Below are 57,671 nucleotides of genomic sequence, written 5' to 3'. Positions count from 1 at the left end.
GGCTCTTGTCGACGCCGACGCCGACGCCGACGCCGACACCGACGCCGTGCTCGGCGGCCTGCGCACCCTGCACCTCGGTGGCGAGGCCTTGAACCCGGTCCCGCTGGCACACCTGCAGCGCGCCGGGGTGCGGATCCACAACAACTACGGCCCCACCGAGGCCGCGGACACCTCCAACGACCATCGGCTCGGCGAGGCCGACTTCGGGCACACTGGCGCGCGGGTCCCGATCGGGCCGGCAGTGCCGAACTACCAGATGTACGTCCTGGACCAGCTGCTCCGGCTGCTGCCGCCGGGGGTGCCCGGCGAGCTGTACATCGGCGGACCACGGGTGCTGGCCCGCGGGTACGGCAACCGAATCGCACTGACCGCCTGCCGGTTCGTGGCCAACCCCTTCCGGGTCGGCGAACGGATGTACCAGACCGGTGACGTCGCCTACTGGAACGCCGACGGCGAGCTCGAGTACGTCGGCCGCACCGACTTCCAGGTCAAGATCCGCGGGCTGCGGGTCGAGCCAGGGGAGATCGAGGCCGTGCTGCTCGCGGACCCGCGAATCGCGGCCGCCGCCGTCACGGTCCGGACCAGCGGCGCGGGCGTGGACCGGCTGGTCGCCTACGTCACCGCCGCAGAGGTCGGAGCGGCCGGGATCGACGTCGTCGCGCGCGAGATCGCCGCGGCCGCGCTGCCGGACTACATGGTGCCCGCCGCGGTGGTCGCGATGGACGAGATCCCGCTGACCGCCAGCGGCAAACTCGACCGACAGGCCCTGCCGGACCCCGAGTTCGGCGGTTCCGAGGCGGAGTACGTCGGGCCGGCCACCGACGCCGAGCGCGCCGTTGCCGAGGTCTACTCCGAGTTGCTCGGTGTGCCGCGCGTCTCCGCGACCGACGGATTCTTCGAGCTCGGTGGCGACTCCCTGGTCGCGACCCGCGCCGTCGCCCGGGTGAACGCGGCCACCGGCGCCGCGCTGCGGCTGCGGGACCTGTTCGAGGCGCCGACGGTCGGCGAGCTGGCCGCCCTGGCGGAGCGGACGGCGGATGCCCCCGCGCGGGCCGCGCTGGTGGCCCGCCGACGCCCGGAGCGCATTCCGCTCTCGCTCGCACAGCAGCGGATGTGGTTCCTCAACCAGTTCGACACCGAGTCCGCGGTCTACAACGTGCCGATGGCGATCCGGCTGCGCGGCGAGCTCGACCTCGCCGCCATGCGTGACGCACTGGCCGACGTGCTCGGCAGGCACGAGTCGCTGCGCACCCGCTTCCCGGACAGTGACGACGGTCCGCACCAGGTGATTGTGCCGACCGCCCAGGTGGCGCTGGACGTGCCGGTCGAAGCGGTGGACGAGGCGCAGTGGGCTGCGCGCCTGACCGCCTTCGCATCGCAGGGATTCGACGTCACCATCGAGATTCCTTGGCGGGTGCGGATTTTCGAGATCGACCGCCGAGACCACGTGCTGGCGATCTCGACCCACCACATCTCCTCCGATGGTGCCTCGGTCGCGCCACTGGCCCGGGACCTGGTCACGGCCTACCTGGCGCGGGCGGCGCGGGCCGTCCCGAACTGGGCCCCGCTCGAGATCCAGTACGCGGACTTCAGCCTGTGGCAGCGGGAGGTCCTCGGTGACGAGTCCGACCCCGACTCCCCGCTCAACCGGCAGATCGAGTTCTGGCGCGGCCGCCTCGACGGCGTGCCCGAGGTGCTGGAGCTGCCCACCGACCGGCCCCGCCCGGCCACCCCGAGTTACCGCGGTGCCTCCGTCGATCTCGCCGTCGACGCAGACGTGCACCGGGGCCTGCGGGAACTGGCCCGAACCCACCGGGCCAGCCTCTTCATGGTCGTGCATGCCGCACTCGCGGTGTTGTTCGAGCGACTCACCGGTCAGGACGACGTGGCGATCGGCACCCCGATCGCCGGTCGCGGCGAGCGGGCGCTCGACGACCTGGTCGGCATGTTCGTCAACACCCTGGTACTGCGCACCCGGATCGACCCGGATGCGAGCTTCGCGGACCTGCTCGACCGGGTCCGGGCCGAGGACGTCGAGGCGTTCAGCCACGCTGACGTGCCGTTCGAGCGGCTCGTGGAGGCGCTCGACGTGCCGCGCTCGACCGCGCACTCGCCGTTGTTCCAGGTGGCGCTCTCGCTGGCCAACACCGAGCGGGCCGAGCTGAGCCTGCCTGGCCTCGACGTCGCCGAGCTGGCGGCGCCGCTGACGGTCGCCAAGTTCGACCTGCAGCTCAGCCTCGGCGAGCGACCCGACGTGGACGGGGCGGCGGCGGGTGTCACGGGCGTGCTCGACTACGCCACCGACCTTTTCGACGAGCCCACCGCGAGGTCCTTCGCCGACCGGTTCGTGCGGATCCTGACCGCCGTCGTCGCCGCGCCGGACACGCCGGTCGGCGAGCTCGACGTGCTGGCCGCCGACGAGCGGCACGCGCTCACCGCGCCCGCTCCGGTGGCGGTGGAGCCGCTGACCCTCGCCGAACTGCTTGCCGCGGGGGCGCGACTGGACCCGGCCGCCGACGCGGTGGTGCTCGGCGACGAGGTGTGGAGCTACCGCGAACTCGACGAGCGGTCGAACCGCCTGGCCCGGGAGCTGATCGCCCGCGGCGCCGGTCCCGAGACCGTCGTCGGCTTCGTGCTGCGCCGGTCCCTCGAGTCGGTGCTGGCGGTCTGGTCGATCGCCAAGACCGGCGCGGCCTACCTGCCGGTCGACCCGCGCTACCCGGTGGAGCGGATCGCCGAGATGGTCACGGACGCGCGCGCCGTGTCGGTGGTGACCGTCGCCGAGCACCTGGACCGGCTGCCTGCGGGCACGCCGACGGTGATCCTCGACGAGCCGGCGACCGCGACCGCCGTGGCCGGTCGGTCCGCCGACCCGATCGGGGCCGACGAGCTGACCGGCCCCGTGCACGTCGACCAGACCGCCTACGTCATCTTCACGTCGGGGTCGACGGGCCGGCCGAAGGGCGTGCTGGTGCCGCATCGCGGCCTGGCGATGTTCGTGTCCAACTTCGTCGCCCTGTACGGGGCCACCCACGAGTCACGGCTGCTGCACGTGTCCTCGCCGAACTTCGACGCCTCGGTCGGAGAGTTGTTCGCCGCGTTCAGCATTGGTGCTGCACTGGTGGTCGCCCCGGCCGACACCTTCGGTGGCGAGGAGCTGGCCGAGCTTCTTCGCGCACAGCGGGTGAGCGCGATGATCATGACACCGGCCGCGTTGGCGACGGTGGATCCCACCGGGCTCGACTGCGTGCGGACCGTCCTGGTCGGCGGCGACGTGTGCACGCCGGAGCTGATCGCCCGCTGGTCGCCGGGCCGGACCTTCCGCAACGCCTACGGACCCACTGAGGCCACCGTCGTCGTCTCCGCCACCCGGCCGCTGACGCCGGGTGAGTCGGTCAACATCGGTGCGCCGATCGCCGGAGTGACCGCACTGGTCCTCGACGCCCGGCTGCGGCCGGTGCCGGTCGGGGTGCTCGGGGAACTGTACGTGTCCGGTCCCGGCCTCGCCCGCGGCTACCACGCGCGGTTCGCGACCACGGCGGACCGGTTCGTGGCCAACCCCTTCGGGGCGGCCGGGGACCGGATGTACCGAACCGGGGACATCGTCCGGTTGACCGCGGTCGGCGACCTCGAGTACCTGGGCCGCAGCGACTTCCAGGTGAAGGTGCGCGGTCTGCGGGTCGAGCTCGGCGAGATCGACAACGTGCTCGGTGCCCTACCTGAGGTGGGCTTCGTCGCCACCGTCGCGCACACCCTGTCGAGCGGGACCTCGGTGCTGGTCGCCTACGTACTGCCTGCCGAGGGCCGCGAGCTGGACCGCGCGGTGCTTCTCGACCACGCCGCCGAGCGCCTGCCCGCGCACATGGTGCCCGCCACCGTCGTCGAACTGGACTCGATACCCTTGACGTCGAACGGCAAGTTCGACCGAAAGGGCCTGCCGGAGCCCGTCTTCGAGCAGTCGGGCGAGTTCGTCGCCCCGCGCACGCCCGTCGAGGAGATCATTGCCGGGGTGTTCGCCGACGTGCTCGGAGTCGAGCGGATCTCGGTGGCGCAGGACTTCTTCGACCTCGGCGGCAACTCGCTGGTCGCCACCCGGGTGGCCGCCCGGGTCGGCGCCGCCCTCGGCGTCCGGATCGGCGTCCGGCTGCTGTTCGACGCCCCGACCGTCGAGGCCCTCGCCGCCCGGGTGTCCACCCTCTCGGGCGGCGGCACGCGACCGCCGTTGACCGCCCGGCAGCGGGGTACCCGGGTGCCGCTGTCGCTGGCGCAGAAACGGATCTGGTTCCTCAACCAGTTCGACCCCGACTCCTCCGCCTACAACATCCCGCTCGGGGTGCGGCTGCGCGGTGCCCTGGACGTCGACGCGATGGAGCTGGCGCTGCTCGACGTGGTGACGCGGCACGAGTCGCTGCGCACGATGTACCCGTCGGACGGGGAGCCCTACCAGTCGGTGCTACCGGTCGACGCGGCGTCGCTCGACCTGGTCCGCGTCGACACGGACGAGGAGAACCTGACCGACGTGGCCGTCGATTTCGCCCGACGCGGCTTCGACGTGACCACGGAGCTGCCGGTGCGGGCCGCGCTGATGCGGACGGCCGCCGACAGTCACGTCCTGCTCGTGGTGGTGCACCACATCAGCTCCGACGGTGCCTCGTTGGCGCCGCTCGCCCGCGACGTGATGCTGGCCTACGTTGCGCGCAGCCAGGGCGAGGCGCCGCAGTGGGCCCCGCTGCCGGTGCAGTACGCGGACTTCGCGCTGTGGCAGCGGGACGCACTCGGTTCGGAGACCGATCCGGACTCGGTGATCGCCACCCAGGTCGCCCACTGGCGCGAGACCCTCGAGGGCCTGCCGGACCTGCTCGAGTTGCCCACCGACCGACCGCGGCCTGCCGTGCAGTCCACGGCGGGCGAACGGGTCGACTTCACGGTGCCCGCGGACCTGGTTGCCGCCACCGAGCGGCTGGCCCGCAGCACCGGCACCACCCCGTTCATGGTGATGCAGGCCGTCTACGCGGTCCTGTTGGCGCACCTGAGCGGGGCGTCCGACATCGCGATGGGCACCGCCGTCGCGGGCCGCGGCGAGGAGGAACTCGACCCACTCGTCGGCATGTTCGTCAACACCCTGGTACTGCGCACCCGGGTGGATCCGGGCGCAGGCTTCGCGGCCGTCCTCGAGGCTGTTCGTGAGGGCGACCTGCAGGCGTTCTCGCACGCCGACCTGCCGTTCGAGCGGCTGGTCGAGATCCTCGACCCGCCGCGGTCGACCGCACACGCCCCGCTGGTCCAGGTCTCCTTCGGCTTCGAGAACACGGAGAACCCGGTCTTCGAGCTGCCGGGGCTGACCGTCACCGCGCTGCCCACCGATCTCGGGCAGGCGAAGAACGACCTCGAGCTGGCCTTCGTCGAGCGCCTCGACCCCGAGGGCGCCCCGCGGTTCGAGGGCACCTTCCGGTACGCGACCGCGCTGTTCGACCGCTCGACCGTCGAGACCGTGGCGGCCCGGTTCCTGCGGACGTTGGCGGCGGTCACCGCGGACCCGGCACTGGTGGTCGGCGACCTCGACCTGCTGGAGGAGTCCGAGCGCCGCCGCATGCTGGTGGAGTTCAACCGGACCGAGATGCCGGTCGAGCCGACCACCCTGGTGGAGTTGCTGGACCGGTCGGCGGTTCGCAACCCGCACTCGCCGGCGATGACGTTCGAGGACGTCACGATCGACTACGCGAGCTTCGACGCGCGGGTGAACCGGCTGGCCCGGCACCTGATCGGGCTCGGGGTCGGCCCGGAGCAGCTGGTGGTCCTGGCGGCCCGCCGGTCGATGGACATGATGGTCGGGATGTACGCGGTCATGAAGGCCGGTGGCGCCTACGTGCCCGTCGACCCGGACCAGCCGGCCGACCGACTCGAGATGGTCCTCGGGATCGCCCGACCGGTGTGCGTGCTCACCACCTCCGGGGACTCGGTGGCGCTGCCCGCCGGGGTGCCGGTGCTCGAGATCGACCGCCTGGAGCTGTCCGGGCCGGGCGAGCCGGTCACCGATGCCGAGCGGCTGAGCCCGCTACGCCGCGCGAATCCGGCGTACGTGATCTTCACGTCCGGCTCGACGGGGGTGCCCAAGGGTGTGGCCGTGAGCCACGAGGCCGTCGTCAACCAGCTGAGCTGGTTCGTCGGCGAGTACGAGATGACCGCGGACGACGTGGTGATCCAGAAGACCCCGACAGTGTTCGACCCCTCGGTGTGGGAGTTGTTCGTACCGTTCGTCGTCGGTGGACACCTGGTGATCGCGAAGCCCGACGGACATCGCGACGCCGAGTACCTGACCGAGACGTCGCGTCGCTGGAACGCGACCGTGCTCGGATTCGTGCCGTCCATGCTGGCTGCCTTCCTGTCCGGGCCGGACCTGGCCTTCCCGCCGTCGGTGCGGGCGCTGCAACTGGCAGGCGAGGCACTGAGTCCGGAGCTGGCCGCCCGCACGATGGCCGCGTCGAACGTCCGCATCGACAACGCGTACGGCCCGACCGAGACGACGCTGACCTCGGTGCACCACTGGGCGACCGGCTCCGAGACGGCTGTCATGCCGATCGGTGTGCCGGTGTGGAACTCGCAGGCCTACGTCCTCGACGAGCGGCTGCACCCGGTGCTGCCGGGGGTCAGGGGAGAGCTGTACCTCGCGGGCGGCCAGGTGGCCCGCGGCTACCACGCCCGCGGCGTCCTGACGGCCGAGCGGTTCGTGGCCAACCCGTTCGGGGCGCCGGGCGCGGTCATGTACCGAACCGGCGACGTGGCGCGCTGGCGCACCGACGGCAACCTCGAGTACCTGGGCCGCACCGACTTCCAGGTCAAGATCCGCGGTCAGCGGATCGAGCTCGGCGAGATCGAGTCCGCCCTGCTGGACCACCCGGCCGTCCGGCAGTCCGTCGTGACTGCCGCCGACACGGACCATGGACTGCGCCTGGTCGCCTACGTGGTCGGTGACGATGTCGACACCGGCGACCTCCGCGCCGCGGTGGCAAAGGTGCTGCCCGGCTACATGGTTCCCGACGCCGTCGTCGTCCTGGAGGCCATGCCGGTCACCGGAAACGGCAAGCTCGACCGGCGCGCCCTGCCTGCGGCGGAGTTCGGCGGCGGGTCCGAGTACGTGGGCCCGAGCACCCCGGCGGAGGAGGCCCTCGCCGAGGTGTTCGCGCAGGTGCTCGGCGTGGACCGGGTCAGCGTGGACGAGTCGTTCTTCGCGCTCGGCGGCGACAGCATCATGTCGATCCAGCTGGTCTCGCGCGCCAAGTCCGCCGGCCTCTGGCTGACCGCGCGGCAGGTCTTCGAGCACCGGACGGTGGCCGCGCTGGCCGCCGTCGCCGGGGACGCGACGGGCCCCGAGACCGTGCTGGCCGAGCTCCCCGGCGGCGGTGTCGGCGATCTGCCTGCGACGCCGATCATGGCCGAGTTCGCCGAACGCGGCGGCCTGCTGCGCAGGTTCTCGCAGTCCAACATGGTGACGCTGCCGGTGGGCATCGACGCCGAGACCGTGACGGCGACCATTCAGGCGGTCCTGGACCGGCACGACGCGTTGCGCCTGCGCTGGCACGCCGACGGCTCCGGCCTCACAGTGCCTCCGGTCGGCGAGACGAGCGCGGCGGACCTGCTGCGCCGGGTCGAGTTCGGCGCCGATCCCGGTTCCGCGGCCTTCGCGACGCTGGTGCGGGAGGAGTTTGAGGCGGCCGCGGACCGTCTGGACGTGCGCACCGGAGTGACGGCCCAGTTCGTCTGGTTCGATCCGGAGAGCGGCGGCAACGGCCGGTTGCTGATCGTCGTGCACCACCTGGCCGTCGACGGAGTGTCCTGGCGGATCCTGCTCCCGGACCTCGCGGCCGCCTGGGGTCGGACGATCTCGGGCGCGCGTGCCGAACTGCCCGCGGTGGGCACGTCGGTGCGTCGGTGGGCCCACGGGCTGACCGAGGCCGCGAGCGTCCCTCGGCGGACGGCCGAGCTCGAGCACTGGCGGTCCGCGCTGGCCGGGCCCGACCCGGTACTCGGTTCCCGGCCGGTCGACCCCGAGGTCGACGTGGCCGAGACCACGCAGACGGTGCGGGTCGGTGTGTCCGCGCAGACCACGGAGGCGTTGCTCACCGCGGTCCCGGAGGCGTTCCGGGGCAACGTCAACGACGGGCTGCTGGCGGCCCTGGCGCTGGCCGTGGCCCGCTGGCGGGCCGACCGCGGGATCGATGCGTCGGCCGCCGTGATCGCGCTCGAGGGGCACGGTCGCGAGGAGGACACCGTCCCCGGTGCCGACCTCTCGCGCACCGTCGGCTGGTTCACCACCCTCTTCCCGGTCCGCCTCGACACCGCGGGGGTGGCTCTCGACGCTGCCTTCGCGGGCGGCGCGGACACCGCGCGAGCGGTCAAGGCGATCAAGGAACAGCTGCGGGCGGTGCCGGACAAGGGCATCGGGTACGGCCTGCTCCGCCGTCTCAACCCCGAGACCGCGGCCAAGCTGGCGGGCTACCCGCAGCCGCAGATCGGGTTCAACTACCTGGGTCGGGGCGGCTCGTTCGCGATCACCGACGAGATGCGGGCGGTGGGCTGGGTTCCGGCCGACGACGACATCGAGCTCGGGTCGGCGCTGGACCCGCGGATGCCGGTGACCGCGCTCGACGTCAACGCGGTCGTCGGGCGCGTGGACGGTGCCGAGCAGCTGACGGCGTCGTTCTCCTTCCCGCTCGGGGTGCTCACCGCCGCCGAGGTCACCGAGCTGGCCGAACTGTGGTGCGCCGCGCTCGACGCGGTGGCCCGGGCTGCTGCGGGACCCGAGGCCGGCGGACGCACCCCGTCCGACCTGCCGCTGGTGACGCTGGACCAGCGGCAGATCGAGGCCTACGAGGCGCGCTTCCCGACGTTGCGCGACGTCTGGCCGCTCTCGCCGCTGCAGTACGGCATGTACTTCCACGCGGGCCTCGCCGCGGAGATCGCGGTGGACGTCTACACCGCGCAGCTGGTGATGCAGCTGTCCGGGACTGTGGACCCGGCCCGCATGCGCCGCGCCGGGCAGGCGCTGGTGGACCGGCACGAGACGTTCCGGACCGCGTTCGTCACCGACGACTCGGGTGTGGCCGTCCAGGTGCTGTCGGAGCGGGTGGAGCTGCCGTTCACCGTGGTGGACCTGTCCGCACACCCGGCCGCCGAGCAGGCCGCCGAGCGCGCCCGCATCGCCGACGAGGACCGCACCCGCCCGTTCGACCTGTCGGCGCCGCCGCTCATGCGGTTCACGCTCGTCGATCTCGGCGAGGGGCGTCACGAGATGATCGTGATGACGCACCACATCGTCACCGACGGCTGGTCGACCCCGCTGATCCTCAAGGAACTGTTGTTCCTCTACGTCACCGACGGTGACGCGTCCGCGCTGCCCGCGGCCCGGTCCTACCGCACCTACCTGGCCTGGCTGGCCGACCGGGACCTCGAGGCGTCCCGACGGGTCTGGGTGGACACGCTGGCGGGGGTGGAGGGTCCGACCCTGCTGGTCTCGGGGGACCGGGGACGAACCCAGAGCTCCACCTCCGGTCGGCTCGAGCTGGACGTGCCGGCCGAGCTCACCGGGCGGATGACGGAGCTGGTCCGGTCCCTGGGCGTCACGCCGAACACCGTCGTCCAGGCCACCTGGGCGATCGTGCTGGCCACGCTCACCGGCCGCGACGACGTCGTCTTCGGCGCCACCGTCTCCGGCCGACCGCCGGAGATCGACGGCGTCGAGTCGATGATCGGCCTGTTCATCAACACCCTGCCGGTGCGGGTGACGGTGCGGCCGGACGAGTCGGCCGCGCAGCTGCTCGGCCGGATCCAGGGCGAGCAGGCGGACCTGCTCGACCACCACTTCGTAGGCCTGTCCGAGATCCAGAAGGCCGCAGGCGAGACCGCGATGTTCGACTCACTGGTGGTGTTCGAGTCGTTCCCGGTGGACCTGGCCGGTGCCACCACCGAGACGGACCTCGCGGGCATGCGCGTCTCAGGCGTCTCCGGCGTCGACGCCGCACACTATCCGCTCACCCTGACTGCCAGCCTGGGTCAGACGCTGCACCTGGAGTTCACGCACGTGCGTGAGCTGTTCGACGACGCGGCGGTCGGCGTTGTCGCCCAACGCTTCCTCCGGGTGTTCGAGATGCTGGTGGCCGAGCCGGCGACGGTGGTCGGCGGCGTCGAGGTCACCTCGGCGGACGAACGGGCGGCGCTGACGCCGGTCTCCGGCCCGCCGGGCGCAGAGCCGGTCACCCTGCCGGAGCTGCTCGCCGCCGCGGCGCAGGACCGGGACCGGGTGGCACTGGTCCACGGCAACCGGCAGCTGACCTACGGCGAGCTCGACGACCGCTCGAATGCACTGGCACGGCTGCTGATCGACCGCGGCGTCCGCGCCGAGTCGTTCGTGGCGCTGGCACTGCCGCGGTCCTTCGCCGCCCAGGTGGCGCTGTGGGCGGTCGCCAAGTCCGGCGGCGCGTTCGTGCCGATGGATCCGGCGTACCCGTTCGACCGGATCGAGCACATGGTGTCCGACTCCGGGGCGGTGATCGGTGTGACCGACGCCGACCACGTCGCAGCGCTGCCGTCGGGGATCGACTGGCTGGTGCTCGACGAGGCCGGCTGCGAGGCCGAGCTGGCATCGCGCTCGACCGCACCGGTCGCCGACACGGACCGGCTCGCGCCGGTGCTCGTGGAGAACGCCGCGTACATGATCTACACCTCCGGCTCGACGGGCCTGCCCAAGGGCGTCGTGGTCGGCCACGCCGGGCTGTCGAACTTCGCGGCCGAGCAGCGCGAGCGCTACTGCGTGACCGCGAGTTCGCGGGCGCTGCACTTCTCGTCGCCGAGCTTCGACGCGTCGATGCTCGAACTGCTGCTCGCGGTGGGCGCGGGGGCGGCTCTGGTGATCGTGCCGCCGGGCGTGTACGGCGGCGACGAACTGGCCGAGGTGATCACCTCCGGCGGCGCCACCCACGCGTTCATCACCCCGGGCGCGCTGGCGACCCTGTCCCCGTCGGGCCTGGACAGCCTGGCGCACCTCGTCGCGGGCGGCGAGGCGGTACCGGACAATCTCGTCGACGTCTGGGCGCCGGGCCGGAACTTCTACAACGGCTACGGTCCCACCGAGACGATCGTCATGGTCGCCATCAGCGAGCCGCTGACCACCGGGGACCGGCTCACCATCGGCGGTCCGATCCGCGGCATGTCCGCGGTGGTGCTGGACCGGCGGCTGCGGCCGGTGCCGGTCGGCGTCGCCGGTGAGCTGTATGTCGCCGGTGCGCAGATGGCCCGCGGCTACCACGGACGGCCCTCGTTGACCTCGGATCGTTTCGTGGCAAACCCGTACGGGGACAGTGGTTCCCGCATGTACCGGACCGGCGACGTGGTGCGGTGGATCGAGACCGGGAACGGCCTCGAGATCGAGTACGTGGGCCGGAGCGACTTCCAGGTGAAGGTGCGCGGCTTCCGCATCGAACTCGGCGAGATCGATGCGGCCCTGGCGGCGCACGAGACGGTGGACTACGCGGTCACCGTCGGTCGTACCGGACCGTCCGGGGCGACGGTGCTGGTGTCCTACGTGGTTCCCGTCCCCGGCGTCGAGGTGGACGTCGCGGCCGTGACCGAGTTTGCCGGTCGCACCCTGGCTTCGCACATGGTGCCGTCCACGATCGTGGTGATGGATTCGATTCCGTTGACGGTCAACGGCAAGGTCGACCGAAAGGCGTTGCCGGAACCGGACTTCGGCTCGGCGGCGGCCACCTACGTGGCCCCGGCCGACGCGGTGGAGGAGACGCTCGCCGCGCTGTTCGCCGAGGTGCTCGGCGTGGACCGGGTGAGCGTCGCGGACTCGTTCTTCGAGCTCGGCGGCGACTCCATCGTCTCCATCCAGCTGGTGGCGCGGGCCAAGGCCGCGGGCCTGCAGCTGCGCACCCGAGAGATCTTCGAGCACAAGACCGTCGGTGCGCTGGCCCGGGTGGCGGTGCCGGTCGGTGACGCCGCCGTCGAGGCGCTGGCGGAGCTGCCCGGTGGCGGCGTCGGCGACCTGCCGCTGACCCCGATCATGCGCTGGATGACCGAACGGCCCGGCGGGCACAACCGGCTGCTGATGCCGGCCTACCTGGCGTTGCCTGCCGGCATCGACCGGACCGGTCTGGTCGCGACCCTGGCCGCGGTCTACGAGCGGCACGACATGCTGCGGGCCTCGATCCCCGCGGTCGAGGGTGATCCGGTGCTGCGGGTCGTCCCCACCGCGGACGTCGATGCGCTGGTCACCCGTGTCGAGTTCGACGCGGCGGCGCTGCCCGGTACCGAGGCGTTCGACGCGCTGGCAGGCCCGGCGCTCGAGGCCGCGGCGGCGGAGCTGGACCTGACAACCGGTGCGGTTGCCCGGTACGTGTGGTTCGACCCGGCGCCCGGCACCGAGGCCACCGGCCGGCTGCTGCTCGTCGTGCACCACCTGGTGGTCGACGGTGTCTCCTGGCGGCTGCTCGTCGGGGACCTGTTCACCGCCTGGCAGGCCGTCGCCGTCGGCGCGGCGCCGGAGCTCGCCCCGGTCGGCACCTCCATGCGGCGCTGGGCGCACGCCCTCGCGGAGGAGGCGGCCCGCCCCGAACGGGAGGCCGAGCTGGAATTCTGGCGCGGCGTCGTAGCGGCGGACGACCCACTGCTCACCTCGCGGGCGCTGGACCCGGAGATCGACCTGTTCGCGGACGTCGCCGAGGTCTTCGTCACGTTGACCGAGGCGACGACGGAGGCGCTGCTGACGGCCGTGCCGACCGCGGTGCACGGCGTCGTCAACGACGGACTGCTGGCCGCGCTGGCGCTGGCCGTCACGGCGTGGCGGGCCCGTCGGGGCGTCGACGGGTCGTCGGCCCTGATCAAGCTGGAGGGCCACGGTCGCGAGGAAGATCTCGTCGCGGGCTCCGACCTGTCCCGCACGGTCGGCTGGTTCACCAGCATGTTCCCGCTGCGCCTGGACCTGGACGGCATCGACGTCGAGTCCGCGTTGGCAGGCGGCGACGCCACCGGCCGGGCGCTCAAGGCCGTCAAGGAGCAGCTGCTGGCGGTGCCGGACAAGGGCATCGGCTACGGCCTGCTGCGCTACCTGAACCCGGGTACCGCTCCGGAGCTGACCGGGCATTCGTTGCCGCAGATCGGTTTCAACTACCTGGGCCGGATGGGTGGCGGCGAGAACGCCGTGACCGGCGCGCCGATCGGCTGGCTGCCCGCACCCGCGGGTGAGCTGACGGTCTCGGCGGCGCCGGATCCGGACTTGCCTGCGGCCGCGGCGATCGACATCAACGCCGAGGTCAACGGCGCCGTGCTGACGGCACGGTTCGCCTACCCGGCGGGCCTGCTCAGTGAGGCCGAGGTGGCCGAGTTCGCGGGACTGTGGACCCGGGCCGCCGACGCACTGGCCCGATGGGCGACACCGGAATCGGGGCCGCGGACCCCGGCGTTCACGCCGTCCGACCTGCCGCTGGTCTCGGTGTCCCAGCGGGAGATCGACGTCCTCGAGCAGCGGTACCCGACGCTCGAGGACGTGTGGTCGCTGACCTCACTGCAGGAGGGCATGTTCTTCCACGCGGTGCTGGCGGAGAGCTCGACCAGCCTGGACGTCTACACCTCGCAGGTGGTGGTCGGGCTCGGCGGCACCGTCGACGCAAACCGGATGCGGGTGGCGGCCCAGGCGCTGGTGGACCGGCACCCGAACCTGCGGGCCGGCTTCGTCCACGACGAGGACGGCAACCCGCTGCAGGTGGTCGTGGGCAACGCGCCGATCACCTTCCGCGCGGTCGACCTGACCGGGCTGGACGAGGCGGAGCGCCGGAGCCGGTGCCTGGAGTTGCGCGATCAGGACCGCAACGGCCGGTTCGACCTGTCCGCGCCGCCGCTGGTGCGGTTCAGCCTGATCACGACGGCCGATGACCGGCACGACCTGGTCGTCACGACCCACCACATCCTGGTGGACGGCTGGTCGATGCCGCTGATCTTCCGGGACCTGGTGGCGCTGTACGCAACCCGCGGTGAGGCCTCGGCGTTCCCGCCGGTGCGTCCGTACCGGGCGTTCCTGGCGTGGCTGTCCGAACGGGACGCCGAGGCCTCGCTGCAGGCATGGCGGACCTCGCTCGCCGGCACGCAGGACCCGACGCTGCTGGCGCCGGAGGACCGCGGTCGCGAGCAGTCGGCCATGCCGCGGGTGCTGACCCTCGACCTCGACGCCGAGCGCAACACCCGGATCGAGGCCCTGGCCAAGCGGCTCGGGGTCACGGTCAACACCGTCGTGCAGACGGCGTGGGGCCTGGTGCTCTCGCGGCTGGTCGGCCGGGACGACGTGGTGTTCGGCGCCACGGTGTCCGGCCGCCCGGCCGCGCTCGAGGGCGTCGAGTCGATGGTCGGCATGTTCATCAACACGCTGCCCGTCCGGGTCCGCCTGGACCGGGGGGAGACCCTGCGGGACCTGCTCACCCGGGTGCAACTCGAGCAGTCCGACCTGCTCGAGCACCACCACGTCGGGCTGCCGACGATCCAGCAGGCGGCAGGCGCCGGCGCGGTCTTCGACACCATCACGGTGTTCGAGTCCTACCCGGTCGACACCTCCGCGGCAGGCGACGGCGGCGACATCGACGGCATGCGCCTGCTCGGGGTCCAGGGCGTGGACGCCAACACCTTCCCGCTCTCGCTCTACATCGAGCAGGGCGAGGGCATGCAGATCCAGGCCAAGTACCTGCCGGACGTGTTCGCCGAGGCCCAGATGCGTTCCGTGGTGGACCGTCTCGACCGGGTGCTCGCGCGGCTGGTGCAGGCCCCGGACAGCACGGTCGCCGAGCTCGAGGTGCTCTCGGAGTCCGAGCTGGGTCGGCTCGCGGAGCTGAATGCCACCGGTCACGAGATTCCGGCGGCCACCCTGGCCGACCTGTTCGACGCACAGGTGCGGCGGACGCCGGACGCGGTGGCCCTGGTGTTCGAGGGCGAGGAGCTGACCTACGCGGAGTTCGATGAGCGGGTGAACCGGTTGGCCCGGCACCTGGTCGGCCTCGGTGTCGGTCCGGAGTCGATGGTCGGGTTGGGCGTTCGGCGGTCCCTGGAGCTGATGGTCGGCATGTACGCGATCGTCAAGGCCGGCGGCGCGTACGTGCCGATCGACCCGGACCATCCGGCGGACCGCACGGCGTACGTGCTGGAGACGGCGGATCCGGTGTGTGTGCTGACGACGTCGCGGGACCGGTTCACGGTGGACCCGCGATTCGAGTTGGTCGAGATCGATCGCCTGGACACCTCCGGCTTCTCCGACGCCCCTGTCGCCGAGGCGGACCGTCTGTCCCCGCTGCGCCTCGGCAACGCGGCCTACGTGATGTTCACCTCGGGCTCGACCGGCAGGCCGAAGGGGGTGGTGGTCACCCACCGGGCGATCGTGAACCAGCTGGTGTGGAAGCAGTCCGAGTACGGCCTCGGCGTCGACGACGTGGTGCTGCAGCAGATCGCGATGACCTTCGACGTGTCGGTCTGGGAGTTCTTCTGGGGTCTGCAGAACGGCGCCCGGTTGGTGATCGCGAAGCCGGACGGTCACAAGGACCCGTCCTACCTGGCCGCGATGATCGCCGAGCACGGCGTCACCACCGCGACCTTCGTGCCGTCACCGCTCGGGGTGTTCGTCGCGGTTGCCGACGCGGCCGCGCTGCGCAGCGTGCGCCGCGCGTTCGTGATCGGGGAGGCGTTGCCGCCGGTGACGGCCGCCCGCTGGCGTCAGCTCACTCCGGCGGGTCTGCACAACATGTACGGGCCCACGGAGGCCGCGGTGTCCGCCACCAACTGGGAGGCCCGCCCGGAGGACACGGTCACCACGCCGATCGGTCTGCCGCAGTGGAACGTGCAGGCGCACGTGCTGGACGTCGGTCTGCGCCCGACTCCGGCCGGGGTGTCCGGGGAGCTGTTCCTGGCCGGGCCGCAGCTGGCCCGTGGCTACCTGACCCGGCCGGGAATCACCGCGGACCGGTTCGTGGCCAACCCGTTCGGGGAGCCCGGTTCGCTGATGTACCGGACCGGTGACCTGGTGCGCAGACGCGGCGACGGGGTGCTCGAGTACATCGGGCGCACCGACTTCCAGGTGAAGCTGCGCGGCCAGCGGATCGAGCTCGAGGAGATCGAGTCGGCGGTCCTGGCGCACCCGGCGGTGCGGCAGGCAGCGGTCCTGGTGGTGCAGGACGAGCGCACCGGGGACCAACTGGTCGCCTACCTGATCGTCGACGACGGCCACCGCGTCGACGGCGAGGAACTCAAGCGGTTCGTCGCCGCCAGCCTGCCGGGGTACATGGTGCCGAACGCGGTCGTCGTGCTCGACGAGTTCCCGCTCAACGCGAGCGGCAAGCTGGACCGCAAGCAGCTGCCGGTGCCGGAGTTCGGGGACTCCGGTGAGTACCGGGCCCCGACCACGGCGACGGAGATCGCGGTGGCCGAGGTGCTGGCCGAGGTGCTCGGGCTCGAGCGGGTGTCCGTGGACGCGTCGTTCTTCGACCTCGGCGGCAACTCGCTCTCGGCGACCCGGGTGATGGCCCGGCTCACCGAGGAGCTCGGTGTCACGGTGCCGCTGCGGGCGGTGTTCCTGGACCCGACGCCGGCCGGGATCGCGGCGGCCGTGGAGGCCGAGCGGACCGGCACCGCGCCTGCCGCCGACATGTTCGACGTGCTGCTGCCGATCCGCCCGGCGGCCGGGACGCCTGCCGGCAGCGTGCCGGTCTTCGCCGTGCACCCGGTGCTCGGGTTGTCGTGGGCGTACTCGGGACTCGCCACCGCTCTCGGCGGCCGGGTGCCGGTCTACGGCCTGCAGACGCCGGCCGCGTCGGGGGACACCGCCGCGCCGTCCTCGATCGAGGAGATCGCGGCCCGCTATGTCGCCGAGATCCGCGCCGTCCAGCCGGACGGACCGTACCGGCTGATCGGTTGGTCGCTCGGCGGCGTCATCGCGCACGCGATGGCCGCGCACCTGCAGGACGAGGGACAGCGCGTGGACCTGCTGGCCATGCTGGACAGCTTCGCGGGTGAGGCGGCGGACGAGCTCGGGGTCGGCGCCGTCGGCGCGGAGGAGATCCTCGGCGGGTTCGGGCTGAAACCGGTGGAGGGGCTGGACCCGCAGACCGCCGGCATCGACGACCTGCTCGCGCTGCTGCGTGGCGCAGGCGACAGCCCGCTCGCAGCGGTGTCCGAGGAGTGGTTGAGGTCGATGGTGGCCGCGGCCGTCGTCTCGACGGAGCTGATGCGGGCGTACGTGCCCAAGTCGGTCGACGCAGACCTGCTGCTGTTCACGGCGGCCCGAGACCGGTCCGACGACACCGTGGGCCCGCAGTCGTGGGTGGGCGCGGTGACAGGGAGGATCGTGCACACCCCGGTGCCTGCCACGCACTGGTCGATGCTCGGTCCGGAGGCGCTGACGGTGATCGGCCCGACGCTCCGGGAGTGGCTCGGCTAGCAGTCGTCCGGTGCGGTCGACTGCGACGACGGACCCGGAGCGGCGAACACCCCCGGATCGCCGTGGAAGCGGCGATCCGGGGGTGTCGAGGGTGCCCGGCATCGAGCGTGGCGGACGCGAGTCCGCCGGGGCTAGATCGGCGTGCCTGCGGCGCGCTTGTAGCCGTTGATCGCGGGCCAGGCAAAGATTGCGATCGCACCGAGCGACCACAGTGTGGTCTTGATCAGTGGTTCGGCGACCGGACCGCCGAGGCTCAGGCCACGCATCGCGTCGATCGCGGTGGACATCGGCTGATTCTCCACGAATCCCTGCAGCCAGGTCGGGTAGGCCGCGGTCGGCACGAAGCCGGAATTGAAGAACATCAGCAGGGTGCAGATCAGGGACAGCAGCTCCACCAGCGGCACCTTGGCGAAGTTCACCGACAGTGCGGTCACCATCGTCGCGAAGCCGATACCCATCACCAGCGGGACCAGCATCAGCAGCACACCCGCCACCACCCCCTGGTTGAAACGGAAACCGAGGAGCACGCCGACCAGCATGATCAGCACGGTGGTCAACAAGATCCGGATGGCCTCGAAGACCAGTCGGCTGATCAGGCCCGCGGCCCGGTGGGTGGGCAGGATCCAGAACCTGCTCAGCAGGCCCTTGCGCCACTCCGCCTTGAGCTGCATGCCGCTGGCCATCGACCCGAACATCGCGCCGACCAGGGCGAGCATCGGGGCGTACCCGTAGACGCTGTTGACGCCCGTCGCCCTGGTGACCGAGATCCCCAGGACCGCCCAGAACATGACGAGCATGATCGCCGGGTAGACGATCGCCTGCAGCATCGTGAACGGGTCCTTGGCCGACCGGAGCAGTAGTCGTCCGGTCTGGAGCTTGCTGTGGGTGAGCAGCGCCTTCCAGGAGGTCTCGGGATAGACCTCGGTGGGCGTCGGGAACACGAGCGTGGATGCGTCGGGATCCGTGACGGGAAGGGGCGCGGAGCGCAGGTCGGTCATCCTCGCCTCACGCTCGCCCAGATCGTCAGCGGACCGAACACGAGGGCCAACCCCACACACCACAGCAAGGCAGGAGTCAGCATGTGCATGGTGATCGTGCCGTCGGCGATGTTCCGCATGGAGATCGCGAACTGGGAGATCGGCTGATTGCGGACGAACGCCTGAGACCAGCTCGGGAACTGTGCGACCGGCACGAAGCCGGCCGAGAACATGCCGAGGATCAGCTGGGGCAGTGTCAGCGCCTGACTCGTCATCTCGGGGCTCTTGCTCAGGGTGCCGATCAGGTCGCCCATCAGCGACAGCGCCATCGCGATCGCCAGCGACATCCCGAGGAACAGCAGGGTGTTCTGGGTACCACCGCTGAATCGGAATCCGATCATGTATCCGTACACCAGCGCCGCGATCAACGAGATGGTGCAGTGCACGAGTGCCGCGGTCATCCTGGACATCAGCGGAACGCCCGCCATGATCGGCATCGTCTGGAACCGGTCGTTCATGCCGTTCGAGGCCTCGTAGGCAGCCCGTCCGGCCGCCGAGATGGCGGTGAACGCCATCGCCTGCAGCACGATGATCGGCATCACGAACTGTGCGTAGTCGATGCCCTGGAACTGCATCACCAACCGCAGCGGCAGGTAGAAGCCGATGGTGAAGATGGCGGGAGCCAGGACCGCGATGAGGAACTGCCCGCTGGTCCACATGGTGTGCAGGCTGCGGCCGGACAGCGCCAGCCACTGCTGCGTGCCCGACAGCGTGGGGCGACGGTGGCGCCCACTACGGGCCATCGTCTTGGCCCGGGGCTCCGGGGGCTTCCCGTCGCTGGAGGTTCTCGCGGTCTTGGTGCCGGCGGTGATCGCGGTCACGACGCCTCGTCCTTCGTCACGTGAGCCTGTCCGGTCAGCGCCAGGAAGACGTCGTCGAGCGAGGGCCGGCGCAGCGCGATGTCGGCCAGCGGGATCCGTGCCATGTCGAGTCGACGCAGCGCCTCGGCCAGGGTCTGGGCGCCGTACTGCGCCGGGATGGACAGCCGGTCGTGGCCGGTCTCGGAGATGTAGTCCGGGTGGCACAGGCTGCTGAGCACGCCGTACACCCGAGGCAGGTCCTCGAGCCTCATCGGCACGACCTCGCAGAAGCTACCGCCGGTCCGTTCCTTGAGCTGGTCCGCGGTGCCCTCGGCGATCACGGTTCCCTTGTCGATGACGACGATGTTGTCGCTCAGGACATCGGCTTCCTCGAGGTACTGCGTGGTGAGCAGGATGGTGATGCCCTCGTCCTTGAGGTTCTGCACCAGGGTCCACACGCTCTGCCGGCTGCGGGGGTCCAGGCCGGTGGTCGGCTCGTCGAGGAAGACCACCTCCGGGCGCACGACAAGTCCGCAGGCGATGTCGACGCGGCGCCGCATGCCGCCGGAAAATCCGGCAACCTTGCGCTCCGCGGCGTAGACCAAGTCGAACTGGACCAGCAACTCCTGGGCGCGAGCCTTGGCGGTCTGCCGGTTCAGGCCCATCAGTCGGCCGAAGAGGATCAGGTTCTCGCGGGCGTTGAGCGACTCGTCGAGCGCGGCGTACTGCCCGGTCATCATGATCGACCGGCGCACTGCGGCGCCCTGCGTGGCGACGTCGTGGCCGGCGACCAGCGCGCGCCCCGAGTCGGGTCGCAGCAGGGTGGAGAGCACGTTGACCGTGGTCGTCTTTCCCGCGCCGTTCGGCCCGAGGATGCCGAGCACGGTGCCGCGCGGCACCTCGAAGCTGACGCCCTGGAGCGCTTTCACGTCACCGAAGGACTTGCGGATTCCTTCGACCAGGACCGCAGAGTGGGGTGAAGACATGCACGCGAGTATGTCACGGGTATCTGTGTGCCGAGGGTGTCCGGGCATTGAACCGGCAAGTTCGCCTGGTGGGGAACAGCACCGTAACGCGGCGGTCTCGACTCTCGATGAGCCGCGGACGAGCGGGACGGACCGGTGTGACCCGACTCGTCCGTAGTCGCCGTAAGTTAACGGAACATCGCATGGGTGGGCCGACCGCCACTGCGAGTTTTGCCAGTTGAAACAGCAGGTTGAGCAATCACGCGCGTCTCGCGGTGAACAGTGACGTGCTGTGGTTTCATGAATTCATGAGCCGTCGCGCCGCACACATCGAGGATCTTGCCGGCGAGGCCGTCATGCTCGCGGCGGGCGGCCGGGCGATCCTCCTGCAGATCGCCAACGAGGGCGTCGGGCACGGCGTCGCGGACCACAGCGACTTTGCCTACCGCTCGGTCGACCGGCTGCGGACCACGATGACCTACATCTATGCGGTGGTCTACGGGACGGACGCCGAGCGCGCGGCGGTGGTGCGGATGGTGAACAAGGCGCATGTGAAGGTTCGTGCGGAGAACTACAACGCCTTCGACCCCGCTCTGCAGCTGTGGGTGGCGGCGACGCTCTACGAGAGTGCCGTGAGCCTCTACGAGCGGGTGTTCGGCCCGCTCGACGACGCCGATGCGGACGAGTTGTACCGGGAGTACGCGGTGCTCGGCACCGCGCTGCAGGTACCGCCGGGGATGTGGCCGCGCGACCGGGTCGCCTTCGCCGGCTATTGGAAGGAACAACTCGACCGCGTCGAGGTGGATGCGAAGGTGCGGGCGACCTCCCGGGACCTGTTCCATCCGGCGGCGGCGCCGATGCTCATCCGCGCGAACCTGCCTGCGTACCGCTGGCTCACCACCGGGTTGCTGCCGGCGCAACTGCGCGAGCAGTTCGAGTTGCCGTGGACCGCACGGGACCAGCGCCGGTTCGATCGGGTGATGACACTGATCTCGTGGGTGTACCCGCGGATACCCTCCGCGGTGCGGCACGCGCCCCGGACCGTCTACCTGTGGGACATGCGACGTCGGCTGCGGACCCGCGGCGGCATCGAGGCCTGACCGCGGGTGCCGGCCGGACTCAGGCGGGCGTCAGCCAGATGGTGATGTCGGCGTGCACCACCTCGGTACCGGACTTGTCGTAGATCGCAACCGGCACGGTGAGCTCGGTGCCCGAGGTGATCTCCTCGAAACGGGGCAGTGCCGACAACGACGCGACCGCGCGCAGCCCGGACTCGGCCTTGGCGAGGTACCGGGTGTTCATCGCCTTCGGGATCCAGCGGTGCGTGGTGGGGACGGTCGCCTCGGCGAGCATGCCCATGGCGGCCTCGGCGAGGTTGCAGGCCGCGATCGCGTGAAAGGTGCCGATGTGGTTGTGCACGCCCCACCATTTCGGGGCGCGGACCTCGCAGCGGCCGGGTTCGAGCGCGGTCACGCGCGGGAGGACGGTGGCGAAGTAGGGCACCCGCACACACATGCCGAGTGAGAACAGGGCCGGGCGCAATGCATTGTCGGGCAGCTTCAGCCAGCTGCGGTAGGTGGCGCTGGGGGAGGGTGTCTGGATGGCCATGACAGAACCTTACTCCCGAGTAAGGTTCTGTGACCGAGATCGCGTCAGTGCTGGAGTTGAACTAGTTGCCGGTCTGCGGCATACTGTTCAGGTTGCCTTGACCCGGGACGTGCTCTCATACGGCCTGCGTCGGGCGAAAGAGGGTTCTGTGCCCGGTCCGCCTGGAGTGAAAGCTCCGGACGCCAGGTCAGGGCCAGTGCAGGACGGAAGCAGTTACACCCAGTGCCCATTACGGGCGCATCCGGTGCACGTAAGTCCAGTCCGATCGGTGCGAGAGCGCGGATCGGGGGACGAGCGGGAGGGCGACACGCCCGACCGCGTGGGCCGGAGATCCATGACAGATGAACAGCGGCAGCGGATCGGTTTCTTTTCGATCGCCAACGTTCGGACACTCATGGCCTGGGCACGAACTGTGCAGACGAGGTAGCCCCAGCAGGGTCTACGTGAATGAAGTAGCCCCCAGGGTCTACAAGGGCCTATTCGGCAAGGAAGAGGACACAAGCGTGGCGGGACAGAAGATCCGCATCAGGCTCAAGGCCTACGACCATGAGGCGATCGACGCGTCAGCGCGCAAGATCGTCGAGACGGTGACCCGTACCGGGGCCCGTGTCGTTGGACCGGTGCCGTTGCCGACCGAAAAGAATGTGTACTGCGTCATCCGCTCGCCGCACAAGTACAAGGACTCGCGCGAGCACTTCGAGATGCGTACCCACAAGCGGCTGATTGACATCCTCGACCCGACGCCCAAGACAGTCGACGCGCTCATGCGCATCGATCTGCCGGCCAGCGTTGATGTCAACATCCAGTGAGCGCGGCGGAGACAAAAACAATGACTGAGAACAAGATCAAGGGACTCCTGGGCACGAAGCTCGGCATGACCCAGGTCTTCGACGAGAACAACCGGGTCGTCCCGGTGACCGTCGTGAAGGCTGGGCCCAATGTCGTCACCCAGATCCGTACCGAAGAGCGTGACGGCTACAGCGCCGTGCAGCTCGCTTTCGGCGCCATCGACCCGCGCAAGGTGAACAAGCCGACTTCCGGCCAGTTCGCCAAGGCCGGCGTCACCCCGCGTCGCCACGTCGTCGAGCTCCGCGTTGCGGACGCCTCGGAGTACGAGGTCGGCCAGGAGCTGACGGCCGAGCTGCTGTTCGAGGACGGCGGCTTCGTCGACGTCACCGGCACCAGCAAGGGCAAGGGCTACGCCGGTGTCATGAAGCGTCACGGCTTCAAGGGTCAGGGCGCCTCGCACGGCACCCAGGCCGTGCACCGTCGCCCCGGTTCCATCGGTGGCTGTGCCACCCCCGGCCGTGTCTTCAAGGGCATGCGCATGGCGGGTCGCATGGGTAACGACCGCATCACGACGCAGAACCTCTCGGTCCACAAGGTGGACGCCGAGAACGGTCTGCTGCTCATCAAGGGTGCGATCCCGGGCCGCAAGGGTGGCCTCGTGATCGTCAAGACCGCAGTGAAGGGTGGTGCGTCCGCATGACCGAGACCGCAACCAAGCTGACCCTCGACGTCCGTACCGCCGACGGCGGCACCAACGGGACCGTCGACCTTCCCGCCGAGCTCTTCGACGTGACGGCCAACATCGCGCTCATGCACCAGGTTGTCGTCGCGCAGCTCGCTGCGGCACGTCAGGGCACGCACTCCACCAAGACCCGTGGCGATGTCCGCGGTGGTGGCAAGAAGCCGTACCGCCAGAAGGGCACCGGCCGCGCACGCCAGGGCTCGACTCGCGCACCGCAGTTCGTCGGCGGTGGCACGGTCCACGGCCCGAAGCCGCGTGACTACAGCCAGCGGACCCCCAAGAAGATGATCGCCGCTGCTCTGCGCGGTGCACTCTCCGACCGGGCGCGCAACGAGCGCATTCACGTGATCACCGAGCTCGTCGCCGGGCAGTCGCCGTCCACCAAGGGCGCGAAGAAGTTCCTCGGCGAGATCTCCGATCGCAAGAAGGTCCTGCTCGTCGTCGGTCGTGAGGACATCGCGGCATGGAAGAGCGTGCAGAACCTGGAAGGCGTGCACCCCATTGCACCCGACCAGCTCAACACGTACGACGTGCTCAACAGCGATGACGTCGTGTTCAGTGTCGAGGCACTCAACACGTACATCCACGGGCCGGCCGAGTCCGCCCAGGCAGACAAGGAGGAGAGCAAGTGAGCACCATCGCTGACCCCCGCGATATCTTGCTGGCTCCGGTCATCTCCGAGAAGTCCTACGGACTGATCGAGGAGGGTACCTACACCTTCCTGGTGCACCCGGACTCGAACAAGACGCAGATCAAGATTGCCGTCGAGAAGGTCTTCGGCGTCAAGGTGACCAGCGTCAACACCGCCAACCGTCAGGGCAAGCGTAAGCGGACGAAGTTCGGTTTCGGCAAGCGCAAGGACACCAAGCGCGCGCTCGTGACCCTCTCGGCCGACAGCAAGCCCATCGAGATCTTCGGAGGCCCGGTCGCGTAAGCGTCTGGGACTTGACGAGATATAGAGGACGAGAAGACTCATGGGAATCCGTAAGTACAAGCCGACTACCCCGGGCCGTCGTGGCTCGAGCGTCTCGGACTTCGCCGAGATCACTCGGTCGACGCCCGAGAAGTCGCTTATCCGCCCGCTGCACGGTCGCGGTGGACGTAACGCACACGGTCGTATCACCACCCGTCACAAGGGTGGCGGGCACAAGCGTGCGTACCGTCTGATCGACTTCCGTCGCAACGACAAGGACGGCGTGCCGGCCAAGGTCGCTCACATCGAGTACGACCCCAACCGCACCGCCAACATTGCCCTGCTGCACTACGCCGACGGCGAGAAGCGCTACATTCTCGCGCCGAAGGACCTCAAGCAGGGTGCGAAGGTCGAGTCCGGTGTCGGAGCCGACATCAAGCCGGGCAACAACCTGCCGCTGCGCAACATCCCGACCGGTACCACCATCCACGGTGTGGAGCTGCGTCCGGGCGGCGGTGCCAAGATGGCCCGCTCCGCAGGCGCCAGCATCCAGCTGCTGGGCAAGGAAGGCACCTACGCCACGCTGCGTATGCCGTCCGGTGAGATCCGTCGCGTCGACATCCGCTGCCGCGCCTCCATCGGCGAGGTCGGCAATGCCGAGCAGTCGAACATCAACTGGGGCAAGGCCGGCCGTATGCGCTGGAAGGGCAAGCGCCCGACCGTCCGTGGTGTCGTGATGAACCCGGTCGACCACCCGCACGGTGGTGGCGAGGGCAAGACCTCCGGTGGTCGCCACCCGGTCAGCCCGTGGGGACAGGCCGAGGGCCGTACCCGCAAGCCGAACAAGCCGAGCGACAAGCTCATCGTCCGTCGCCGCCGTTCCGGCAAGAACAAGCGCTAGTCAAGGAGGGAGTGAAGGATGCCACGCAGCCTTAAGAAGGGCCCGTTCGTCGATGACCACCTCCTTGCGAAGGTGGACGTCCAGAACGAGAAGGGAACCAAGCAGGTCATCAAGACCTGGTCACGTCGTTCCACGATCATTCCGGATTTCATCGGGCACACGTTCGCTGTGCACGACGGCCGCAAGCACGTCCCCGTGTTCGTCTCCGACTCGATGGTCGGACACAAGCTCGGAGAGTTCGCACCGACCCGCACGTTCAAGGGTCACATCAAGGATGATCGGAAGGCGAAGAGGCGATGAGTAACACCGAAACCGCCAACCCGACCGCCAAGGCGATCGCGCGCCACGTGCGCGTGACCCCCATGAAGGCGCGTCGTGTTGTGGACATGGTTCGCGGGCGCTCGGTCGAGGACGCGCTGAACATCCTGCGGTTCGCACCGCAGGCCGCCAGCGAGCCGGTTGCCAAGGTGATCGCCAGCGCAGCTGCGAACGCCGAGAACAACCAGAACCTGGACCCGAGCACGCTCGTCGTCGCGACGGCGTTCGTGGACGAGGGCGCAACCCTCAAGCGGTTCCAGCCGCGGGCACAGGGACGTGCGTTCCGTATCCGCAAGCGGACCAGTCACATCACCGTGATCGTGGAGAGCCTGCCCAAGGCCGGCGCCTCGACCCGCAATCGCCGGAAGGGAAGTGCTCAGTAGTGGGCCAGAAAATCAACCCGCACGGCTTCCGCCTCGGCATCACCACCGACTGGAAGTCTCGCTGGTACGCAGACAAGCAGTACGCGGAGTACGTCAAGGAAGATGTCGCCATCCGCAAGCTCCTCGCCACGGGCATGGAGCGGGCCGGCATCGCGAAGGTGGAGATCGAGCGCACCCGTGACCGGGTTCGCGTCGACATCCACACCGCTCGTCCGGGCATCGTCATCGGCCGCCGCGGCGCCGAGGCCGATCGCATCCGCGCCGAGCTGGAGAAGCTGACCGGCAAGCAGGTTCAGCTGAACATCCTCGAGGTCAAGAACGCCGAGGCCGAGGCCCAGCTCGTGGCCCAGGGTGTCGCCGAGCAGCTGTCGAACCGTGTCGCGTTCCGTCGCGCCATGCGTAAGGCAATCCAGTCTGCGATGCGTCAGCCCAACGTCAAGGGCATCCGGGTCCAGTGCTCGGGTCGTCTCGGCGGCGCCGAGATGTCCCGCTCGGAGTTCTACCGCGAGGGTCGGGTTCCGCTGCACACGCTGCGTGCGGACATCGACTACGGGCTGTACGAGGCCAAGACCACCTTCGGCCGTATCGGCGTGAAGGTCTGGATCTACAAGGGCGACATCGTCGGCGGCAAGCGTGAGCTGACCGCAGGCGCAGCCCCGGCCGGCGACCGCCCGCGTCGCGAGCGCCCCACGCGCCCGCGTCGTTCCGGTGCCTCGGGCACCACCGCGACCAGCACCGAGGCCGGCCGCGCCGCTACCGCGACCGCTGAGGCTCCGGTTTCCACCGACACGAATCAGGAGGGCTGACGCAATGTTGATCCCCCGTCGGGTCAAGCACCGCAAGCAGCACCACCCGAGCCGTACCGGTGCCGCCAAGGGTGGTACCCAGGTGACCTTCGGTGACTACGGCATCCAGGCTCTCGAGCCCGCCTACATCACAAACCGTCAGATCGAGTCCGCTCGTATCGCAATGACGCGCCACATCAAGCGTGGCGGCAAGATCTGGATCAACATCTTCCCGGATCGCCCGCTCACGAAGAAGCCTGCCGAGACCCGAATGGGTTCCGGTAAGGGTTCGCCCGAGTGGTGGATTGCGAATGTCAAGCCGGGCCGCGTCATGTTCGAGATGACGTACCCCAACGAGGAGATTGCTCGCGAGGCCCTGACCCGCGCGATGCACAAGCTCCCGTGCAAGTGCCGGATCGTCACGAGGGAGGAGCAGTTCTGATGGCTACTGGAACCCCAGCCGCAGAGCTCCGCGAGCTCACGGAAGAGGAGCTGGTCACCCGGCTCCGCGAGTCTAAGGAAGAGCTGTTCAACCTGCGCTTCCAGATGGCGACCGGTCAGTTGGACAACAACCGTCGTCTGCGGACCGTTCGCCACGAGATCGCGCGTGTCTACACCGTCATGCGTGAGCGTGAGCTCGGTCTCGCCGCCGGACCCGATGCGGGTGACGCGGCATGAGTGAGAACCAGAAGGACAGCGCAGTGAGTGAAGAGCGCGGCATGCGCAAGACCCGCATCGGCTACGTGGTCTCCGACAAGATGGAGAAGACCATCGTGGTCGAGCTCGAAGACCGGGTCAAGCACCCGCTCTACGGCAAGATCATCCGCCGTACGACCAAGGTCAAGGCGCACGATGAGAACGGTCTCGCCGGCGTCGGCGACCGCGTCCAGCTGATGGAGACCCGACCGCTGTCGGCGACCAAGCGCTGGCGTCTGGTCGAGGTGCTGGAGAAGGCCAAGTAGGAAAGCATCACCGTGCAGCGGCCCGTTCCCCATCGGGGGCGGGCCGCTGTCGTGTCAGAGCAGCGTGTGCCGGCGACGGTGCACGGTCGGCTCTCGGGTGGGGGAGTGCTGGGTCGATTTGGCATCGGCCCAGCAGTTCCCTACACTAGAGCGGTTGCCTTTGTCCCCGCATGTCCGCATGCGGTCGGACGGGGCGGCAGACCGTGCGCATCGGGTCGGTATCCGCTGCGTAAGAAAATCCAGGTCTTAGGAGAGATCAGTGATTCAGCAGGAGTCGCGACTGCGTGTCGCCGACAACACGGGTGCCAAGGAGATTCTCTGCATCCGCGTTCTCGGCGGATCGTCTCGTCGCTACGCCGGGATCGGCGACATCATCGTCGGAACCGTCAAGGACGCCATCCCCGGTGGCAACATCAAGAAGGGCGAGATCGTCAAGGCGGTCATCGTTCGCACCACCAAGGAGCGTCGCCGTCCGGACGGTTCGTACATCAAGTTTGACGAGAACGCTGCCGTTCTCATCAAGCCTGATCACGATCCCCGCGGTACCCGCATCTTCGGCCCCGTCGGCCGCGAGCTGCGCGACAAGAAGTTCATGAAGATCGTCTCGCTCGCCCCGGAGGTGCTGTGATGAAGGTGCACAAGGGTGACACCGTTCTGGTCATTGCCGGCAAGGACAAGGGCGCGAAGGGCAAGGTCATTCAGGCCTTCCCCGCGACCGAGAAGCTCCTCGTCGAAGGCGTGAACCGGATCAAGAAGCACACCGCGGTCTCCGCGAACGAGCGTGGCGCCTCCGTCGGCGGCATCGTCACGCAGGAGGCCCCGATTCACGTGTCGAACGTGCAGGTCGTGGACTCGGACGGCAACGCCACTCGCGTGGGTTACCGGACCGATGACAACGGCAAGCGGGTTCGGATCTCCCGTAAGAACGGGAAGGACATCTGAGATGACTAGCACTGAGAACAAGATTCAGCCGCGTCTGAAGCTCCGTTACCGCGCCGAGATCAAGGACGCGCTGAACACGGAGTTCAACTACGCGAACGTCATGCAGATCCCCGGCGTGGTGAAGGTTGTCGTCAACATGGGTGTCGGCGACGCCGCCCGTGACGCGAAGCTCATCAACGGTGCGGTCAACGACCTCCAGCTGATCACCGGCCAGAAGCCGGAGATCCGCAAGGCCCGCAAGTCCATCGCGCAGTTCAAGCTGCGTGAGGGCATGCCCATCGGCGCGCGCGTCACCCTCCGTGGCGATCGCATGTGGGAGTTCCTGGACCGCCTCGTGTCCGTCGCGCTGCCCCGCATCAGGGACTTCCGCGGCCTGTCCGGCACCCAGTTCGACGGTAACGGCAACTACACCTTCGGTCTCAACGAGCAGTCGATGTTCCACGAGATCGACATCGACAAGATCGATCGCCCGCGCGGTATGGACATCACCGTCGTGACCACCGCCACCAACAACGACGAAGGCCGTGCCCTGCTCAAGCACCTCGGCTTCCCGTTCAAGGAGAACTGAGCCATGGCGAAGAAGGCACTGGTCAACAAGGCCAACAAGAAGCCCAAGTTCGCGGTGCGCGGCTACACCCGCTGCCAGCGTTGCGGCCGTCCCCACTCGGTGTTCCGCAAGTTCGGCCTCTGCCGAATCTGCCTGCGCGAGATGGCCCACGCCGGCGAGCTGCCGGGCGTTCGCAAGAGCTCCTGGTAACACCAGACTTCTGGCCCGCGTCCCGTAGGCCAGTTCATTAGGAAAACCCCTTCGCGGTAGGCCCACGGCCGGCCGTCGCCGGCGACCGAGAGGTCGCCGGCGACGGATCGGTGTTGTATGGGAACCGCTGCGAGAAAGGTACAGGTCAACCAATGACCATGACAGACCCGATTGCAGACTTCTTGACGCGTCTGCGCAACGCCAACACGGCGTTCCACGATGAGGTGAAGCTTCCCCACTCGAAGATCAAGGCGAACATCGCCGAGATCCTCAAGCGCGAGGGCTACATCTCCGATTTCCGTACCGAGGACGCGGCCGTGGGCAAGACGCTCATCGTCGACCTGAAGTACGGCCCGAGCCGTGAGCGCAGCCTTGCCGGCGTGCGTCGCGTCTCCAAGCCCGGTCTCCGGGTTTACGCGAAGTCCACCAACCTGCCCAAGGTTCTGGGCGGCCTCGGCGTGGCGATCATCTCCACGTCCACCGGCCTGCTCACCGATCGCCAGGCGGCCAAGCAGGGAGTAGGCGGGGAAGTCCTCGCCTACGTCTGGTAAGGGAGGCCACCACAATGTCGCGTATTGGAAAGATTCCGGTCACCGTCCCCGCGGGCGTTGACGTCACCATCGACGGCCAGGACATCACGGTGAAGGGCCCCAAGGGCACCCTCTCGCTGACTGTCTCCGAGCCGATTGCCATCGCCAAGGGCGAGGACGGCGCGGTGCTGGTCACCCGTCCCGACGACGAGCGTCGCAGCCGTGCGCTGCACGGCCTCTCGCGCACCCTGGTCGCGAACCTCATCACCGGTGTCACCGAGGGTTACACCACCAAGATGGAGATTCACGGCGTCGGTTACCGCGTCGCGCTCAAGGGCCAGGACCTCGAGTTCGCCCTGGGCTACAGCCACCCCGTGCCGATCGTGGCGCCGGAAGGCATCTCGTTCGTGGTCGAGTCGCCCACCCGTTTCTCGGTGTCCGGCATCGACAAGCAGCAGGTCGGCCAGATCTCGGCCAACATCCGTCGTCTGCGTCGTCCGGACCCGTACAAGGGCAAGGGCGTTCGCTACGAGGGTGAGCAGATCCGCCGCAAGGTCGGAAAGACGGGTAAGTGATATGAGCCAGACTGCAAACCAGAAGGCCAAGCGGATTCCGCTCGGCAAGGATGCGTCCACCACGCGTCGTCTCGCGAAGACGCGTCGTCACTTCCGTCTTCGCAAGAAGATCTCCGGCACCCCCGAGCGTCCGCGCCTGGTCGTGAACCGGTCTTCTCGCCACATCCACGTTCAGCTCGTGGACGACCTGGCCGGCCGCACGTTGGCCGCCGCGTCGACCATCGAGCCGGACCTGCGTGGCGTCGAGGGCGACAAGAAGGCCCAGAGCGCGAAGGTCGGTCAGCTGATCGCCGAGCGCGCGAAGGCCGCCGGCGTCGATGCAGTGGTCTTCGACCACGGCGGACACGGCTACCACGGTCGTATCGCGGCGCTCGCGGATGCCGCTCGCGAAGGCGGGTTGAAGTTCTGATGACCAACATTTCGAATGGAAGGACAGTCTGATGCCGGGACGTCAGAGGCGTGACGGCGGCAGCGGACCCGCCGGACAGAATGGACCCAACACCGGGGACAACCGCGGTGGCGGCGACCGTCGTGGCGGCGGTCGTGACGACCGTCGTGGCCAGGCTGCCGAGAAGTCGCAGTTCATCGAGCGCGTTGTCACGATCAACCGCGTCTCGAAGGTCGTCAAGGGTGGTCGTCGCTTCAGCTTCACCGCCCTGGTGATCGTGGGCGACGGTGCCGGACTCGTCGGTGTCGGCTACGGCAAGGCCAAGGAAGTTCCCGCGGCCATCCAGAAGGGTGTCGAGGAGGCTCGCAAGAGCTTCTTCCGCGTCCCGATGATCGGCTCGACCATCACCCACCCGATCCAGGGTGAGGCGGCGGCCGGTGTCGTCATGCTCCGTCCGGCCAGCCCGGGTACCGGTGTCATTGCCGGTGGCGCGGTGCGTGCCGTGCTGGAGTGCGCGGGTATCGCGGACATCCTGTCGAAGTCGCTCGGTAGCGACAATGCGATCAACGTCGTGCACGCGACCGTTGCCGCGCTCAAGGGTCTGCAGCGTCCCGAGGAAGTTGCGGCTCGCCGCGGCCTGACCCTCGAAGAGGTTGCCCCCGCCGGCATGCTGCGTGCACGCGCACAGGCTGCTGGGAGTGTGAAGTAATGGCAGATCTCAAGGTCACCCAGATCAAGAGCACCATCGGGACCAAGCAGAACCAGAAGAACTCTCTGCGCACGCTCGGTCTCAAGGGCATCCGTCAGACCGTCGTCCGTGAGGACAACGCGCAGAACCGCGGTCTGATCAACGTGGTGCGCCACCTCGTAACCGTTGAGGAGGTCTAACCATGACCATCAAACTGCATCACCTGCGCCCGGCCCCGGGCTCCAAGTCCACCAAGATCCGCGTTGGTCGCGGTGAGGGTGGCAAGCGTGGCAAGACCGCTGGTCGCGGTACCAAGGGCACCAAGGCACGTAACACCGTGCGCGTGGGCTTCGAGGGTGGACAGATGCCGCTGCACATGCGTCTGCCCAAGCTGAAGGGCTTCAAGAACCCCTTCCGCACCGAGTACCAGGTCGTGAACGTCGGCGACATCGCCCGGCTGTTCCCGAACGGTGGCACGATCGGCGTCCAGGATCTCGTCGAGGCCGGTGCGGTTCGCCGCAACCAGCTCGTCAAGGTTCTCGGCGACGGCGAGCTCACGGTCGCCGTGCAGGTGACGGTGAACAAGTTCACCGGCGCCGCCAAGGAGAAGATCACCGCTGCGGGTGGAACCACCACCGAGCTGTAAATCTGCTCTGTAGAACAACAACCGATGGCCGTAGCAATGTCCGCGTGGACACCGCTGCGGCCATCGGTGTTCTGTATAGTTCGTGTTTCGGGTCATGGCCTGCCAGTCGGCGCATGCGACGACAATGCCCGTCCGTCGAGGCACGCCAATTCGGCGATGCCGGGCTGCCTGCCCCGCCCTCACTGCTAGTGTTCTAGAGTTCAACTCGCCCGTCGAGCAAATCGCTCGCGACACCCCGTCGTGCCCAGGAGGATCTTTGCTTTCCGCCTTTGTCTCGGCCTTCAGGACGCCCGACCTGAGGCGGAAGATCCTCTTCACTCTCGGCCTGATTGCCCTGTACCGACTCGGCGCGACGTTGCCGTCGCCCGGTGTGAACTACCAGAACGTCTCGCAGTGCATCGACCAGATCTCCGGTGGTGAAACGGCGGGCATCTACTCGCTGATCAACCTGTTCTCCGGTGGCGCACTGCTGCAGCTGTCGATCTTCGCGATCGGCATCATGCCGTACATCACGGCGAGCATCATCGTGCAGTTGCTGACGGTGGTCATCCCGAGGTTCGAGGAACTCCGCAAGGAGGGCGAGTCGGGCCAGGTCAAGATGACCCAGTACACCCGCTACCTCTCGATCGCGCTCGCGATCCTCCAGTCGACCGGCATCGTCGCCCTCGCGGCGCGCGGTCAGCTGTTGCAGGGTTGCCAGCAGGAGATCATCGACGACCAGTCGATCTTCGGCCTGGTCATCATCGTGCTGGTCATGACCGCCGGCGCCGCCCTGGTGATGTGGTTCGGCGAGCTGATCACCGAGCGCGGCGTGGGCAACGGCATGTCGCTGCTGATCTTCTCGGGTATCGCATCGCGACTGCCCTCCGAGGGTGGCGCCATCCTCGACAGCCGCGGCGGCCTCGTCTTCGCCCTCGTGCTGGTGGCGGTCCTCGTACTGATCGCGGGCGTGGTGTTCGTCGAGCAGGGTCAGCGCCGCATCCCCGTGCAGTACGCCAAGCGCATGGTCGGTCGGAAGATGTACGGCGGCTCGTCGACGTACCTGCCGCTCAAGGTCAACCAGGCCGGCGTCATCCCGGTGATCTTCGCGTCCTCGCTGCTGTACCTGCCGAACCTGATCGCGCAGCTCACCGGTTCGAGCTCCGCCACGGATCCCAGCTGGTGGCAGCGGCTCATCAACGAGTACCTGGTGAACCCGTCGAACCCGGTCTACATCCTCATCTACTTCCTGCTGATCGTCTTCTTCACCTACTTCTACGTCGCGATCACCTTCAACCCCGAAGAGCGCGCGGACGAGATGAAGAAGTACGGCGGCTTCATCCCCGGCATTCGCCCGGGTCGTCCGACTGCGGACTACCTGAACTACGTGCTCAGCCGCATCACGCTGCCGGGCGCGATCTATCTCGGTCTCATCGCAGTGCTGCCGAACCTCTTCCTCTCCCAGGGGGCGTCGGGTAGCAGCATCTTCGGTGGTGCGGCGGTCCTGATTCTGGTCAGTGTCGGCCTCGACACCGTCAAGCAGATCGAGAGCCAACTCATGCAGCGCAACTACGAAGGGTTCCTCAAGTGAGACTTGTCCTCCTTGGTCCTCCCGGTGCCGGTAAGGGCACTCAGGCCGCCATCCTGTCGGAGAAGCTCGGCGTTCCGGCCATCTCGACGGGCGATCTGTTCCGCGCGAACATCGGTCAGCAGACCGCCCTCGGGCTCGAGGCGAAGAAGTACATGGACGCCGGCGACCTGGTCCCCAGCGAGATCACCAACAACATGGTCAAGGCGCGCGTCGCCGAGCCGGACGCGGTCAACGGGTTCCTTCTCGACGGTTTCCCGCGGACGGTGGACCAGGCTCTGGCTCTCGAGGACATCCTCGCCGGTCTGGGCGTCAAGCTCGACGGCGTGCTGGCCTTCGAGGTCGCCGACGACGTCGTGGTCGAGCGGATGCTCGGTCGTGGTCGTGCCGACGACACCGAGGACGTCATCCGCAACCGGATGCGGGTCTATCGTGAGGAGACCGCACCGCTGCTCGACCACTACGCCGACAGTGTCGTCACGGTCGATGCAGTCGGCGAGGTCGACGACGTCAACGCCCGCGCGCTCGCCGCGCTGGGCAAGTAGCCCGTTCGTCCGCAACCAGCAAGACAAGCAACAGGTAAGAGGTAGGTCGTGGGTTTCCGCCGCAAGAAGGTCGTCCCGTTCCGCACCGCCGGGGAACTCGACGCCATGGCGGCGGCGGGAGCCATCGTCGGTGCGACCCTGGTCGCGGTTCGGGCGGCCGCCAAGCCCGGCGTGAGCACGCTGGACCTGGACCGGATCGCCGAGCAGACCATCCGGGATGCCGGCGCGGTGCCGTCGTTCCTCGGTTACCACGGCTTCACCGGTTCGATCTGCTCTTCGGTCAACGACCGGGTGGTGCACGGGATCCCCTCCGCGGAGGACGTCCTCGTGGAGGGCGACCTGATCTCGATCGACTGCGGGGCCATTCTCGACGGCTGGCACGGCGACTCGGCATGGACCTTCGCGGTGGGGGAGTACCTCGCCGCGGATCGCGACCTCAGCGAGGCGACCCGGCTGTCGATGGATGCCGGAATCGCGGCAATGCTGCCGGGCAACCGGCTGACCGACGTCTCGCACGCGATCGAACTCGGAACCCGGGCAGCGGAGAAGGCACACGGCCGCAGCTACGGGATCGTGGACGGCTACGGCGGACACGGGATCGGCCGCGAGATGCACATGGACCCGTTCCTCGCGAACGAGGGAAAGCCGGGCAAGGGCCCCGAGCTGGTGGTCGGGTCGGTGCTGGCCATCGAGCCGATGCTCACCCTCGGCACCACCGACACCGAGGTGCTCGACGACGACTGGACCGTCGTGACCACCGACGGGTCCCGGGCGGCGCACTGGGAGCACACCGTTGCGGTGACCGAGGACGGACCGCGAATCCTCACGCTGCGCCCCGAGTAGCGCGGTAAGCCAGAAAGACAGGCACCCACGGCCGTTCCCGGTCCGTGGGTGCCTGTCTTCGTGGGTCGGCCCGTGTGGGCGACCGGCCGGCGGGCCGGGTCACATTTGTCCTGGTGGGCGAACTCCGGTAGGGTAGTCCAGTGGTGCGTCTTGCGTGCCGGTCGTCTGGGTGCCTGCGTTCACGCGTGGTGCGCACGGGAAGCCGGGTTCATCAGCGCATGGGTGCCACCGTAACGGAGATCGATGCCCACACCAACGGATCGCGGAGGATATGGCTAAGAAAGACGGAGCCATCGAGGTCGAGGGCCGCGTGGTCGAGCCGCTGCCCAATGCAATGTTTCGCATTGAGCTCGAGAACGGCCACAAGGTGCTCGCGCACATCAGCGGCAAGATGCGTCAGCACTACATTCGCATCCTGCCGGAGGACCGTGTTGTCGTAGAGCTGTCGCCCTACGACCTCTCTCGCGGCCGGATCGTTTACCGGTACAAGTAACGAAGCCTCCCCGGGACCACACCTGGCCCGGGGAGAATTATGTCCACCTGCGGTGGGCGACACACAGGAGATTAGACAGACGTGAAGGTTCAGCCGAGCGTCAAGAAGATCTGCGAGAAGTGCAAGGTGATCCGTCGTAACGGCCGGGTCATGGTGATCTGCGAGAACCTGCGTCACAAGCAGCGTCAGGGCTAACCAAACCTGCACGACTTGCGATCGGCTTGCCCGACGCAACTGACAAGAAGACCTCCCAGCACCAGCCGGCGCAACGGCCAACGGGTTTCGGCCCCGAGGCAGGCATCGGTCAACCCCCGGTACGGAGGCCGGGGCCCCACCTGAGTTTGTTGAAAGACGCTCTGAGCGATCAGAGGACACAGGGGACGGGCTGGGAGCAGACCTCCGCACACCGATAGGAAATGCCTCATGGCACGTCTCTCAGGTGTTGATCTTCCTCGCGAGAAGCGCATGGAGATCGCACTGACTTACATCTACGGCGTCGGCCGTACCCGCTCCAAGGAGATCCTCGCTGCGACCGGGGTCAACCCGGACATGCGCAGCAAGGATCTGGGTGACGAGGACCTGGCCAAGCTCCGCGAGTACATCGAGGAGTCGCTGAAGGTCGAGGGTGACCTTCGTCGCGAGGTCCAGGCGGACATCCGTCGCAAGATCGAGATCGGCTGCTACCAGGGCCTGCGCCACCGTCGTGGTCTGCCCGTGCGTGGTCAGCGCACCAAGACCAACGCGCGCACCCGCAAGGGCCCGAAGCGCACCATTGCCGGCAAGAAGAAGGCGAAGTAATGCCCCCCAAGTCTCGTAGCACCGGTCCCAAGAAGACCCAGAAGGCGCGTCGCAGGGACAAGAAGAACGTCCCGCACGGTGCAGCTCACATCAAGAGCACCTTCAACAACACGATCGTGTCCATCACGGACCCGGCCGGCAATGTCATCTCGTGGGCGTCCTCGGGACACGTGGGCTTCAAGGGCTCGCGTAAGTCCACCCCGTTCGCCGCGCAGCTGGCCGCCGAGAGCGCTGCCCGCAAGGCGCAGGAGCACGGCGTGAAGAAGGTCGACGTCTTCGTCAAGGGCCCCGGCTCGGGACGCGAGACCGCGATCCGTTCGCTGCAGGCCGCTGGCCTCGAGGTCGGCACCATCTCCGATGTCACCCCTCAGCCGCACAACGGCTGCCGTCCGCCCAAGCGGCGTCGGGTCTAGCGGGAAGGAAAGGTTTAGAAAATGGCACGTTATACCGGCCCCATCACCCGCAAGTCGCGTCGTCTGCGCGTCGACCTCGTTGGAGGCGACCAGGCGTTCGAGCGTCGTCCGTACCCGCCCGGACAGCACGGCCGCGCGCGGATCAAGGAGAGCGAGTACCTGCTCCAGCTGCAGGAGAAGCAGAAGGCTCGCTTCACCTACGGCGTCATGGAGAAGCAGTTCGTCCGCTACTACAAGGAAGCGGTGCGTCGCCCGGGTAAGACCGGCGAGAACCTGCTGCGCATCCTCGAGACCCGTCTCGACAACGTCGTGTACCGCGCCGGTCTGGCCCGTACCCGTCGTCAGGCTCGTCAGCTCGTGAACCACGGTCACCTTCTCGTGAACAACAAGAAGGTCGACATCCCCAGCTACCGCGTCTCCCAGTACGACATCATCGATGTCAAGGAGAAGTCGCTGAGCACGCTGCCGTTCCAGGTTGCGCGCGAGACCGTGGGCGACCGTCAGGTCCCCGCGTGGCTGCAGGTTGTTCCCGGCCGTCTTCGTATCCTGGTCCACCAGGAGCCGGAGCGGGCGCAGATCGTTGTTCCGCTGCAGGAACAGCTGATCGTGGAGCTGTACTCGAAGTAATGCCTTCCATTCGTGCGCCTTTCCGGTGGCTACGGCCACCGGGGAGGCGCACGAGTACCGAGGCACCCATCCATCGCGGCGTCAAATAGCGGACGCCCGTACAGGAGGAACACGAATGCTCATTTCTCAGCGACCCACGTTGACCGAAGAGGTCATCGCTGACAACCGCTCGAAGTTCGTCATCGAGCCCCTTGAGCCCGGCTTCGGGTACACCCTCGGCAACTCGCTTCGCCGCACCCTGCTGTCGTCGATCCCCGGCGCTGCTGTCACCAGCATCCGTATCGACGGCGTTCTCCACGAGTTCACCACGGTCCCCGGCGTGAAGGAAGATGTCACCGACATCATCCTGAACCTCAAGGGCCTCGTCGTGAGCTCCGAAGAGGACGAGCCGGTCACCATGTACGTCCGCAAGCAGGGCCCCGGCGCTGTGACCGCAGGCGACATCGTGCCCCCGGCCGGCGTCACGGTGAACAACCCGGATCTGCACATCGCCACCCTGAACGACAAGGGAAAGCTGGAGATCGAGCTCGTCGTCGAGCGCGGTCGCGGCTATGTCCCCGCCGTCCAGAACAAGGCGTCCGGCGCCGAGATCGGCCGTATCCCGGTCGACTCGATCTACTCGCCCGTGCTCAAGGTCACCTACAAGGTGGAGGCCACCCGCGTCGAACAGCGCACCGACTTCGATCGGCTCGTGCTGGACGTGGAAACCAAGAACTCCATCACCGCGCGGGACGCGCTCGCCTCGGCGGGCAAGACCCTGGTTGAGCTCTTCGGCCTCGCCCGTGAGCTGAACGTCGAAGCAGAAGGCATCGAGATCGGACCCTCGCCCGCCGAGGCCGATCACATCGCTTCCTTCGGACTGCCGATCGAGGACCTGGACCTGACGGTCCGTTCCTACAACTGCCTCAAGCGCGAGGGTGTTCACACCGTCGGCGAGCTGGTTGGTCGCACCGAGTCCGATCTGCTGGACATCCGCAACTTCGGTCAGAAGTCCATCGACGAGGTGAAGGTCAAGCTGCATTCGCTCGGCCTGGCACTGAAGGACAGCCCGGCTTCGTTCGATCCCAGCACCGTTGCCGGCTACGACGCCGCCACCGGGACGTGGAGCGACACGGATGCGGGCTCGTTCAACGACGCCGACGGCAACGACCAGGATTACGCCGAGACCGAACAGCTGTAGACCAGCTCTTTAGGTTCTTCACTAGGAGATTTTCATGCCCAAGCCCAAGAAGGGTGCCCGCTTCGGCGGGTCGGCTTCCCACCAGAAGGCGATCTACGCCAACCTGGCCACCGCGCTCTTCGAGCACGGTCGAATCACCACCACCGAGGCCAAGGCCAAGGCCGTCCGGCCCTACGCCGAGAAGCTCATCACGCACGCGAAGGCCGGCACGCTGGCTCACCGTCGTGAGGTGCTGAAGGTCATCCGCAACAAGGATGTCGTGCACACCCTGTTCGCGGAGATCGGTCCGTTCTACGCGGAGCGCAACGGTGGCTACACCCGCATCACCAAGACGATGCCCCGCAAGGGTGACAACGCGCCGATGGCGGTCATCGAGCTCGTCAAGGAGCAGACCGTCACCTCCGAGGCCGATCGCGCACGTCGCGTGAAGGCTTCGCAGCCGGCTGCGGTCGTCGAGGCCGAGGTCGAGACCCCCGTGGTCGAGGCCGAGGTCGTCGAGGCCGACGAGGCCAAGAAGGACTAACGCTGAACGCGTCAGAACCCTCGATCGAACCCGCCGCCCCGTTCCGGGACGGCGGGTTCGTTCGCTTTCGCCTCGACATCACCTACGACGGCACCGACTTCTCCGGCTGGGCCCGCCAGCCGGGACTCCGGACTGTGTGCGGGGTGCTCGAGGAGTCGTTGTCGACCATCCTGCGGGAGCCCGTAACGCTGACCGTTGCCGGTCGCACCGACGCGGGCGTGCATGCCAGCGGTCAGGTCGCGCACCTGGACGTGCCGGTGGCCGTCGCACCCGAGGAGCCGGCGCGCCTGGTGCGCCGGCTTGCCCGCTTCCTGCCGCCCGACGTGCGGGTCAAGGCCGTCACCGTGGTGCCTGCCGATTTCGACGCGCGATTCTCGGCGATCCGTCGGCACTACGAGTACCGGATCACCACCGCGCGGTACGGCGCCGAGCCGTTGCGGGCCCGGGACACCGTCTCGGTGCCCAAGGAACTGGACCTCGACGCGATGCGCGCGGCGTCCCGGGGGCTGCTCGGCCTGCACGACTTCGCGGCCTTCTGCCGTCGCAAGGAGAACGCGACGACGGTCCGCGAGTTGCAGCGCTTCGACTGGTCGCGCGAGGGCGACATCGTGACGGCCTTCGTCAGCGCGGACGCCTTCTGCTGGTCGATGGTGCGCAGCCTGGTCGGTGCGATGATCGCGGTTGGGGAGGGCCGTCGTACGCCGGAGTGGACGATCGCCCTGCTTCAGGAGCGGTCCCGGTCCAGCTCGGTGCTGGTCGCACCCGCGCACGGGCTTTCCCTGGTCGCCGTCGACTACCCGCCGAACGAGGAGCTCGCCGCGCGCAATGCCGCCACCCGCGAGGTGCGGACGGTGCCGGGTGGGTGCTGCGGGGACTGAGTCCCGCGCCGTCTGATCCGCCGAGCGTGCCGTTGTCGGAGCGTCGCCCTACTGCTGGCGACGCGAGGTGCACACTCGGCGGACCGTCCGGTCTAGCCGGCCAGCGACCGGGCGATCACCAGGCGCTGAATCTGGTTGGTGCCCTCGAAGATCTGGGTGATCTTGGCTTCGCGCATGTACCGCTCGACGGGGAAGTCCTGGGTGTAGCCGTAGCCGCCGAAGACCTGGACCGCGTCGGTGGTGACCTTCATGGCGGCGTCGGTGGCGACCAGCTTGGCCACGCTCGCCTGGCGCGAGTACGGCAGTCCGGCGTCGCGCCGCCGGGCCGCGTCGAGGTAGGTCGCGCGTGCGGAGTCGACGGCCGCGGCCATGTCGGCGAGCAGGAAGCCGAGCCCCTGGTGGTCGATGATCCGCTTGCCGAAGGCCTTGCGTTCCTTGGCATATGCGACGGCGTCGTCGAGCGCGCCCTGCGCTAGCCCGACCGCGACGGCGGCGATGCCGAGCCGGCCGGAGTCGAGCGCGCTGAACGCGATGGACAGGCCCTGGCCGGTCTGGCCGATCAGCCGGTCTCGATCCACGAAGGCGTCGTCGTAGTGCGCCGAGGTGGTGGGCACGGCGCGCAGGCCCATCTTCTCCTCGGGCTTGCCGAAGCTCAGGCCCTCGGTCGCGGAATCGACCAGGAAACAGGAGATTCCCCGGGGACCGTCGTCGCTGGTGCGGGCGAACAGCGTGTAGAAGTCCGCGCGCCCGCCGTTGGTGATCCAGGCCTTCGCGCCGTTGATGCGGAATCCGCCGTCGACGGCGATGGCCTTGCAGCTGAGGGCGGCGGCATCGGAGCCGGCCTGCGGCTCGGAGAGGCTGTAGGCACCGATCGTGTTGCCGCCGAGCATCTCCGGCAGCCATCTGGCCTGCTGCTCGGCGGTGCCGTGGGTGGCGAGCGCGAAGCAGGACAGGCTGTGCACGCTGGTGGCCACGGCCACCGCCGCCCAGCGGGCGGCCAACTCCTCGAGTACCTGGAGGTACACCTCGTACGGCTGACCACCACCGCCGAACTCCTCGGGGTAGGGCAGGCTGAGCAGTCCCGCGCGGCCGAGTGCGGGGAACACCCCGTCGGGGAAGGTCTCCGACTTCTCGTGCGCGTCGACCTGGGGTGCCAGCACCTTGTCCGCGAGGTCGCGGGTCAGGTCGATCAGGTCGTGCGCTTCCTGGCTGGGGAGCAGTCGTTCGACGGGCATGGAGTTCTCCTCGGCTCAATATCGGTACTGAAATCGATACTGCAGTACTGTTATGGGTATGGCAACCCATGTTCGCGGTGCTGCCCGCCGGGCGCAACTTCTCGACCAACTCAGTGCCCTGTTCCTGGCGGAGGGCTTCGCGCACCTCACCCTCGATGAACTGGCCACCCGGCTGCGGTGCTCGAAGTCCACCCTCTACGGGCTCGCGGAGAGCAAGGAGCAACTCGTGCGCGCCGCAGCGATCCACTTCTTCCGCGGTGCCACCGACCAGGTCGAGGGCCGGCTGGCCGGAGAGGCCGGCGCGCGTGACCGGATCCGGACCTACCTGGAGGCGGTCGGCGAACAGTTGCGTCCGGCGTCGAGACGATTCATGGACGACGTGGCCGCGAATGCGACGGTGCGCGAGGTCTACGAGGTCAACACAGCGTTCGCCGCACGCCGTGTGCAGGAACTGATCACCGAGGGGGTGCGGTCCGGTGAGTTCCGGGACGTGCACGCGGCGTTCGTCGCCGAGGTGGCCTCCTCGACGATGGTGCGGATCCAGCGCAGGCAGGTGTCGGCGGCGACCGGACTCGATGACGCGCAGGCCTACGGCGAACTGGCTGCCCTGCTCACCCACGGCCTGACGCCCTGACTCGCGGCCACCGGCCGGGCGCGGAAGATGGGCCGGGAGACCGATCCAGTTATCGCTTGGCTAAGGTGGGGTATTGCTCGCGCAATTCGAGCCGGTGCGCGTCGTCGCGCCGGAACCCGGGAGGAAATTTCATGTCGCACTTCGTGATGCGCAGGACGGTGGCCGTGGTCGGTGCCGCCGCGGTGGTGGCTCTCGGTCTCGGGGCCGGCGGTGGGTCCGCGGTCGCGGCTCCCGCATCGGCGACGGTGTCGAGCGACAACGTCAAGGTCACCAAGAGCGTCACGCCGGGATCCGTCGGGCGCGGCGCGACGGTGACGTACACGTCGGTCTTCGAGGTCACCAACGCCACGGACCGGCGCCTGAACAAGATCACCGACGTGCACCCGGCCGGGTTCGAGTACGTGCCGGGAAGCGCCAAGGTCACCGCGTCGGGACTGTTCACGGGTCCGTCGACGACCCCGGTGACGCCGGAGCTGGACGACGCCGGCAACAGGCTGTCGGTCTCGGGTACCTGGCTGCTGACCGATCGCCCGACCGCCTGGGACAAGGATGTGACGTTCGAGGTCACCTACCGGGTCCCGGACGCTGCCGCGGCCGGCACGTTCGACAGCGGCCTCGCGTTCGACGTGGCCACCTGGAACGCCAGCCAGGTGTTCAACCCGATGGGTGTCAACGTCAGTGTCGAGTCCCGGGACATCGCCACCGCCACCGTGCTCAGTGGGCCCGGCGCGGCGACGGTGGGAACCGCGGTGAGCCTGCAGGCCACGGTTGCGCCTGCCCCCGGTGGCGGCACCGTGCAGTTCACGGACGGCGGCACCGCGATCGGTGATCCGGTCACGGTGGTCGACGGCAGGGCAACGCTCACGCACACCTTCGACAGCGTCGGCGATCACGAGATCACTGCCGAGTTCTCGGGTTCGGACCGGCACTCCGCGTCGACGTCGAAGGCGCTGACCACCACGGTGTCGCTCACCGACGAGGGGACCGGCGGCGGGACCGGCGGCGGGACCGGATCCGCCGGTTCGCTCGGTTCGCTCTTCGCTTCCTGAGTCCGCCAACGCGCTCGCTCGACGGGTCCCCGCCACACCGTGGCGGGGACCCGTCCTGCTCTGGACCCGGCGGACCCGGGGACGGAGCGGTCGCGTGGTTCGATGGGGTGTGGCAACGGAACCGATTCGGCTGGAAGTGATCATCGGCAGTGTGCGGGAGGGCAGGTTCGCTCCCGTCGTCGCCGAGTGGTTCCTTCGCCGCGCCCGAGAGCGTCCGGAGTTCGCCACCACGGTCACCGACCTCGCCGACGTCGCGCTGCCCGCCGACCTCTCGCGCACGGCGGAGTCGGATCGGTTCCGGGACCGGATCGGTGCCGCCGAGGCGTTCGTCGTGGTGACGCCCGAGTACAACCACGGATATCCGGCGGCGCTCAAGCACGCCATCGACAGCGCCAAGGAGCAGTGGCGGGCCAAGCCGGTCGGATTCGTCTCGTACGGCGGGCTGTCCGGTGGCCTGCGGGCAACCGAGCAGTTGCGTCAGGTGGTGGCCGAGGTGCACATGGTTTCGGTCCGGCAGACGGTGAGCTTTCACCAGGCGCGCAAGCGGTTCGGCCCGGACGGGGAGAGTGACGACGGTGCCGCGATCGACGGCTCGGCTCGGCTCCTCGGTCAGCTCGCCTGGTGGGCCGAGGCGCTACGGTCGGCTCGGTCCGAGCGCGCGTACCCGGGCTGACCGGACCGAGACTCGGTCCGAGTTCGCCCGAGGAACGCGGATTCCGGCGGTACGGTGACCAGTGTCAACTCGGCCCGGGTCTGCCTCGTCCGCAACACAATTCGATCGCCGCACGACCCGGGTTGGACGACGGTGACGTCCGGCTGGTCGCGGCCGGGTGGCCCGGGCCGGTCCAGCAGCAGGATCGAGGTGACGCCCGGCCCGAGGTCGGCGGCCGGGACGCCGTCGAACAGCACCGCGTCGAATCGCGGGTCGATCCGCTGCTCATGGGTCAACCGCAGTCGGTCCGGCGCGGCCACGATGTCCACCAGCGGCTCCCAGTCCTGCGGGCGTGCGGAGCGGACCAGTACCCGCGCGCCGGTGGCGACCGCGCGCAGGACCAGCTGCCGGGCCAGGTAGGGCTCGCCGAGGACATCGACCGAGCCGATCTCGGCGCCGACGATCCGGGTTGCCAGCGCTCGGCCGTCGGCGTCGGACCCGATCAACTGCCCGCATCCGGCGGCGGGTAGCCCCAGTGCGTCGAGCCGGGACAGGTCGAATTCCTCGAAGTCCGTCAGGACGTCGAGGTGGCCGGGGGCGGCAGGCAGCGCCGACGCGAGTGCGTCGCGGTGCCGGCCCGACATCGACACCAGACCGGGCAGGTCGAGCCGTACCGGGCGGGTCGCGGTGGTGAACCGGCACGACGCGCCGATCCGCACGCTCGCCGGATCTGTCGTGGGTCGGAGCCGAAGTGCGACAGTGGTGCCCAGGCTCGGCTGTGCCCACAGGGCGGCAAGGAGTTCCGCGGTCAGTGCCCGCGGGTCGATCGAGTACCCGGTGTTGAAGGCACCCGGCAGTGGCGAGTGTGTCCACGCGCGGACGCCCGGCTCCGGCCGCGATCCGTGGCCGACCTGCAGTGCGGCGGAGTTGATCTCGGCGGCATCGAGGACCCGTGCCGGGCAGCCCGCGGCGGCGAGTGAGCGGATCGTCCGCTCGGCGATCACCGACATTGCTCGCGCGGCGCCGGCCGGGCCACCACCGCGCCGGGTGACCGCCTCCGCCTCGGCGGACGGGTCGAACCGCAGGACCAGCCACACCGTACGCAGCGCCGTGGCCGGCAGCGGCCCGATCAACTGGCCGTAGACGTCGGCGGCGGGGCTGCCCGCCGCGGTCCGGCGGCCGTGGCTGACGACGTCGATTCCGCTGAGCCGCAGGTCGTGGTGGCTCAGCGCCGCCGCGATCACGGACATCGGCAGCCGGTGGCCGGCCCCGACGGACTGCCTGGTCGGCTCGGTCACGGCGCCGACACCGGGCGTCACCTCGATGACCGCCAACAGTGCTGTGGTGCCGTCACGGGCGGTGTCGAGGTCCCAGCGGAGCCCGATCGAAGGTGCGTCGTCCTGCCGGAAGTCGTTGACGATCAACGGTATTGCGCGCGGCGGGGTGCGATAGTCCCAGGCTGCGGCAACCCAGGCGAGCAGGCAGCGTCCGCGTACCGGAGTCAGCCCCACCGCGGTGACCGCGGCGGCCACCAGTAGCCCTTGCCACCAGGTCAGCCCCGTCAGGGCGCCGACCACCGCCCCGCCCGCCGCCAGCAGCTGTGCGCACACCAGTGTGCGGGCCGATACTCGCGGCTGTACCCGCCGACTCCGCCCCCGTCGTCGAAACACGCCCATCCCCCGTTCCCCTCCGGGCATCCCCATGCGCCGGTCCCCACGACCGGCGCATTTACCCCTGCTCCGGCCGACGGTCACTGTACTGTGTGCGACGCGTCAATGTGGGCCGTCGCGGGGGAGGGACCATGGCTGCACAGCCGACCACACGCGTCCAGGTGAGCGGATACCGCTTCCTGGTACGCCGGATGGAACATGCGCTGGTGCGCAGGGACGTGCGAATGCTGCACGATCCGATGCGTAGCCAGTCGAGGGCGATGACGGTGGGGGCCGTCGTCGCGGTAGTGGGCCTGGCCGCGTGTGCCGCGCTGGCACTGGTCCGGCCGCAGGACCGGATCGGTGATGCCCCGATTGTCGTGGGCAAGGACTCCGGCGCGATGTTCGTCGCGCTCGGCGACACCCTGCACCCGGCGCTCAACCTGGCATCGGCTCGGCTGATCTCGGGTAGTTCGGCGGCCCCGGTGACGGTTAAAGAGTCCGAGCTGGGCAGCCGGCCGCGCGGGGCCCTGGTGGGCATTCCCGGTGCGCCGTCGGCGCTTCCGGACGGGGAACTCTCGTCCTGGTCGGTGTGCGACACCCTCGACGCCGGTGGCAACCGGGTGGTGAGCACCGCGGTACTCGGCGTTGACCCCGTACTCGGTGAGCAGGCGGCCGCACTCACGGACTCGCAGGCGCTGTTGGCGCGCGGAAGCGGTGGCGTCTTCCTGGTCCGGGCCGGAACGCGGAGCCGGGTCGACCTCGACGACCACGCGGTCTCGCTGGCCTTCGGGCTCGACGGCGTCGAACCGCGGCCGGTCAGCGCCGGGCTGCTCGCGGCCATCCCGGAGGCGCCGGCACTGACGCCGCCACAGATTGACGGCAGGGGAGAACTTCCGTCGTACTCGCTGGGGGGCAAGACCGTCGGCTCGGTGGTGCAGGTTCGAGGCGCGGGGGAGACCGCGTTCTACGTCCTGCTCCGCGGTGGCCTGCAGCGCGTCGGTCAGGCCACCGCAGACCTGATCCGGTACTCGGATTCGCAGGGCGATGCGGCCACCGACACCGTCACGCCGGATCTGGTGTCGCGGTTGCCGCGGTCCGAGGATCTCGCGGTGTCCAGCTTTCCCTTGGAGGCACCGGAAATCGTGGGGTCCGCAGGCAGTCCGGTCAGCTGCCTGTCCTGGAAGCCGGTTCCGGGTGCCGAAGAGGCGCCGGGTGGGTTGCGCGCGTCGATCAGTGTGATCGCAGGCAACGCGCTTCCGCTCCCGGACGGGGCCCGCCCCGTCGTTCTCGCCCAGGCCGACGGCACGGGCGAGAACGCCGACTCCGCCTACCTCCGCCCGGGCAGCGGCGGACTGGTCCACTCCACCGGTGTCACGCCGACGAGCGAACGGTCCGGAGCATTGTTCTTCGTCGCGGACACCGGCGTGCGGTTCGGCATCGAGAATGCCGAGGCGGCAAAGGCTCTCGGATTCTCCGCTCCCGGGTCCCCGGCCCCGTGGCAGATCCTCTCACTGCTTGCATCTGGACCGACCCTGGCGCGGCAGGCGGCATTCCTGGCCCACGACGGTGTGGCGCCGGACGATCATCCGGTGGCGGTGTCGGACCCCGCTCGCTGACGGATCCGGCGCAGCGGGAACGACGCAAGCAGGCCGACGCCCAGCGCCGAGCCGACCGCGATCGCCCCGAAGAGCGCGGTGGTACGGGGGCGCGGGTCCTGCGGGGCGACGGCTCCGGTGATGGCCAGTTCCCGTGACGACGGATCGGGACCGATTGGGGCCGAAGCGGTCTCGGCGGTCACTGCGGCCAGCGGGTCGACGACCCCATGGCCGACGTACGGGTTCCAGCCGTCGGCCGGCCGGTGGGCGGTCGCCTCGATCCGGTCCATCACCTGGCGGGCGGTGAGCTGTGGGTGACGCGCCCGGACCAGTGCGACGGTCCCCGCGACGTACGGTGCGGCGAAGCTGGTGCCCTGCACGGTGCCGCCGTTCCTGCCGTCGGTGACGTCGGACGCCCGCGTCCGTCGCGGATCCAGCGAGGTGATGCCGGTGCCGGGCGCTGCGACGTCCACCCATGGCCCCGGCACTGTGAACGGGGACGAGCGTCCGTCCGGGTCGACCGACCCGACGGTGAGCACCTGGTCGTCGTACCAGGCGGGGGTGGCCACGGTGACGACCGAGTCCCACGGATTCGCATGTGGTTCAGCGGGGTTCGGCGGCGGATTCGAGTTCCGGCAGGAATCCGAATCGAGATTCCCCGCCGCGGCGACCAGCACGACGTCCTTGACCCGCGATGCGTAGTCCACTGCGGCGCCCAGAGTGCCACCGTCGTCGGTACCCGCGGGCAGGCAGGCGACCTCGGAGATGTTGACAACGCTCGCGCCGAGGTCCGCGGCCCGGCGGATGGCACGCGCGAGGGTGCCGACATCGCCGGCGCCTCGCGCATTTCGTCCCTCGGCGCTCCGGCCGCCACGCACCTCCCGGTAGATGTTGCTGGACTGTCGAATTGTCAGGATGCGGGCATCCGGCGCGACCCCGGCGAACCCGGTGGAGTCGTCGCGGGCTGCGGCGATGATCCCGGCGACCAGGGTGCCGTGCGCATCGCAGTCCTCGGTACCGTCGCCGGCGGAGACGTAGTCACCGCCGGCGACCAGTCCGGGAAGCCGCTGATGCCGCGCGACCCCGGTGTCGACGACGGCGACCAACTGTCCACGCCCGGTTGTCAACGGCCACACCGACTCCAGGTCCAGTGTCCGCTGCGGGGCAGGAACCGGTGCCGGGTCGCTGACCGGCGAGGTCTCCGTACAGGGGTCGCGAAGCTCGGTGGCCAGCGGTACCGGCGGGACGTTCGGTGGCAGCCGGGACGGGTCGACGCTGGGCGGCAGCACCGCGGCTGCGATGCCGGACCCGATCAGTCCCGCGGTGGCGGTGCCCGGACCGAGCATGACGAACCCCGCCAGCACGACCGCGACCGGAGCTCGGCGGGTCCGCGCGGTCACAGCCCGCGCATCGTGGCGAAGAGGCCGGACACCCAGCAGGCCAACGGCACCACCGCGGCGATCGCCGCGTAGTCGAGGACCTCGACCCCGCGGCGCTGGACCGGCGAGAAGGAGTGCGCGGGTGCGAGCATGCCGAGGGTGAGCGAGGCACCCGCGCCCAGCACGGCGAGCGCGAACACGGCGACCGGTGGTGCGGTGCCGGCCGCGGCGGTACCGGTGAGGGCCAGCGCGAGCAGCAGGGCGCCGCCGCCGATCAGGGCGGTGGCCGGACCCAGGCTCGAGTGGCCGCGACCACGCAGCATCAGCACTGCTGCGCAGGTCGCCGCGAACGCCGTTCCGGGCCAGTAGATGCCGTCCCCGGAGAAGGCGCGTGCGGCGACCAGCGCACCGGCGACCGTGGTCAGGCTCATCGCGGCTACCAGTCCCGTGAGGTACCGGCGGGCCCGTCGGGTGCGGACCTCGAGATCCACGAACGCGGCCGGTACCCCGCCCGGGGCCGGATCCGCGAACTCCGCGGATTCCAGCGGCGCACCGGGCGAGGGGACCGGCGGCAGCGGCAGCGTTGCCAACAGGATCGACAGTCGTGGGGCGGCCGCCAGGCCGGCCAGCGCCGTTGCCGCGAGCACCGCCCCGATTGCGTGAGGTGGCTGCTCGGTCAGGGTGGCGGTGCCCGCCGCCGCGCCCAACAGGGTTGCGGCGGCAGCGGTGCCGGTGCACAGTGCCAGGCCAACCCCGCTGGCTCGGAGCGCGAGGACCGCGAAGGCCGCGCAGGTCGCGGCGCCGAGGAAGAGGTGGGCGGCACCGAGGCCGCCGGGAACCAGCAGGGCCCCGCCCGCAGCGGACATCGGCAGGGCACATCCGACGAGTGCCACGGCGGCCGCGTGATCCCGGTAGACCCGACTGAACACCGCCCCGGCGGTGGCCGCCAGGACGGCCACCGCGAGCGCGGTCAGGGCTCCGAGGATGCCGTCACCGTCGCTGCGGGCGACGAGGAGTGCGGCTGACCCGGTGCCGGTCGCGGCAGCGGCGACCACCGTGCCCATGGCGCGCGCGGAAGCCGCATCCCAGCGTCGGTAGCGTTCGGCGTCCACGGCCGCGACGTTGTGCATGAGGTCGTCGAACAGCGGGGGCGGTGCACTGCGCGCCGCGGCCGCCAGGAGCAGCATTTCGCCGTCGCGAACGCCATGTTCGGCCAGGGTCGCCGTCGCGGCCAGCGGCTCCTGGCCGATTCGGGACAGCGCCCATCGGGTGACCCCGGAGTCGTCGGCAGATTCGTCGAAAGTAGCTGCACTGTAATGAATTGTGGAGTTGTTGTGTTGGTCGAGCAGGTCGACGATCCCGGGAACGAGCATCGCCACCGGCACCTCGGTCGGCACTGCGAGATCGACCTGAGTGTGTTCGGTGCGAACCGTCAACCGGCACAGCTCGGCATTTCCGTCGGCATTTCCGCCGGTCGACGCGACGGCCGGCGAACCGGTCGAGTCAAGACTGTTCATCCTGGTCTGTCCCCCCTGGCACGCGGGTCCCCACCCGCGGTGCCCCCGCGTGGGAACACGCACGCACTCTACGACACCGGAGATTCTCGGGAATGCGGCTTTGTCGGAATTGAAATCCGCTAGCCTTCGACGTCGACGCATCGGCCCGGGGGGCGGGACGGACGTCGGCACAACGCGAAGATCATGGGGGTGGACGCGCGTGAGCACTGTGCGCTTCGTACGCAAGGCTCGGCGGGAGGAGCCGCGCACGCCGGGCGGCGAGCTCAGTCTGCAGCCGCCGCCGGAGGTGCCGAAGACGGTGCCGGGGAACCTGCTGACCAAGATGCTGCCGCTGGTGATGGTGGTCGCGATGCTCGGCATGGTGGCGCTGATGTTCACCTCGGGGATGGCGGCGAATCCGATGTCGCTGCTGTTCCCGGTGATGATGGTCGTCTCGATGCTGGGCATGCTCGGTGGCGGTCGTGGCGGCGGCAGCAGTCGGGCGGCGGAGATCGACGAGGACCGCAAGGACTACCTGCGGTACCTCGACCAACTGCGCGGCGAGGTCTACGACACCGGTGACCGGCAGCGTCGCGCGCTGGAGTGGAATCACCCGGATCCGCACCTGCTGTGGACGCTCGCCGGCACCGACCGGATGTGGGAACGACGGGGTACCGACCCCGACTACTGCCACGTGCGGGTGGGGACCGGCAGTCAGCGGTTGGCGACCAGGCTGATCGCGCCCGAGACCGGTCCGGTCGAAGACCTCGAGCCGGTCGCGGCCATCGCGCTGCGGAGGTTCGTCCGCACCCATTCGGTGGTACCCGAACTGCCCACCTCGGTGTCGCTACGTGGGTTTGCGGCGATCGGTGTGGGCGGTTCCCGGTCCGTCGCGCGCGACCTGGTGAGGTCGATGCTGTTGCAGCTGTGCACTTTCCACTCGCCAGAGCAGGTTCGGGTCGCGATTCTCTGCGGTCCCGACACGGCTGCAGAGTGGGAGTGGACCAAGTGGCTCCCGCACACGGCGAACCCGGACGTGGTCGACGGTGTCGGGGTCGGTCGCATGGTCTTCGGTTCGCTGGCCGAGCTCGACATCACCCTGCAGCCGCTGCTGGCGCTGCGGCCGGGGTACTCGCGTGGCGCGCCGGCGGTCGCGACTCTCGCCCAGGTCGTCGTCGTGCTCGATGGCGGGATCGTCGACCACGACAGTCGACTGGCCGACGGACTCGAGTCGGTCACCGTGGTGGACCTGGCCGGCATCGTGTCGTCGCTGGCTGCGACCCGTGGCATCGAACTCGTCGTCGAGGACGGATCGGTCGGCGCCCGAACCGGGTCCGGTGTCGAGACGTTTGCGGTCCCCGACGGGCTCAGCGTCGCGCAGGCGGAGACGGCCGCCCGTCGGCTGTCTCCGTTCCGGGCCACCGCCCAGCAGGGGAACGAGTCCGACACCGCGGACGGCCCGCCCGTTGCGCGCTGGCAGCACCTGCTCGGTATCGCCGACGTGGCGGAATTCGACCCGCGGTCGGCGTGGGCGCCGCGGTCGGCTCGGGACCGGCTGCGGGTGCCGATCGGTGTAGGTGCGGACGGATCGACGGTGGAGATCGACCTCAAGGAGGCGGCGGAGAACGGGATGGGCCCGCACGGCCTGTGCATCGGCGCCACCGGTTCCGGCAAGTCCGAGTTCCTGCGCACCCTGGTACTGGGCCTGATTGCCACCCACTCGCCGGAGGCCCTGAACCTGGTGTTGGTCGACTTCAAGGGAGGGGCCACCTTCCTCGGGCTCGAGCAGGCACCGCACGTCGCGACGGTGATCACCAACCTGTCCGAGGAACTGGCGTTGGTTGACCGGATGCGGGACGCGTTGGCGGGTGAGATGAACCGCCGCCAGGAGCTGCTCCGTTCGGCGGGCAATTTCACCAACGTCTCCGACTACGAGAAGGCCCGGTATGCAGGCGCCGACCTGACGCCGCTGCCCGCGTTGTTCATCGTCGTCGACGAGTTCTCCGAGCTACTCAGCCAGCAACCCGAGTTCGCGGACCTGTTCGTCGCGATCGGCAGGCTGGGGCGATCACTGCACATGCACCTGTTGCTGGCCAGTCAGCGGCTCGACGAGGGGAAGCTCCGCGGCCTGGACAGTCATCTCTCGTACCGGATCGGGCTCAAGACCTTCTCCGCCAACGAGTCCCGCGTTGTACTGGGGGTGCCCGACGCCTACCACCTGCCGGCCGCGCCGGGAGCGGGCTATCTCAAGTGCGACTCCTCGGAGATCGTGCGCTTTTCGGCGGCGTACGTGTCGGGTCCGTGCGCGGTCGGCGCCTCGGGCGCACCGATCCGGAGTCGGTCGGCCGCGGTGGACGCGCTGCCGCTGCTGTTCAGTGCGGCACCGGTACCGTTGTCGCACAGGGATATCGGTCACGGGACACCGCCTCCGTCGCCGAGGGTCGACGAGGAGTCCGGGCGCAGCGTGCTCGAGGCCGTTGTCGACCGAGTGCGTGGGCACGGGCCTGCGGCGCACCAGGTGTGGCTGCCGCCGCTGACGGATCCGCCGACGTTGGACCAGCTGCTGCCGATCCCGTCCGTGGCGGCGTCGAGATTCGGGTTCGGTGACCTACGGGCATCGATCGGCGTGGTCGACAGACCCTATGACCAGTGCCGCGCGCCGCTCGTGGTCGACCTGTCCGGCTCGCAGGGCAACGTCGCCGTTGTCGGTGGGCCGCAGTCCGGCAAGTCCACCGCGCTGCGCACGCTGATCATGTCGATGGCCCTGACGCACTCGCCACGGCAGGTGCAGTTCTACTGCCTGGACTTCGGCGGCGGCACGCTGACGGGGCTGGCAGGTCTGCCGCACGTCGGCTCGGTTGCCAATCGGCTCGACGTCGACCGGGTGCGGCGCACGGTTGCGGAGATGAGCACCGTGCTGCGGCAACGCGAGCGGCGGTTTCGTGAACTCGGCATCGACTCGATGGCCGAGTTCCGGAGGCTGCGGGAGGCCGGTGGGTCGAGTGCCGTCGGCGTCGGCAAGGACGACTTCGGTGACGTGTTCTTGGTGATCGACGGCTGGCCGGGCATCCGGCAGGACTTCGAACCGCTGGAGGCGACGATTGGCGCGATCGCCGGTCAGGGCCTGTCGTTCGGTGTGCACGTCGTGGTCACCGCGTCACGCTGGGGCGAGATCCGGCCGGCGCTCAAGGACCAGTTGGGGACCAGGATCGAACTGAGGCTCGGCGACCCGTCGGACTCGGACATGGGGAGGGCCAAGGCGTCCCGGGTGCCGGACGGCAGGCCGGGCCGGGGCATGACCCGCGAGGGCCTGCACTTGCTGACCGCACTGCCCCGGATGGACGGAGTGGCGACCAGCGCTGACCTGGTCGTCGGCGTCGTCGATGCGGTGGCGCGAGTGGTCGCCGCGTGGCCCGGTGCCGGTGCCCCACCCGTCCGGATGTTGCCGGCCAGGTGCGGACGCCCCGAAGTGCTTGCGGCGCTGCCGCAGTGGCCGCCGACTGGGCGGGACCAGCCGTGGCTGCGGATCCCGATCGGCATCGACGAGGCAGAACTGGCCCCGGCTTCCGTCGACCTCACCGACCAGTCGCACCTGCTGGTGTTCGGCGACGGTTCCTGCGGCAAGACCACGCTGTTGCGGGGGATCTGTTCGGGTCTCGTCGAATCGAACACCGCGGCTCAGGCGAAGATCGTCCTCGCCGACTACCGGCGAACCATGCTCGGTGTCGTCGAGGGCGACCACCTCGCGGGGTACGCGGCGTCGTCGACAGCACTGACCCCGATGATCGCCGAGCTTGCCGGGATCCTCGCCGGCCGGATGCCGGGCCCGGAGATCACTCCCCAGCAGATGCGTGACCGGACCTGGTGGAGCGGGCCGGAGATCTACGTCGTGGTGGACGACTACGACCTCGTTGCCACGGCCAGCGGCAACCCGCTGGCCCCGCTGCTGGACTATCTGCCGCACGCGCGTGACATCGGGCTGCATCTGGTCCTGGCGCGTCGGACCGCGGGGGCGGCCCGCGCCCTGTACGAGCCGGTGCTTGCGAGGGTCCGGGAGCTGGTACCCGTCGGTCTGGTGATGGACGGCAGCCGGGACGAGGGCGCGTTGATCGGTGCCGTCCGCGCAAGCGAGATGCCCGCGGGCCGTGGCACGCTCATCACCCGGGCCGGGTCCTCGCTGATCCAGGTTGCGTGGCTGGACGCGCTGTGAGGGCACACCGACTGCTGGGGGTGCACCTGACCGAATCCACGGTGTGGGCACGCTGCGGTGATGTTGAGTTCAACTGTCCAGCAACCGTATTCGTTGTCGAGTCGGGTATGGCGTTCGGCGAAGCGCCGCGCGGCCTCGGGCCCGCGTCCTACGAGCGGCACCCGGTGAGGTACATCGACGACCGACTTCTTGCCGTCGGCCGCGAGATGCTGGAGATGGCGGAGGTGCTCGTGGGTCTGCTTGCGCACGCGGCGGCCGGGTCCGGGTGCGCCGAGGTCGTGGACGTGGTGGTTCTCACGCACCCGGCGAACTGGGGCCGGCTCCGTCGGGACAGCCTCGCCGCAGCCGGTCGATCAGTCGGCCGCGAGGTCGTCCTGGTTCCGCTGCCGGAGGCGGTCCGCCGGGCGGTCGGTACCGGCGACGACACAGAGGTCGCGGTGCTCGACGTTGGGCGCCTGACGTCGACGCTGACCATCGGTGGATCCGCGGACTGCATCCACCTCGGTGAATGGGGATCGGCGGACATCGCCGGCCGCGCGGACGCGGGTCCGGCGGTCCGCGGATCTGAGGGCGATTCAGCGGCGCCGCTGCGCGAGGCATGCCAGGCATGGCCGCCGTGGGTGCTGGTGACCGGTGAACTGTCCACGCACGATCGACAGGTGCTGCGCAAGGCCCTGGATTCCGCGGGCAGCCCGGCCACCGTCGTGCGCGCGGTCACTGGTTCGCAGGTGGTGGCGGGTGCGCTGGCGTTGGCCCGGGAGCGGCGGCCCACGACCCCGCCGGAATCACCGTCGCCGGGTGCCGCCGAGTTCGTTCCCCCGAGACGTCGGTGGCTGCGGATCGGGGCGGGTGTGTCGGTAGGTTCGGCGCTCGTGGCACTCGCCGCCGCGGCGGTCGTCGTGGGGTTGAGTCCGGAGTCGCCGCATCCAGAGACGCCGTCGCCGTCGCCGTCGCCGTCGCCGCCGTTGTCGGTGCCGGCGGCCGTCGGTGTTGCGGTGCCCGAGCCCGTCGAGCGGTCGAACACGGGCCGGGTGGCCGTCCCGGTGCCGCCGGGGTGGGGCGAGCGCGCCGAGGGGCGTCGCGAGGATCGGCTCGAGTTCGTTCGCGACGACGGTGCCCCGGCACGGATCCTGGTGGTGCAGAAGGAACTCGAGCCGGGGGCTGACCTCGATGCCGTCGCCGATGCGTTGCGGCGGCGGATTGCGCAGCGGCCCGGCATCTTTCGGGATTTTGGCCTAGAGGAGTCAGGTGGGCGAGAGCTGCTGACCTATCGCGAGGTCCCCGATCCGGACTCGGAGGTGCGCTGGCGGGTTCTTGTCGTCGACGGGTTGCAGGTCAGCATCGGATGCCAGACGACGATCGATCGATGGCCGGACCTCGTCGAGCCGTGTGAGCAGGTGATTCGTTCGGTGGCGGTGACGGTCGACCGGCCGTGACGGCGGGTGCACGAAGTAGTCGGGGCCTCGGCGGAACCGAACCGCACTCGCACCGCGTCCAACCCTGTGTAGGCGCGGTCCGAGCCAGGTCCACCCGGACCCGAACCCCTTGGACACGGGACGAGAAGTGAGGAGTGGGGCATGAGCGGTCAGATGAGGACCACGACGGAAACGATGGAGTCCGCGTCGCGGCACGTCGGTGATGTGAACGTGGACATCCAGGCGCAGCTGTCGTCGCTGCAGGGCAGGCTCGCTGCGGTCAACGGTGCCTGGGAGGGCGCGGCGAAGGTCGCCTTCGACAACCTGATGGCTCGTTGGGATTCCAGCGCCAAGCGGCTCAACGAGTCGCTGCTTGCGATCAGCGAGAACATCCGGGCCAACGGCGTCGCATACGCGGCGGCGCAGGACGACCACACCAGCGCTATCAGCGGCGCCGGCGGCGGCCTGAACATCTGAGTCCGCGCCCTTGGGCGCAGGCCAACTTCGATTCACATTGTGTAGGGGGAGACATGAGCGGAACCATGCGTTACACGTTCGGGGCCATCGACGGCGCCCGGGCGGACATCGCCGCAAGCAGCGGCAACATCAACGGCAAGTTGGCGGACCTCAAGAGCTACCTCGCACCGTTGGTCGCCGAGTGGGAGGGGACGGCATCGGAGGCCTATCAGGCCCAGCAGGCCAAGTGGGACACCGCGGCGAACGACTTGAACATGGTGCTCGAGGCGATCGGCCGCGCGGTTGGTGCCGGCAACGACGACATGAACGCGACCAACAACAGCGCGGCGGCCAGCTGGAGCTGACACGCGACGCGGAGTCCGCGTACATCAACGGGTAAGCCCCCGGTGGAGGAGAGCCGCCGGGGGCTTACCCGGGTCGGCACCCGCCGCCGACCGGTACTCCCGACGCGGTTCTCAACGCCGGAAGGTCAGCAACGGCACGTGCAGTTCCGCCGAGGTGAGCGAGCCGTGGTGTCCGATCAACCTGGACTGCAGCGGCTCCGCGGCGGTCCGGATCAGCGCCCCGGTGTCTCGGGCCAGCGCGATCACGTCACCGATTCGGCGGTGGGCCGCAGGGGTCACGACCGGGCCGAACCACCCGTTGGCGATCGCATCCGCGCGGGTGAGCACTTCGTAGTCCTCGCCGAACCGGTCCCGCCAGCGGGCCGCAACGCCGGCCGCGGCACCGTCGTCGGTGTAGACGTGGCGGGCCCGCGGCTCGCCGCCGATCAGCCGGACACCGTCGTGCAGTTCGGGGAGGGCGTCGAGGTCGACGGGCGACCGCACGTCCACCATGCCGTGGTCGGCGGTCACGATCAGCGCCGCGTCGGCGGGGAGTCGATCCGCGAGCTGTCGGACCAGCAGGTCCACCTGCGCGAGCTCGAGCGCCCAGGCCTCCGAGCAGGCGCCGCGCGCGTGCCCGGTCAGGTCGAGTTCGCCGTGATAGGCGTAGACGAGAGTGCGCTCCGCCGCGCGCAACGCGGTGGCCGCACCGTCGACCAGATCGCCCATCGAGAAGCTCGGCACAAAGGTGCCACCTCGCAGCACGGCGCGGGTCAGGCCCGACTCGTACTGGTACGGCGGGCCCACCCGGGTCACGGTGATGCCGTGTTGTGCTGCCCGCTCGAATGCGGTGGGGGTGGGCTGGAACTGCTCGGGGACGAGTTCCTGGAGCAGGTCGACGCGGGGGCCGGCGCCGTGCAGTCGCCATTTGAGCGGATTCATCAGGCGGTCCTGGCCCTCGGCCGCGATCAGGTAGCCGACCACCCCGTGCTCGCCGGACGGCAGTCCGGTGCCGATCGAGGAGAGGCTCGTCGAGGTGGTGGTGGGGAAGCCGGCAGTCAGGTGCCGGCCGGCCGACTGGGACAGGAACGGTGCCTGGCGGGGGTGTGCCGCAAGGAGTTCTGCGCCGAGCCCGTCCACGAGGAGGACACAGACCCGGGAGATGCCGTCCAGGTCGAGACCGATTCGGTCGGTCTCGCCGGGAACGTCCAGGTACGCGAGTGCGGAGGGGATCAGGTCTGCCAACGAGGCCTGCCCGTACCGAGGTGCGAGGAGCATGGTGACCACGATATCTGCGGATCTGGTCGGCATGTTGGCTTCCACGGGCAGTGGCGACGTCCTGACCAGGCGATTTGCCTATCCGTTCACGGTCACGTAACTTTTGTCGAGTCAGAGCGACACGGACACCGACCCGGACCGAGAGGCACGGGACACGAGGTTGGACGTAAGAGCCTGGTAAATCCGAAGTCACACCATCATGTATGGTTGTGC

51 protein-coding genes (1 of these 51 running past the window's edge) are annotated in these 57,671 nt (G+C 69.2%); 42 read left to right on the top strand and 9 right to left on the bottom strand.

What is annotated here, in order from left to right:
• Window positions 1-17,467: the 3' portion of a non-ribosomal peptide synthase/polyketide synthase gene (locus ACFO6S_RS13610; protein ID WP_378417776.1), read on the top strand. It extends 8,849 nt beyond the left edge of the window; only the last 17,467 of its 26,316 coding nucleotides appear in the window; its start codon lies off the left edge, out of view; the stop codon is at window positions 17,465-17,467.
• A 131-nt stretch (window positions 17,468-17,598) separates the two neighbouring features.
• Here ACFO6S_RS13610 and ACFO6S_RS13605 read toward each other — a convergent pair whose 3' ends face one another.
• From ACFO6S_RS13605 to ACFO6S_RS13595, 3 genes are all read right to left on the bottom strand, one after another.
• A complete protein-coding gene (locus tag ACFO6S_RS13605; protein ID WP_378417774.1) occupies window positions 17,599-18,465 on the bottom strand; it encodes an ABC transporter permease in 867 nt (288 codons plus the stop codon).
• Window positions 18,462-19,247, bottom strand: a complete 786-nt coding sequence (locus ACFO6S_RS13600) for an ABC transporter permease (protein WP_378417827.1) — start codon at window positions 19,245-19,247, stop codon at window positions 18,462-18,464. The genes ACFO6S_RS13605 and ACFO6S_RS13600 overlap by 4 nt, the downstream gene beginning before the upstream one ends.
• A gap of 74 nt (window positions 19,248-19,321) precedes the next feature.
• The gene (locus ACFO6S_RS13595) at window positions 19,322-20,290 is read right to left on the bottom strand and encodes an ATP-binding cassette domain-containing protein (protein ID WP_378417772.1); all 969 of its coding nucleotides are present in this window, start codon (window positions 20,288-20,290) and stop codon (window positions 19,322-19,324) included.
• 287 nt (window positions 20,291-20,577) lie between these two features.
• Between ACFO6S_RS13595 and ACFO6S_RS13590 the strand changes: the two genes are divergently transcribed.
• Entirely contained in the window at window positions 20,578-21,369 is a 792-nt protein-coding gene (locus tag ACFO6S_RS13590) for an oxygenase MpaB family protein (protein WP_378417771.1), read from the top strand.
• 19 nt (window positions 21,370-21,388) lie between these two features.
• Here ACFO6S_RS13590 and ACFO6S_RS13585 read toward each other — a convergent pair whose 3' ends face one another.
• On the bottom strand, window positions 21,389-21,877 hold the full coding sequence (locus tag ACFO6S_RS13585; RefSeq protein WP_378417769.1) for a hotdog fold domain-containing protein: 489 nt from the start codon (window positions 21,875-21,877) through the stop codon (window positions 21,389-21,391).
• A gap of 503 nt (window positions 21,878-22,380) precedes the next feature.
• Between ACFO6S_RS13585 and rpsJ the strand changes: the two genes are divergently transcribed.
• The 32 genes from rpsJ (at window position 22,381) to truA (ending at window position 40,063) form a co-directional block, all read left to right on the top strand.
• Entirely contained in the window at window positions 22,381-22,686 is a 306-nt protein-coding gene (rpsJ, locus tag ACFO6S_RS13580; protein ID WP_003938093.1) for a 30S ribosomal protein S10, read from the top strand.
• Between the two features lie 20 nt (window positions 22,687-22,706).
• Complete coding sequence (rplC, locus tag ACFO6S_RS13575; RefSeq protein ID WP_378417767.1) at window positions 22,707-23,366, top strand: 50S ribosomal protein L3; 660 nt, start codon at window positions 22,707-22,709, stop codon at window positions 23,364-23,366.
• Complete coding sequence (gene rplD, locus ACFO6S_RS13570) at window positions 23,363-24,040, top strand: 50S ribosomal protein L4 (RefSeq protein ID WP_378417765.1); 678 nt, start codon at window positions 23,363-23,365, stop codon at window positions 24,038-24,040. Before rplC ends, rplD begins: the two co-directional genes overlap by 4 nt.
• Window positions 24,037-24,342 carry a 50S ribosomal protein L23 gene (gene rplW / locus ACFO6S_RS13565; protein WP_072845941.1) on the top strand — a complete coding sequence of 102 codons (306 nt, stop codon included), beginning with the start codon at window positions 24,037-24,039 and terminating at the stop codon, window positions 24,340-24,342. The genes rplD and rplW overlap by 4 nt, the downstream gene beginning before the upstream one ends.
• A gap of 40 nt (window positions 24,343-24,382) precedes the next feature.
• The gene (gene rplB / locus ACFO6S_RS13560; protein WP_378417763.1) at window positions 24,383-25,222 is read left to right on the top strand and encodes a 50S ribosomal protein L2; all 840 of its coding nucleotides are present in this window, start codon (window positions 24,383-24,385) and stop codon (window positions 25,220-25,222) included.
• A gap of 18 nt (window positions 25,223-25,240) precedes the next feature.
• Window positions 25,241-25,522, top strand: coding sequence for a 30S ribosomal protein S19 (rpsS, locus tag ACFO6S_RS13555; protein ID WP_003940820.1), 282 nt, complete (start codon window positions 25,241-25,243; stop codon window positions 25,520-25,522).
• On the top strand, window positions 25,519-25,923 hold the full coding sequence (gene rplV / locus ACFO6S_RS13550; RefSeq protein WP_378417761.1) for a 50S ribosomal protein L22: 405 nt from the start codon (window positions 25,519-25,521) through the stop codon (window positions 25,921-25,923). The genes rpsS and rplV overlap by 4 nt, the downstream gene beginning before the upstream one ends.
• Window positions 25,923-26,729, top strand: a complete 807-nt coding sequence (rpsC, locus tag ACFO6S_RS13545; RefSeq protein WP_378417759.1) for a 30S ribosomal protein S3 — start codon at window positions 25,923-25,925, stop codon at window positions 26,727-26,729. The genes rplV and rpsC overlap by 1 nt, the downstream gene beginning before the upstream one ends.
• A gap of 4 nt (window positions 26,730-26,733) precedes the next feature.
• Entirely contained in the window at window positions 26,734-27,150 is a 417-nt protein-coding gene (gene rplP, locus ACFO6S_RS13540) for a 50S ribosomal protein L16 (protein ID WP_378417757.1), read from the top strand.
• Window positions 27,150-27,386 (top strand): 50S ribosomal protein L29, encoded by a 237-nt coding sequence (rpmC, locus tag ACFO6S_RS13535; protein ID WP_072845936.1) that lies wholly within the window; start codon window positions 27,150-27,152, stop codon window positions 27,384-27,386. Before rplP ends, rpmC begins: the two co-directional genes overlap by 1 nt.
• Entirely contained in the window at window positions 27,383-27,670 is a 288-nt protein-coding gene (gene rpsQ / locus ACFO6S_RS13530; RefSeq protein WP_378417754.1) for a 30S ribosomal protein S17, read from the top strand. Before rpmC ends, rpsQ begins: the two co-directional genes overlap by 4 nt.
• A gap of 259 nt (window positions 27,671-27,929) precedes the next feature.
• The gene (gene rplN / locus ACFO6S_RS13525) at window positions 27,930-28,298 is read left to right on the top strand and encodes a 50S ribosomal protein L14 (protein WP_072845934.1); all 369 of its coding nucleotides are present in this window, start codon (window positions 27,930-27,932) and stop codon (window positions 28,296-28,298) included.
• On the top strand, window positions 28,298-28,612 hold the full coding sequence (gene rplX / locus ACFO6S_RS13520) for a 50S ribosomal protein L24 (protein WP_378417752.1): 315 nt from the start codon (window positions 28,298-28,300) through the stop codon (window positions 28,610-28,612). The genes rplN and rplX overlap by 1 nt, the downstream gene beginning before the upstream one ends.
• 1 nt (window position 28,613) lies before the next feature.
• Window positions 28,614-29,180: a 50S ribosomal protein L5 gene (gene rplE, locus ACFO6S_RS13515; protein ID WP_378417751.1), complete on the top strand. Its 567-nt coding sequence runs from the start codon at window positions 28,614-28,616 to the stop codon at window positions 29,178-29,180.
• A 3-nt stretch (window positions 29,181-29,183) separates the two neighbouring features.
• Entirely contained in the window at window positions 29,184-29,369 is a 186-nt protein-coding gene (locus ACFO6S_RS13510) for a type Z 30S ribosomal protein S14 (protein ID WP_378417750.1), read from the top strand.
• A 152-nt stretch (window positions 29,370-29,521) separates the two neighbouring features.
• Entirely contained in the window at window positions 29,522-29,920 is a 399-nt protein-coding gene (gene rpsH, locus ACFO6S_RS13505; RefSeq protein WP_378417749.1) for a 30S ribosomal protein S8, read from the top strand.
• Between the two features lie 14 nt (window positions 29,921-29,934).
• The gene (gene rplF, locus ACFO6S_RS13500; RefSeq protein ID WP_378417747.1) at window positions 29,935-30,474 is read left to right on the top strand and encodes a 50S ribosomal protein L6; all 540 of its coding nucleotides are present in this window, start codon (window positions 29,935-29,937) and stop codon (window positions 30,472-30,474) included.
• 1 nt (window position 30,475) lies between these two features.
• Window positions 30,476-30,883, top strand: coding sequence for a 50S ribosomal protein L18 (gene rplR / locus ACFO6S_RS13495; protein ID WP_378417745.1), 408 nt, complete (start codon window positions 30,476-30,478; stop codon window positions 30,881-30,883).
• A gap of 31 nt (window positions 30,884-30,914) precedes the next feature.
• Entirely contained in the window at window positions 30,915-31,571 is a 657-nt protein-coding gene (gene rpsE, locus ACFO6S_RS13490; protein ID WP_378417743.1) for a 30S ribosomal protein S5, read from the top strand.
• Window positions 31,571-31,750 carry a 50S ribosomal protein L30 gene (gene rpmD, locus ACFO6S_RS13485; protein WP_378417741.1) on the top strand — a complete coding sequence of 60 codons (180 nt, stop codon included), beginning with the start codon at window positions 31,571-31,573 and terminating at the stop codon, window positions 31,748-31,750. The genes rpsE and rpmD overlap by 1 nt, the downstream gene beginning before the upstream one ends.
• A gap of 2 nt (window positions 31,751-31,752) precedes the next feature.
• Window positions 31,753-32,196, top strand: a complete 444-nt coding sequence (gene rplO, locus ACFO6S_RS13480; RefSeq protein ID WP_378417739.1) for a 50S ribosomal protein L15 — start codon at window positions 31,753-31,755, stop codon at window positions 32,194-32,196.
• 256 nt (window positions 32,197-32,452) lie between these two features.
• Window positions 32,453-33,766, top strand: a complete 1,314-nt coding sequence (secY, locus tag ACFO6S_RS13475; RefSeq protein ID WP_378417737.1) for a preprotein translocase subunit SecY — start codon at window positions 32,453-32,455, stop codon at window positions 33,764-33,766.
• Window positions 33,763-34,308, top strand: a complete 546-nt coding sequence (locus ACFO6S_RS13470) for an adenylate kinase (protein ID WP_378417735.1) — start codon at window positions 33,763-33,765, stop codon at window positions 34,306-34,308. Before secY ends, ACFO6S_RS13470 begins: the two co-directional genes overlap by 4 nt.
• Before the next feature lie 48 nt (window positions 34,309-34,356).
• Entirely contained in the window at window positions 34,357-35,151 is a 795-nt protein-coding gene (gene map, locus ACFO6S_RS13465; protein WP_378417733.1) for a type I methionyl aminopeptidase, read from the top strand.
• Window positions 35,152-35,422: 271 nt separating this feature from the next.
• Window positions 35,423-35,644: a translation initiation factor IF-1 gene (gene infA, locus ACFO6S_RS13460; protein ID WP_003418601.1), complete on the top strand. Its 222-nt coding sequence runs from the start codon at window positions 35,423-35,425 to the stop codon at window positions 35,642-35,644.
• An 81-nt stretch (window positions 35,645-35,725) separates the two neighbouring features.
• Window positions 35,726-35,839: a 50S ribosomal protein L36 gene (rpmJ, locus tag ACFO6S_RS13455; protein WP_003938068.1), complete on the top strand. Its 114-nt coding sequence runs from the start codon at window positions 35,726-35,728 to the stop codon at window positions 35,837-35,839.
• A 228-nt stretch (window positions 35,840-36,067) separates the two neighbouring features.
• On the top strand, window positions 36,068-36,442 hold the full coding sequence (gene rpsM / locus ACFO6S_RS13450) for a 30S ribosomal protein S13 (protein WP_378417731.1): 375 nt from the start codon (window positions 36,068-36,070) through the stop codon (window positions 36,440-36,442).
• The gene (gene rpsK / locus ACFO6S_RS13445) at window positions 36,442-36,855 is read left to right on the top strand and encodes a 30S ribosomal protein S11 (protein WP_072845918.1); all 414 of its coding nucleotides are present in this window, start codon (window positions 36,442-36,444) and stop codon (window positions 36,853-36,855) included. The genes rpsM and rpsK overlap by 1 nt, the downstream gene beginning before the upstream one ends.
• Window positions 36,856-36,876: 21 nt before the next feature.
• Window positions 36,877-37,482 (top strand): 30S ribosomal protein S4, encoded by a 606-nt coding sequence (rpsD, locus tag ACFO6S_RS13440; protein WP_378417729.1) that lies wholly within the window; start codon window positions 36,877-36,879, stop codon window positions 37,480-37,482.
• Window positions 37,483-37,597: 115 nt separating this feature from the next.
• Window positions 37,598-38,662 (top strand): DNA-directed RNA polymerase subunit alpha, encoded by a 1,065-nt coding sequence (locus ACFO6S_RS13435; RefSeq protein WP_378417825.1) that lies wholly within the window; start codon window positions 37,598-37,600, stop codon window positions 38,660-38,662.
• A gap of 34 nt (window positions 38,663-38,696) precedes the next feature.
• Window positions 38,697-39,185, top strand: coding sequence for a 50S ribosomal protein L17 (gene rplQ / locus ACFO6S_RS13430; RefSeq protein ID WP_378417727.1), 489 nt, complete (start codon window positions 38,697-38,699; stop codon window positions 39,183-39,185).
• A 23-nt stretch (window positions 39,186-39,208) separates the two neighbouring features.
• Window positions 39,209-40,063, top strand: coding sequence for a tRNA pseudouridine(38-40) synthase TruA (truA, locus tag ACFO6S_RS13425; RefSeq protein WP_378417824.1), 855 nt, complete (start codon window positions 39,209-39,211; stop codon window positions 40,061-40,063).
• A gap of 92 nt (window positions 40,064-40,155) precedes the next feature.
• Here truA and ACFO6S_RS13420 read toward each other — a convergent pair whose 3' ends face one another.
• Entirely contained in the window at window positions 40,156-41,298 is a 1,143-nt protein-coding gene (locus tag ACFO6S_RS13420; protein WP_378417725.1) for an acyl-CoA dehydrogenase family protein, read from the bottom strand.
• Between the two features lie 58 nt (window positions 41,299-41,356).
• Here ACFO6S_RS13420 and ACFO6S_RS13415 point away from each other — a divergent pair, with 58 nt between their 5' ends.
• The 3 genes from ACFO6S_RS13415 to ACFO6S_RS13405 all read left to right on the top strand — a co-directional run bounded on the left by ACFO6S_RS13415 (window position 41,357) and on the right by ACFO6S_RS13405 (window position 43,654).
• Window positions 41,357-41,932: a TetR/AcrR family transcriptional regulator gene (locus ACFO6S_RS13415; protein WP_378417723.1), complete on the top strand. Its 576-nt coding sequence runs from the start codon at window positions 41,357-41,359 to the stop codon at window positions 41,930-41,932.
• A 131-nt stretch (window positions 41,933-42,063) separates the two neighbouring features.
• Window positions 42,064-42,981, top strand: coding sequence for an Ig-like domain-containing protein (locus tag ACFO6S_RS13410; RefSeq protein WP_378417721.1), 918 nt, complete (start codon window positions 42,064-42,066; stop codon window positions 42,979-42,981).
• A gap of 109 nt (window positions 42,982-43,090) precedes the next feature.
• Window positions 43,091-43,654: an NADPH-dependent FMN reductase gene (locus tag ACFO6S_RS13405; RefSeq protein ID WP_378417719.1), complete on the top strand. Its 564-nt coding sequence runs from the start codon at window positions 43,091-43,093 to the stop codon at window positions 43,652-43,654.
• Here the strand turns inward: ACFO6S_RS13405 and eccE are convergent.
• Complete coding sequence (gene eccE / locus ACFO6S_RS13400) at window positions 43,591-45,309, bottom strand: type VII secretion protein EccE (RefSeq protein ID WP_378417717.1); 1,719 nt, start codon at window positions 45,307-45,309, stop codon at window positions 43,591-43,593. The two genes, ACFO6S_RS13405 and eccE, sit on opposite strands and share 64 nt — an antisense overlap.
• 125 nt (window positions 45,310-45,434) lie before the next feature.
• On the opposite strand from eccE, the gene eccB reads away from it, so the two are divergent.
• A complete protein-coding gene (eccB, locus tag ACFO6S_RS13395; protein WP_378417715.1) occupies window positions 45,435-46,901 on the top strand; it encodes a type VII secretion protein EccB in 1,467 nt (488 codons plus the stop codon).
• On the opposite strand, the gene mycP is transcribed toward eccB, so the two are convergent.
• Together mycP and eccD are read right to left on the bottom strand one after the other, a co-directional pair.
• On the bottom strand, window positions 46,868-48,226 hold the full coding sequence (mycP, locus tag ACFO6S_RS13390; protein WP_378417822.1) for a type VII secretion-associated serine protease mycosin: 1,359 nt from the start codon (window positions 48,224-48,226) through the stop codon (window positions 46,868-46,870). The two genes, eccB and mycP, sit on opposite strands and share 34 nt — an antisense overlap.
• Before the next feature lie 50 nt (window positions 48,227-48,276).
• Window positions 48,277-49,776 (bottom strand): type VII secretion integral membrane protein EccD, encoded by a 1,500-nt coding sequence (gene eccD, locus ACFO6S_RS13385; RefSeq protein ID WP_378417713.1) that lies wholly within the window; start codon window positions 49,774-49,776, stop codon window positions 48,277-48,279.
• Between the two features lie 199 nt (window positions 49,777-49,975).
• Here eccD and eccCa point away from each other — a divergent pair, with 199 nt between their 5' ends.
• The 4 genes from eccCa (at window position 49,976) to ACFO6S_RS13365 (ending at window position 56,201) form a co-directional block, all read left to right on the top strand.
• The gene (eccCa, locus tag ACFO6S_RS13380; RefSeq protein WP_378417711.1) at window positions 49,976-53,965 is read left to right on the top strand and encodes a type VII secretion protein EccCa; all 3,990 of its coding nucleotides are present in this window, start codon (window positions 49,976-49,978) and stop codon (window positions 53,963-53,965) included.
• Between the two features lie 107 nt (window positions 53,966-54,072).
• Entirely contained in the window at window positions 54,073-55,401 is a 1,329-nt protein-coding gene (locus tag ACFO6S_RS13375) for a type VII secretion-associated protein (RefSeq protein WP_378417709.1), read from the top strand.
• 141 nt (window positions 55,402-55,542) lie between these two features.
• On the top strand, window positions 55,543-55,857 hold the full coding sequence (locus tag ACFO6S_RS13370) for a WXG100 family type VII secretion target (RefSeq protein ID WP_378417707.1): 315 nt from the start codon (window positions 55,543-55,545) through the stop codon (window positions 55,855-55,857).
• A 53-nt stretch (window positions 55,858-55,910) separates the two neighbouring features.
• Window positions 55,911-56,201, top strand: coding sequence for a WXG100 family type VII secretion target (locus ACFO6S_RS13365; RefSeq protein WP_378417705.1), 291 nt, complete (start codon window positions 55,911-55,913; stop codon window positions 56,199-56,201).
• A gap of 111 nt (window positions 56,202-56,312) precedes the next feature.
• Here the strand turns inward: ACFO6S_RS13365 and ACFO6S_RS13360 are convergent, their stop codons facing one another.
• Window positions 56,313-57,458: an alkaline phosphatase family protein gene (locus ACFO6S_RS13360; RefSeq protein ID WP_378417704.1), complete on the bottom strand. Its 1,146-nt coding sequence runs from the start codon at window positions 57,456-57,458 to the stop codon at window positions 56,313-56,315.
• Window positions 57,459-57,671: the final 213 nt, after the last annotated feature.

The sequence above is a fragment of the Rhodococcus kronopolitis genome, from assembly GCF_042654025.1.
In the GTDB taxonomy this organism is placed as follows: domain Bacteria; phylum Actinomycetota; class Actinomycetes; order Mycobacteriales; family Mycobacteriaceae; genus Rhodococcus_G; species Rhodococcus_G kronopolitis.
The sequence above is the reverse complement of the archived record's forward strand: the minus strand, read 5'-3'. Positions and strand labels throughout refer to the sequence as shown.

Bases quoted from the DNA above. Each gene is read 5' to 3' on its own strand.
- ACFO6S_RS13605 (WP_378417774.1), bottom strand. From the start codon at position 18,465: ATGACCGACCTGCGCTCCGCGCCCCTTCCCGTCACGGATCCCGACGCA.
- ACFO6S_RS13600 (WP_378417827.1), bottom strand. From the start codon at position 19,247: ATGGCCCGTAGTGGGCGCCACCGTCGCCCCACGCTGTCGGGCACGCAG.
- ACFO6S_RS13595 (WP_378417772.1), bottom strand. From the start codon at position 20,290: ATGTCTTCACCCCACTCTGCGGTCCTGGTCGAAGGAATCCGCAAGTCC.
- ACFO6S_RS13590 (WP_378417771.1), top strand. From the start codon at position 20,578: ATGAGCCGTCGCGCCGCACACATCGAGGATCTTGCCGGCGAGGCCGTC.
- ACFO6S_RS13585 (WP_378417769.1), bottom strand. From the start codon at position 21,877: ATGGCCATCCAGACACCCTCCCCCAGCGCCACCTACCGCAGCTGGCTG.
- rplC (WP_378417767.1), top strand. From the start codon at position 22,707: ATGACTGAGAACAAGATCAAGGGACTCCTGGGCACGAAGCTCGGCATG.
- rplD (WP_378417765.1), top strand. From the start codon at position 23,363: ATGACCGAGACCGCAACCAAGCTGACCCTCGACGTCCGTACCGCCGAC.
- rplB (WP_378417763.1), top strand. From the start codon at position 24,383: ATGGGAATCCGTAAGTACAAGCCGACTACCCCGGGCCGTCGTGGCTCG.
- rpsS (WP_003940820.1), top strand. From the start codon at position 25,241: ATGCCACGCAGCCTTAAGAAGGGCCCGTTCGTCGATGACCACCTCCTT.
- rplV (WP_378417761.1), top strand. From the start codon at position 25,519: ATGAGTAACACCGAAACCGCCAACCCGACCGCCAAGGCGATCGCGCGC.
- rplP (WP_378417757.1), top strand. From the start codon at position 26,734: ATGTTGATCCCCCGTCGGGTCAAGCACCGCAAGCAGCACCACCCGAGC.
- rpmC (WP_072845936.1), top strand. From the start codon at position 27,150: ATGGCTACTGGAACCCCAGCCGCAGAGCTCCGCGAGCTCACGGAAGAG.
- rpsQ (WP_378417754.1), top strand. From the start codon at position 27,383: ATGAGTGAGAACCAGAAGGACAGCGCAGTGAGTGAAGAGCGCGGCATG.
- rplX (WP_378417752.1), top strand. From the start codon at position 28,298: ATGAAGGTGCACAAGGGTGACACCGTTCTGGTCATTGCCGGCAAGGAC.
- rplE (WP_378417751.1), top strand. From the start codon at position 28,614: ATGACTAGCACTGAGAACAAGATTCAGCCGCGTCTGAAGCTCCGTTAC.
- ACFO6S_RS13510 (WP_378417750.1), top strand. From the start codon at position 29,184: ATGGCGAAGAAGGCACTGGTCAACAAGGCCAACAAGAAGCCCAAGTTC.
- rpsH (WP_378417749.1), top strand. From the start codon at position 29,522: ATGACCATGACAGACCCGATTGCAGACTTCTTGACGCGTCTGCGCAAC.
- rplF (WP_378417747.1), top strand. From the start codon at position 29,935: ATGTCGCGTATTGGAAAGATTCCGGTCACCGTCCCCGCGGGCGTTGAC.
- rplR (WP_378417745.1), top strand. From the start codon at position 30,476: ATGAGCCAGACTGCAAACCAGAAGGCCAAGCGGATTCCGCTCGGCAAG.
- rpsE (WP_378417743.1), top strand. From the start codon at position 30,915: ATGCCGGGACGTCAGAGGCGTGACGGCGGCAGCGGACCCGCCGGACAG.
- rpmD (WP_378417741.1), top strand. From the start codon at position 31,571: ATGGCAGATCTCAAGGTCACCCAGATCAAGAGCACCATCGGGACCAAG.
- rplO (WP_378417739.1), top strand. From the start codon at position 31,753: ATGACCATCAAACTGCATCACCTGCGCCCGGCCCCGGGCTCCAAGTCC.
- infA (WP_003418601.1), top strand. From the start codon at position 35,423: ATGGCTAAGAAAGACGGAGCCATCGAGGTCGAGGGCCGCGTGGTCGAG.
- rpsM (WP_378417731.1), top strand. From the start codon at position 36,068: ATGGCACGTCTCTCAGGTGTTGATCTTCCTCGCGAGAAGCGCATGGAG.
- rpsK (WP_072845918.1), top strand. From the start codon at position 36,442: ATGCCCCCCAAGTCTCGTAGCACCGGTCCCAAGAAGACCCAGAAGGCG.
- rpsD (WP_378417729.1), top strand. From the start codon at position 36,877: ATGGCACGTTATACCGGCCCCATCACCCGCAAGTCGCGTCGTCTGCGC.
- ACFO6S_RS13435 (WP_378417825.1), top strand. From the start codon at position 37,598: ATGCTCATTTCTCAGCGACCCACGTTGACCGAAGAGGTCATCGCTGAC.
- rplQ (WP_378417727.1), top strand. From the start codon at position 38,697: ATGCCCAAGCCCAAGAAGGGTGCCCGCTTCGGCGGGTCGGCTTCCCAC.
- ACFO6S_RS13420 (WP_378417725.1), bottom strand. From the start codon at position 41,298: ATGCCCGTCGAACGACTGCTCCCCAGCCAGGAAGCGCACGACCTGATC.
- ACFO6S_RS13415 (WP_378417723.1), top strand. From the start codon at position 41,357: ATGGCAACCCATGTTCGCGGTGCTGCCCGCCGGGCGCAACTTCTCGAC.
- ACFO6S_RS13410 (WP_378417721.1), top strand. From the start codon at position 42,064: ATGTCGCACTTCGTGATGCGCAGGACGGTGGCCGTGGTCGGTGCCGCC.
- eccE (WP_378417717.1), bottom strand. From the start codon at position 45,309: ATGGGCGTGTTTCGACGACGGGGGCGGAGTCGGCGGGTACAGCCGCGA.
- eccB (WP_378417715.1), top strand. From the start codon at position 45,435: ATGGCTGCACAGCCGACCACACGCGTCCAGGTGAGCGGATACCGCTTC.
- mycP (WP_378417822.1), bottom strand. From the start codon at position 48,226: ATGCTCGGTCCGGGCACCGCCACCGCGGGACTGATCGGGTCCGGCATC.
- eccD (WP_378417713.1), bottom strand. From the start codon at position 49,776: ATGAACAGTCTTGACTCGACCGGTTCGCCGGCCGTCGCGTCGACCGGC.
- ACFO6S_RS13375 (WP_378417709.1), top strand. From the start codon at position 54,073: ATGGCGTTCGGCGAAGCGCCGCGCGGCCTCGGGCCCGCGTCCTACGAG.
- ACFO6S_RS13370 (WP_378417707.1), top strand. From the start codon at position 55,543: ATGAGCGGTCAGATGAGGACCACGACGGAAACGATGGAGTCCGCGTCG.
- ACFO6S_RS13365 (WP_378417705.1), top strand. From the start codon at position 55,911: ATGAGCGGAACCATGCGTTACACGTTCGGGGCCATCGACGGCGCCCGG.
- ACFO6S_RS13360 (WP_378417704.1), bottom strand. From the start codon at position 57,458: ATGCTCCTCGCACCTCGGTACGGGCAGGCCTCGTTGGCAGACCTGATC.